Source organism: Clostridium tanneri, from assembly GCF_033659955.1.
In the GTDB taxonomy this organism is placed as follows: domain Bacteria; phylum Bacillota; class Clostridia; order Clostridiales; family Clostridiaceae; genus Clostridium_AM; species Clostridium_AM tanneri.
The window spans coordinates 1-42,831 of the sequence record NZ_JARUJP010000028.1 but is presented as its reverse complement, the minus strand read 5'-3'; the positions used below and the strand labels follow the sequence as shown (position 1 = coordinate 42,831).

Annotated in this window: 44 protein-coding genes and 1 tRNA gene; 11 read left to right on the top strand and 34 right to left on the bottom strand. The window is 30.6% G+C overall.

What is annotated here, in order from left to right:
- Positions 1-190 precede the first annotated feature (190 nt).
- The 3 genes from P8V03_RS16805 to P8V03_RS16795 form a co-directional block, all read right to left on the bottom strand.
- Positions 191-1,006, bottom strand: coding sequence for a pyruvate, water dikinase regulatory protein (locus P8V03_RS16805; protein WP_261672298.1), 816 nt, complete (start codon positions 1,004-1,006; stop codon positions 191-193).
- Positions 1,007-1,076: 70 nt separating this feature from the next.
- A complete protein-coding gene (locus P8V03_RS16800) occupies positions 1,077-1,457 on the bottom strand; it encodes a CoA-binding protein (RefSeq protein ID WP_318799050.1) in 381 nt (126 codons plus the stop codon).
- A gap of 106 nt (positions 1,458-1,563) precedes the next feature.
- The gene (locus P8V03_RS16795) at positions 1,564-2,148 is read right to left on the bottom strand and encodes a hypothetical protein (protein WP_261672300.1); all 585 of its coding nucleotides are present in this window, start codon (positions 2,146-2,148) and stop codon (positions 1,564-1,566) included.
- Positions 2,149-2,384: 236 nt separating this feature from the next.
- Between P8V03_RS16795 and P8V03_RS16790 the strand changes: the two genes are divergently transcribed.
- A complete protein-coding gene (locus tag P8V03_RS16790; protein WP_318799049.1) occupies positions 2,385-3,617 on the top strand; it encodes a BaiN/RdsA family NAD(P)/FAD-dependent oxidoreductase in 1,233 nt (410 codons plus the stop codon).
- An 11-nt stretch (positions 3,618-3,628) separates the two neighbouring features.
- On the opposite strand, the gene P8V03_RS16785 is transcribed toward P8V03_RS16790, so the two are convergent.
- From P8V03_RS16785 to P8V03_RS16700, 18 genes are all read right to left on the bottom strand, one after another.
- Positions 3,629-4,381, bottom strand: coding sequence for an acyl-[acyl-carrier-protein] thioesterase (locus P8V03_RS16785; protein WP_318799048.1), 753 nt, complete (start codon positions 4,379-4,381; stop codon positions 3,629-3,631).
- A 139-nt stretch (positions 4,382-4,520) separates the two neighbouring features.
- Positions 4,521-5,807 (bottom strand): adenylosuccinate synthase, encoded by a 1,287-nt coding sequence (locus P8V03_RS16780; protein ID WP_261672303.1) that lies wholly within the window; start codon positions 5,805-5,807, stop codon positions 4,521-4,523.
- 123 nt (positions 5,808-5,930) lie between these two features.
- Complete coding sequence (locus tag P8V03_RS16775) at positions 5,931-7,298, bottom strand: NAD(P)/FAD-dependent oxidoreductase (RefSeq protein ID WP_318799045.1); 1,368 nt, start codon at positions 7,296-7,298, stop codon at positions 5,931-5,933.
- Between the two features lie 297 nt (positions 7,299-7,595).
- Positions 7,596-7,805, bottom strand: coding sequence for a DUF3006 domain-containing protein (locus P8V03_RS16770; RefSeq protein WP_318799043.1), 210 nt, complete (start codon positions 7,803-7,805; stop codon positions 7,596-7,598).
- Between the two features lie 51 nt (positions 7,806-7,856).
- A complete protein-coding gene (locus tag P8V03_RS16765; RefSeq protein ID WP_318799041.1) occupies positions 7,857-9,485 on the bottom strand; it encodes a response regulator in 1,629 nt (542 codons plus the stop codon).
- Between the two features lie 240 nt (positions 9,486-9,725).
- A tRNA-Thr gene (locus P8V03_RS16760) sits at positions 9,726-9,798 on the bottom strand.
- A 46-nt stretch (positions 9,799-9,844) separates the two neighbouring features.
- On the bottom strand, positions 9,845-11,179 hold the full coding sequence (locus P8V03_RS16755; RefSeq protein ID WP_261672307.1) for a replicative DNA helicase: 1,335 nt from the start codon (positions 11,177-11,179) through the stop codon (positions 9,845-9,847).
- A gap of 27 nt (positions 11,180-11,206) precedes the next feature.
- Positions 11,207-13,063 carry a Lon family ATP-dependent protease gene (lonC, locus tag P8V03_RS16750; protein ID WP_396125129.1) on the bottom strand — a complete coding sequence of 619 codons (1,857 nt, stop codon included), beginning with the start codon at positions 13,061-13,063 and terminating at the stop codon, positions 11,207-11,209.
- Positions 13,064-13,114: 51 nt separating this feature from the next.
- Complete coding sequence (gene rplI / locus P8V03_RS16745; protein ID WP_261672309.1) at positions 13,115-13,558, bottom strand: 50S ribosomal protein L9; 444 nt, start codon at positions 13,556-13,558, stop codon at positions 13,115-13,117.
- Entirely contained in the window at positions 13,559-15,544 is a 1,986-nt protein-coding gene (locus P8V03_RS16740; protein WP_318799038.1) for a DHH family phosphoesterase, read from the bottom strand.
- A gap of 15 nt (positions 15,545-15,559) precedes the next feature.
- Positions 15,560-16,552 (bottom strand): YybS family protein, encoded by a 993-nt coding sequence (locus tag P8V03_RS16735; protein WP_261672311.1) that lies wholly within the window; start codon positions 16,550-16,552, stop codon positions 15,560-15,562.
- An 11-nt stretch (positions 16,553-16,563) separates the two neighbouring features.
- A complete protein-coding gene (locus P8V03_RS16730) occupies positions 16,564-16,881 on the bottom strand; it encodes a MazG-like family protein (protein WP_261672312.1) in 318 nt (105 codons plus the stop codon).
- A 380-nt stretch (positions 16,882-17,261) separates the two neighbouring features.
- A complete protein-coding gene (gene rpsR / locus P8V03_RS16725) occupies positions 17,262-17,516 on the bottom strand; it encodes a 30S ribosomal protein S18 (protein WP_261672313.1) in 255 nt (84 codons plus the stop codon).
- Positions 17,517-17,536: 20 nt separating this feature from the next.
- Positions 17,537-17,983, bottom strand: a complete 447-nt coding sequence (locus P8V03_RS16720; protein WP_261672314.1) for a single-stranded DNA-binding protein — start codon at positions 17,981-17,983, stop codon at positions 17,537-17,539.
- 12 nt (positions 17,984-17,995) lie between these two features.
- Positions 17,996-18,283, bottom strand: a complete 288-nt coding sequence (gene rpsF / locus P8V03_RS16715; protein ID WP_261672315.1) for a 30S ribosomal protein S6 — start codon at positions 18,281-18,283, stop codon at positions 17,996-17,998.
- A gap of 97 nt (positions 18,284-18,380) precedes the next feature.
- Entirely contained in the window at positions 18,381-18,578 is a 198-nt protein-coding gene (locus P8V03_RS16710; RefSeq protein ID WP_261672316.1) for a DUF951 domain-containing protein, read from the bottom strand.
- 6 nt (positions 18,579-18,584) lie between these two features.
- A complete protein-coding gene (locus P8V03_RS16705; protein ID WP_261672317.1) occupies positions 18,585-19,457 on the bottom strand; it encodes a mechanosensitive ion channel family protein in 873 nt (290 codons plus the stop codon).
- A gap of 129 nt (positions 19,458-19,586) precedes the next feature.
- A complete protein-coding gene (locus tag P8V03_RS16700; RefSeq protein ID WP_261672318.1) occupies positions 19,587-19,838 on the bottom strand; it encodes a putative Se/S carrier protein in 252 nt (83 codons plus the stop codon).
- 324 nt (positions 19,839-20,162) lie between these two features.
- Between P8V03_RS16700 and P8V03_RS16695 the strand changes: the two genes are divergently transcribed.
- The 3 genes from P8V03_RS16695 (at position 20,163) to yyaC (ending at position 23,138) form a co-directional block, all read left to right on the top strand.
- The gene (locus tag P8V03_RS16695; RefSeq protein ID WP_318799037.1) at positions 20,163-21,317 is read left to right on the top strand and encodes an aminotransferase class V-fold PLP-dependent enzyme; all 1,155 of its coding nucleotides are present in this window, start codon (positions 20,163-20,165) and stop codon (positions 21,315-21,317) included.
- Between the two features lie 9 nt (positions 21,318-21,326).
- Positions 21,327-22,382: a sporulation integral membrane protein YtvI gene (gene ytvI / locus P8V03_RS16690; RefSeq protein WP_318799036.1), complete on the top strand. Its 1,056-nt coding sequence runs from the start codon at positions 21,327-21,329 to the stop codon at positions 22,380-22,382.
- Positions 22,383-22,535: 153 nt separating this feature from the next.
- Entirely contained in the window at positions 22,536-23,138 is a 603-nt protein-coding gene (gene yyaC / locus P8V03_RS16685) for a spore protease YyaC (RefSeq protein WP_318799035.1), read from the top strand.
- 32 nt (positions 23,139-23,170) lie between these two features.
- Here yyaC and P8V03_RS16680 read toward each other — a convergent pair whose 3' ends face one another.
- The 13 genes from P8V03_RS16680 to rpmH form a co-directional block, all read right to left on the bottom strand.
- The gene (locus tag P8V03_RS16680) at positions 23,171-23,425 is read right to left on the bottom strand and encodes a YkuS family protein (protein ID WP_261672322.1); all 255 of its coding nucleotides are present in this window, start codon (positions 23,423-23,425) and stop codon (positions 23,171-23,173) included.
- Between the two features lie 63 nt (positions 23,426-23,488).
- Positions 23,489-23,995 (bottom strand): DUF4446 family protein, encoded by a 507-nt coding sequence (locus P8V03_RS16675; protein ID WP_318799034.1) that lies wholly within the window; start codon positions 23,993-23,995, stop codon positions 23,489-23,491.
- A gap of 69 nt (positions 23,996-24,064) precedes the next feature.
- Positions 24,065-24,925, bottom strand: coding sequence for a ParB/RepB/Spo0J family partition protein (locus P8V03_RS16670; protein WP_261672324.1), 861 nt, complete (start codon positions 24,923-24,925; stop codon positions 24,065-24,067).
- Positions 24,926-24,933: 8 nt separating this feature from the next.
- A complete protein-coding gene (locus tag P8V03_RS16665) occupies positions 24,934-25,701 on the bottom strand; it encodes a ParA family protein (protein WP_261672325.1) in 768 nt (255 codons plus the stop codon).
- Between the two features lie 225 nt (positions 25,702-25,926).
- Positions 25,927-26,703: a nucleoid occlusion protein gene (gene noc, locus P8V03_RS16660; RefSeq protein ID WP_261672326.1), complete on the bottom strand. Its 777-nt coding sequence runs from the start codon at positions 26,701-26,703 to the stop codon at positions 25,927-25,929.
- 124 nt (positions 26,704-26,827) lie between these two features.
- A complete protein-coding gene (gene rsmG / locus P8V03_RS16655) occupies positions 26,828-27,547 on the bottom strand; it encodes a 16S rRNA (guanine(527)-N(7))-methyltransferase RsmG (protein WP_261672327.1) in 720 nt (239 codons plus the stop codon).
- A gap of 26 nt (positions 27,548-27,573) precedes the next feature.
- Complete coding sequence (gene mnmG, locus P8V03_RS16650) at positions 27,574-29,454, bottom strand: tRNA uridine-5-carboxymethylaminomethyl(34) synthesis enzyme MnmG (RefSeq protein WP_261672328.1); 1,881 nt, start codon at positions 29,452-29,454, stop codon at positions 27,574-27,576.
- A gap of 9 nt (positions 29,455-29,463) precedes the next feature.
- Complete coding sequence (gene mnmE, locus P8V03_RS16645; RefSeq protein WP_261672329.1) at positions 29,464-30,843, bottom strand: tRNA uridine-5-carboxymethylaminomethyl(34) synthesis GTPase MnmE; 1,380 nt, start codon at positions 30,841-30,843, stop codon at positions 29,464-29,466.
- Between the two features lie 68 nt (positions 30,844-30,911).
- The gene (gene jag / locus P8V03_RS16640) at positions 30,912-31,538 is read right to left on the bottom strand and encodes an RNA-binding cell elongation regulator Jag/EloR (protein WP_261672330.1); all 627 of its coding nucleotides are present in this window, start codon (positions 31,536-31,538) and stop codon (positions 30,912-30,914) included.
- An 11-nt stretch (positions 31,539-31,549) separates the two neighbouring features.
- Entirely contained in the window at positions 31,550-32,209 is a 660-nt protein-coding gene (gene yidC, locus P8V03_RS16635; protein ID WP_318799031.1) for a membrane protein insertase YidC, read from the bottom strand.
- Between the two features lie 20 nt (positions 32,210-32,229).
- On the bottom strand, positions 32,230-32,439 hold the full coding sequence (gene yidD / locus P8V03_RS16630) for a membrane protein insertion efficiency factor YidD (protein ID WP_261672332.1): 210 nt from the start codon (positions 32,437-32,439) through the stop codon (positions 32,230-32,232).
- Positions 32,440-32,772, bottom strand: a complete 333-nt coding sequence (rnpA, locus tag P8V03_RS16625) for a ribonuclease P protein component (RefSeq protein ID WP_261672333.1) — start codon at positions 32,770-32,772, stop codon at positions 32,440-32,442.
- A 54-nt stretch (positions 32,773-32,826) separates the two neighbouring features.
- Complete coding sequence (gene rpmH, locus P8V03_RS16620) at positions 32,827-32,961, bottom strand: 50S ribosomal protein L34 (RefSeq protein WP_261672334.1); 135 nt, start codon at positions 32,959-32,961, stop codon at positions 32,827-32,829.
- Between the two features lie 596 nt (positions 32,962-33,557).
- On the opposite strand from rpmH, the gene dnaA reads away from it, so the two are divergent.
- The 7 genes from dnaA (at position 33,558) to gyrA (ending at position 42,373) form a co-directional block, all read left to right on the top strand.
- Entirely contained in the window at positions 33,558-34,907 is a 1,350-nt protein-coding gene (dnaA, locus tag P8V03_RS16615) for a chromosomal replication initiator protein DnaA (protein ID WP_261672335.1), read from the top strand.
- A gap of 260 nt (positions 34,908-35,167) precedes the next feature.
- Positions 35,168-36,271 (top strand): DNA polymerase III subunit beta, encoded by a 1,104-nt coding sequence (gene dnaN / locus P8V03_RS16610; protein WP_261672336.1) that lies wholly within the window; start codon positions 35,168-35,170, stop codon positions 36,269-36,271.
- Positions 36,272-36,295: 24 nt separating this feature from the next.
- Entirely contained in the window at positions 36,296-36,502 is a 207-nt protein-coding gene (gene yaaA / locus P8V03_RS16605) for a S4 domain-containing protein YaaA (protein WP_261672337.1), read from the top strand.
- 71 nt (positions 36,503-36,573) lie between these two features.
- Positions 36,574-37,665 (top strand): DNA replication/repair protein RecF, encoded by a 1,092-nt coding sequence (gene recF, locus P8V03_RS16600; RefSeq protein ID WP_318799030.1) that lies wholly within the window; start codon positions 36,574-36,576, stop codon positions 37,663-37,665.
- Between the two features lie 21 nt (positions 37,666-37,686).
- Entirely contained in the window at positions 37,687-37,950 is a 264-nt protein-coding gene (gene remB, locus P8V03_RS16595; RefSeq protein WP_261672339.1) for an extracellular matrix regulator RemB, read from the top strand.
- A gap of 15 nt (positions 37,951-37,965) precedes the next feature.
- Positions 37,966-39,879 carry a DNA topoisomerase (ATP-hydrolyzing) subunit B gene (gyrB, locus tag P8V03_RS16590; RefSeq protein WP_261672340.1) on the top strand — a complete coding sequence of 638 codons (1,914 nt, stop codon included), beginning with the start codon at positions 37,966-37,968 and terminating at the stop codon, positions 39,877-39,879.
- A gap of 16 nt (positions 39,880-39,895) precedes the next feature.
- On the top strand, positions 39,896-42,373 hold the full coding sequence (gene gyrA / locus P8V03_RS16585) for a DNA gyrase subunit A (protein WP_318799029.1): 2,478 nt from the start codon (positions 39,896-39,898) through the stop codon (positions 42,371-42,373).
- Positions 42,374-42,831 lie beyond the last annotated feature (458 nt).

The following is a 42,831-nucleotide window of genomic DNA, read 5'->3' as shown; positions in this document are numbered from 1 at the left end:
TTAGTCAATTTGTTGTTTCTCTGTCTTGCATTAACTGACCTGACATAAAACATAATACAAGATATTCAGCAAAGTGTCAACACATTTTTATATATTTTTTTATTATTTTTGATATTTTTTTTACTATTATTGTTTAAAGCCTTGAAATACAAGGCTTTAAGCACCTTAAATTTTATAGTGTAAAAACATCTTAATATGACTTAGTTCCCATATAACCTATATGCTCCATTATTATCAGCGCAGTATCTTCTATTGCCCTTTTTGTTACATCTATAGTTTTACAACTTAATTTTTTCATAAGCCTATCAGCAAATTCTAACTCCTGTAGTACTCTTTCTGCATTAGCATATTGTATTTCCTTTGATACTGATGAAAACTTATCCAGTCTATGTCTTCTTATTTCTATAAGCTGCATAGGATCTATTGTTAAACCAACTACTTTTTTTCTGTCTATTTCATATAAAGCCTCGGGTATGGGAATCTCAGGCATAATCGGTATGTTAAGCGCCTTAATTCCTTTATTAGCAAGATACATACAAATAGGTGTTTTTGATGTTCTTGAAAGCCCTATTAAAATAACATCAGCATGCTTTATACCTGAGTGATCCTTACTGTCATCATATCTAATAGCAAACTCCATTGCTTCTATCTTTTTAAAATACTCTGAGTCTACGCCCCATACAGCTCCTGGCCTATAATCTGGTATCTTATTTAAAATTTTTGAAGCCATGCTTATACAAGGCCCTAATACATTTGTTATATGAATTCCACTTTCTATACATCTTTGAACTAAAAATTCTCTAACATCTACTAAGACTATAGTAGATATTATCATAATGTTTTTTGTATCTTCAAGACTATTTATAAACTCATTAACGTCTTCAAAACTTTTAATATAAGGTACCCTCTGAAACTCAATTTTTTCACAAAATTGGCTCAGTGTAGCCTTTGCTACCTGTTCTGCAGTTTCACCTATAGAATCTGATACAGCATATATTTTTAACATTAGTATCCCCCCATCTACCTGTATGGTAAGTAATGACTAAACCTTTCACTTATCTTTTGGTAAGTACCATTTATCTACTTTTATAATTAGAAAGCTCTATAAGAGCACATCCCTGTATTGCTGCTATGCCCTTCTCTCTGCATAGCATAAGTATATCATTACTTTCAGCTCCTGGCTGAATTAGAATCTTATTTATCCCTAATTCTATAGCACTTTCTACTATTTTTAAACCAGTTATAGGGTTTATGCATAAGTCTATAACATCTATTTTGTAAGGTACTTCTTTTAAGTCTTTGTATACGTTTCCACTATTGTCCCTAGGATTAACCCCAGATACATTAAAGTTTGATTCCTTTAATGAACTAAGTATCTTATATGCATATTTTGTACTATTTAATACATCTCCAACTACTACCCAATTTTCATAGTTCAGTAATGCTCTAGCTTCCATTAACATCTCTCCCCTTTAATTTTATTATAAAAACTTTAAGTTTTGGTTAAATAATATATATTTTATTATACACTAAGTTTAACTTAAATATAAAAAACTTCTTTTCTTAATTCTTGAGGAAGATAGTTTTATTATTATTTAAACCACTGTATAACATATCTTTCATGGCCTTATTATACATATTCATTAATATTCTCTTTTCCTTAATATCACTTTTTAAATTACTTATTTCCAGACTGCATTGATCCATAAAATCACTTAAACTTACCTCTTTAATTGTGAATCTAAAATCATCTGAGTATTTCTGGCCTATAACATTTATCTTAAAAGCTCTAGCCTTATTTATTGTAACAAACAACTTCTTTTCCCAAATTCCTTTTTTAATAAATCCATATTTATCTTCAAGGACTCCTATATTCTCTATTTTTTTGCCAACAATATCTTCCAAAAAATTAATAAACTCTGCATAAAAATTCATTGTCATTCCATTATCAAATTTTATTTTTAAAAGATCCTTATAGTAAGCAAATATACTCTCACTGTTGTCTTCTGGAATTATCTTTACTTCATTTGTTCTAAATACTCTTCTGCCATCTTTAGCCTCAACCATAACGAAGTCATAATTTATGCCTAAAACTTTGAACTCTCCTTTTGGGGTATCTACTCCATTTTTTGATATTTTAACTTTCATAAATTCTCACTCCTAACAATGTTTATTATATGAATTTATACTATATAATAATAATATAAATTAACCCACTGGCTTAAAATTAATCCGTCCTTTAGAATATGAAAAAAGTGCTACTTAATTAAATTTTATATAGATTTATTTGGCCTGTTTATTCATATAACTATTGAGTGATAAAACTTTATATGGTATAACTATTCATATATTTAATAAAAAATAATTACGAGGAGCTGTTATCTTTGTTTCATGAAATAATAATAGTAGGCGGTGGTGCCTCAGGTATTATGGCAGCAATTACTGCAAAGAATGTAGGAAAAGATATTGCTATATTAGAAGGTACTAGTAGAATAGGAAATAAGATATTAACAACTGGAAATGGAAGATGTAATATTACAAATAAAAATATTTGTGCTTCTAGATATCACAGCGAAAACTGTAACTTTTTTCAAAATGTTTTAAATAAATTTACGCTGGAGGATACTATAGAATTTTTTTACTCCCTAGGTCTTCCTTTGACTACAATAGATGGAGATAAAATGTATCCTCTTTCCCTTCAAGCTTCCTCAGTTCTCGATATATTTAGACTGGCCATAGAAGATCGAGCTATTCCTATTTACATAAATTCAAAAGTAAAGGACATAAAAAAAACTCCTAATGGCTTTAGATTAACTACCAATTCTGAGGATTCTTATGAATGCAAAAAATTAATATTGTGTTGTGGTGGTAAATCAGCGCCAAATACTGGCTCTGATGGCTCTGGTTTTAGTTTAGCGGAAAACTTAGGACATAGCATAATACATCCTATTCCTGCTCTTGTTCAACTTAAATTAAAATATAATCATCTTAAAGCTTTATCAGGAGTAAAATTCAATGGTTTTGCAGAAATAATTGTTGATGGAGTATCAAAACGAAAAGAATTTGGAGAAATATTATTTACTGACTATGGAATATCTGGTCCTCCTATACTTCAATTAAGCCGCCAAGCTTCTTATTTACTGTATAATCATAAAACTATATCTCTTTCTATTGATATGATGCCGGACTTGGATAATGAAGAATTAGTAGAGTTTTTAGAAAATCACTGGGGAGTATTTAGCTATAGAAGTATTGCTGATTCATTTATAGGCATAATAAATAAAAAAGTTATACCTATTCTCTTAAAGGAAGCATCTGTTGAAAATATTCATAAGCCATGTTACGAATTGACATGGAAGGAAAAACAAAATATATTTAAATTTCTTAAAAATTGGAACTTTGTTGTATATGATACTAATTCCTTTAAAAATTCACAGGTAACTGCTGGAGGGATAAATACAAATGAAGTTGACTCAATTACTTTAGAGTCTACCATAGTTAAGAACTTATACTTAGCAGGAGAAATATTAGACGTAGATGGAGATTGTGGTGGATTCAATCTTCAATGGGCGTGGAGCTCTGGTTTTATAGCTGGAAAAAGTGCTGCTGAGAGTTAATCTGAGCAGCACTAATTTTCTCTTTCCCAATTTGTTTCTAATACAGTTAGCTCTATATCATTCTCATCTACTATCTTATGTAAACAAATACACCTATTCTCTTCCTCTCTTATTTCTGTAAATACCTTCACTACAGCTCCATATGTAGTTTCCTTTTGGTATGTTATATTTATACCCTTTATAGAATAATTAGTAACCACATCTAGTGGTACAGTCTCTATAGCCCAATCTACATACTTTACGTTATTTACATGCCTATTAGTGTCTATATCACTATATCTTACATTAAAGCTTTTTTCACTGTGTATTTTTTCTGGACATTTTAATTTTTTTATATCTAATACATCACTTTTCTCTTTACTAATTCCATAGGCCTTATACATGTCTTCTGTTACCCTTATAGCTTTCCTCTTTTCTATATCTATCAAAAACCATACTGAATTTGCCCTAGCTATTATATTTCCATTCAAATCTAAGATTTCAAATATCCTATAGGCATAAAACTTTTTAAAGGAGTATGGTTTAGTTCTTACTTTAATCTTTTCACCATATACAGGATACCTATCTATATCGATACTCCACTTATAGAGCACCCAAGCTATTCCCTGATCTCTTAGGTAGTCTATTCCAACCCCTAATTCCTCGGATTGCCTTGTGGCTATATCGCCTAAATAATTCATTAGGCTTGTTATCAGCAGTCTTCTCTTATAATCTATTTCATAGTATTGAATATCATATTCCTTTTCTGTAACCATCTCTGTCAAACTAATCCACTCCTTATCATTTACTTTTATAAATTATATTATATCACTATAAAATTAATATTCCAAACTACCCAATTAATGTAAGTCAACAAAAATAAACCATAAGTGTAATGTAAGTTTTACACTTATGGTTTATTGTCTATATATCCTTAACTTTTATAGTTTGATCTCTTCTTGGTCCTACTGAGACTATTGATACCTTAGTATCAGTGAAATTCTCAATTTTATTCAAGTATTTTTTTGCGTTTTCAGGAAGCTCTTCATAACTTCTAGCATCAGCTATACTTTCATCCCAACCATCAAATTCCTCATAAATAGGCTCACATTTTGCTAAGTCTTCAAGACTTGCAGGAACATAGTCTATAATTTTTCCATCAAATCTGTACCCAGTACATACCTTTATTTTTTCCATTCCTGCTAAAGTATCAATTTTAGTTACAGCGAAGCTTGTAAGCCCTGAAATTCTAGCAGCACTCTTTAGTATTACAAGATCAAGCCAACCACATCTTCTTGCTCTTCCTGTAGTTACTCCATATTCGTGTCCTTTTTCTCTTAACCATTCACCAGTTTCCTCTAATAATTCTGTAGGAAACGGTCCTTTTCCTACTCTAGTTGTATAAGCCTTAGCTATACCTACAGCACTAGTTATCATAGTAGGTCCTATACCTACTCCATTAGAAACTCCACCGGCAATAGTATTTGATGATGTTACGTAAGGATATGTTCCGTAGTCTATATCTAAAAGTGTTCCTTGAGCACCTTCAAACAATACGTTTTTTCCTGATTTAATTTTATCATATACTTCAACAGAAATATCTCTTACAAAAGGTTTCATTCTTTCAGCATAACCTAAGTATTCATTATACATCTCTTCAAAGCTTAAAGACTCTCCGTTAAAAACTTTAGTAATTATAGAGCTTTTAACTTCAATATTTTCTCTTAGCTTCTCTTCAAAAACATCCTTATGCATAAGGTCACAAACTCTTATGCCACTTCTCTCCATCTTATCTGTATAACAAGGACCTATTCCTTTACCTGTTGTACCTATATCATTTTTTCCTCTTGCCTTTTCTTTGATTCCATCAAGAATCTTATGATAAGGCATTATAAGGTGTGCTCTATCACTTATTATTAAATTTTCTGGAGTAACATCAACTCCTGCATTTTTTAAATAATCTATTTCATCAAATAGAGCTTTAGGGTCAACAACAACCCCATTACCTATTACGTTTAACTTATCTCTATATAATATTCCTGAAGGAATTAGATGAAGCTTATACTGTTTATCTCCAACTTCAACAGTATGCCCTGCATTGTTACCTCCTTGAAATCTAACAACTACATCGGCGTCTTCTGCAAGATAATCTGTCATTTTTCCTTTTCCTTCATCGCCCCATTGTGCTCCTAATACAATAAATGCTGACATAAAAATTTCCTCCTCTTTATTATCTGTCTGTTACAGTAACATAGATTAAAACTTCAATTAGACTATTAATTGTAAGTATATAAATATAGTTTAACCTATATCAGTTAATGTTAATAGTATTTTCTAGATTTTTGCAAGAACTCTCGCTAAGTAAACTCCGCTTGCAGATGCTTGTGATAGCGAATGTGTAACTCCTGACCCATCCCCTAATGCATATAATCCTTTAACACTTGTCTCTAGGTTTGTATCAACTTCTACTTTTGAGTTGTAAAACTTCACTTCTACTCCATATAATAGTGTATCTTCATTTGCTGTGCCTGGGGCTATGTTGTTAAGGGCATATATCATTTCTATAATATCATCTAGCTGTCTCTTAGGAATTACAAGACTTAAATCCCCTGGAGTAGCTTTTAATGTTGGTATTGTAAAACTCTTAGCCATTCTACGTTCATTAGTTCTTCTTCCATTTACTAAGTCTCCAAACCTTTGAACTAATACGCCTCCACCAAGCATATTACTTAGTCTCGCAATAGATTCTCCATACTCATTGCTATCCCTGAACGGCTCAGTGAAATGATTAGATACTAGAAGTGCAAAGTTTGTATTTCCTGTATGAAGTTTTGGATCAGAATAACTATGTCCATTTACAGTTATTATACCATTAGTATTTTCATTTACTACCTCTCCATGAGGATTCATACAGAATGTTCTTACCATATCATTATATTTTTTTGTTTTATATACAATTTTGCTCTCATAAACCTCTTTAGTTATATGCTCAAAAATTTCTGCTGGTAATTCTACACGGACTCCTATATCAACTCTATTGCTTTCTGTTCTTATTCCCATTTTACCACAGACTTTTGAAATCCACTTAGAACCTGAACGACCAGTTGCTAACACCAGTTTATCAGAAGTAAAAGTCTCTTTGTTTGTAATAACTGAAAATTGTTCTTCTGACTTATCAATATCCAAAACTTCTGTGTCAAATAGCATTTCTACCTTGTCTTTTAGAAACTTATATATGTTAGATAATATAACTAAATTTCTGTCTGTGCCTAAATGCCTTACCTTAGCATCCAAAAGATGTAAATCATGTTGTAAAGCCTTACTTTTTAGTTCTGAATTAGCAGTAGAATAAAGCTTAGCCTCTGCTCCACCCATCTCACATAGAACTTCATCAACATAATTCATTAGATTTATGGCTTCATCTTTTCCTACATACTTGTAAAGTTCTCCACCAAAGTTATTTGTTATATTATATTTACCATCAGATAAACTTCCAGCCCCTCCGTATCCATTCATGATGTTACATACAGAACAGTGTATGCAAGCCTTTATCTTTTTTCCATCTATAGGACATACTCTTTTTTCTAAACTATGACCTTTCTCAATCATTAATATTTTCATATTAGGATTTACCTTTACCAATTCATAGGCAGTGAAAATTCCACTAGCCCCTGCACCAACAATAATTATATCGTATTTCATAAATACCCTCCTATGCAAATGTTATAAAAGGCGAACATTTTATTATACTATTCGAGCAGCTAAATTATTACTATAAAATTAAATTTTAAATTTCTTAATGAATTCTTTACTCTCTAATGGTATCAAAAGTAACTATTATAGTCAATAAAAATACGAATATTTAATGAGTAATCAATTTTAAAGTTCGCAATTCCTATGCTTTGTTTAGTTTTTTGACCATAATATAAATATTAAAGCTTCTAATTTCTTATAATTAAAATAAAATCCAGCTGGATTCCATAGTCCAGCTGGTATAATTTATTTCCACATATCATCAGTCAAATTACTTATATATTTAGTTCTTTTTTTTGTTTCTTCTAGATTTATAGTTATTGTTTTATCAATATTTAATACATAACCTTCCTTTGCTTCTTCCGGGATCTTATTTCTTTCTATACTAATTGTACTTCTATCTTCTAATTCTATAATAGCAAAGTATCCTTCAAATCTATCAATAATTCCAATCATAGTACAATCTCTCCTTATTAGCTGTTTTTTAATATTATAAGCAGCATACTATTATAAAAGATATAATAATAAAGGGCTTCCATCTATATTATTAATTTTGGTATTGCTAATTAAAATGTTATTATTACCATCATCTTTTACCATATTGTATACAGTCTTAAGTAATTCCTCTACATTAAAAGGTTTAGATATATAATCATCCATTCCAGCATCAATAAGCTTTTCCCTATCTCCTTTTAGCGCATAAGCTGTTAACGCTATAATTGGAATATGTTTATCCTTATTTTCTTCAGATTTTCTTATTAATTTTGTGGCTTGTATTCCATCCATTATTGGCATTTGTATGTCCATTAGCACTAAATCATATTTCTTATTTTGTGCCATTTCTACGGCTTCTTGACCATTGTTTGCTACATCACATGTATGTCCGTATTTTTTTAATAGATTATACATAACCATTTGGCTTGCCTTGTCATCTTCAACTACTAAAATACTTAATTTTCTTTTCTTCTTTCCAGTTCCACTATTTCTATCTACAATATTTATTGAATTAAATCTCTTCCCCTTAACTAAAGCTATGCTGAATGTAAATGTTGTTCCTACATCCTTCTTACTTTTTACCTCTATTTTTCCGCCCATCAATTCTACAAGACCTTTGCAAATAGAAAGCCCTAATCCTGTTCCTTTATTTTTCTTAATATAATTCTTTTGGTGTATTTGACCAATATTCTTAAATATTTTAGGTATATCTTTTTTATCTATGCCTATTCCAGTATCTTTTACAGATATCTTCAAGTTTACTTTGTCACCAATAGAATCTTCCTTTTCAATAGCTAAGGATACCATTCCCTCTTTTGTAAATTCTATAGCATTGTCGATAAGATTGTCCAATACTTGTTTTATCTTACCAGGATCGCCAGTAAGCGTTTCTGGAATAGTATCATCTAGGCTAAACTTAAAATCTAATTTATGCTCCAAGGCTTTTTGGCTTTTAACTTTCACAATCTCAGTAATTAGGTCTTTAAAATTAAACTCAATATTCTCTATTTTTACTTTTTCTAGTTGTATTTTCGAAAATTCCATTATGCTGTTTACAATGTTGAGTAATCTAGAACTACTCATCTTTACTAAATTAAGATTTTCTTTCTGTTCTGAATTTAAAGCTGTCATTAGTGTTAAATCAGTCATTCCGATTATTCCACTAATAGCTGTTCTTATTTCATGGCTAACATTAATAAGAAACTTACTTCTATTCAAATTATTACTTTCTGCATCATTCTTTTCTTTTCTCAGTCTATCTTCTAACAGCTTTCTTTCAGTAAGATCATTCAGCATAATTATATTCCCCTGTAGTAAGTTGTTTGTGTCAAGTATTGGGGTAATCCTAATTTCAAAATGTCTTATACCTATTTTTGTTGTTATATTCTTCTCAAAAACATTTTCTGAATTTAAATTTTCTTTATTTTCCTGCCTAGAAAACTTAACCATAATATCTTCTAGATTTTCCTCTAAACTTAAAATATCAAATGTATCCTTTGCCCTACCATTTAACTTACAAATATTATTTACCCTATCTAACATTACAATAGGGTATGGTAAAAGTTCAAATATATCCTCATAATTAAAATTATAGTTACTTAAATTCAATTCCCCATTATTTTCATTAGATTCGCTTAACAAACCTATTCCCCCTAACTACTGATAGAATATTTATCTGAATCTTAAATAAATAATAAATTATTAAATATTTTAACCCTATTGTTTTTAATTATAATATATGAGAAAAAAAATTCAACACATTTTTGTATATATGAGAAATAATAATCAATTTTCCATTATGTGTATTACAAAATCATACAAATTTCTATATCACTATAAATAAAAATACCAAGGTTATAAGAACCTTGGTATTTTTTGTAATGCTCCTAGCAGGACTTGAACCTGTGGCCCGCTGGTTACGAATCAGCTACTCTACCAACTGAGCTATAGGAGCATACTATAGAAACTCATACTAATATTATATAAGTTTTTTATTTATATTATTCTTGGTGTATAACATCAAGATTACCAAACTTACTAAATTGGCCAAGCCAAGCTAGTTTTACTGTACCAGTAGGACCGTTTCTTTGCTTTGCAATTATACATTCTCCTACATTCTTTTCTTCTGTTTCCTTATTATAATATTCATCTCTATACAAAAACATAACTAAGTCTGCGTCCTGCTCTATAGACCCAGATTCTCTGAGGTCTGACAGCATTGGCCTATGATCAGTTCTTTGCTCAGGAGCACGAGATAACTGAGATAAAGCAACAACAGGGCACTGCATTTCCTTAGCTATAGCTTTAATAGATCTTGATATCTCTGATACCTCTTGTTGTCTACTTTCAGAGCCTTTACCACCTGACATAAGCTGAAGATAGTCAATAAGTATTAAATCTATTCCATGCTCCATTTTTAATCTTCTACACTTAGATCTCATTTCCATTACAGTTATACCTGCTGTGTCATCTATAAATATCTTAGCAGCAGCTAGTGGCCCTGATGCTTTGGCTATATTCTCCCAGTCTTTATCATCAAGGTTACCTGTTCTAAGCTTTAGCATATCTACATGGGCCTGTGAGCATAATAATTTATATGCAAGCTGCTCCTTAGACATTTCTAGGGAAAAAATTGCTACGCTTTTTCCCTCTCTTAAAGCAGCATATTCTGCAATATTTAAAGCAAAAGTTGTTTTTCCCATTGAAGGTCTTGCTGCAATTAGCACCATATCTCCTTTTTGAAAACCAGAAGTTTTTGCATCAAGTTCTCTGAACCCAGAAGGAACTCCTGTCGTTTGTCCTTTATTGTTAAATAATCTTTCTATTTCTAAAAAGCCTCTTTCAAGAACAGCATTCATAGGTTCAAAATCTGATGTACTTCTATTGTTGGAAATATTAAATATTTCCTTCTCAGCTAAATCAACAACGCCTAAGACATCATCTTGACTACTATAACTTTCCTCTATTATTTTAGTAGATGACCTTATAAGTTTTCTAAGTACGGCCTTATCTTTTACTATATTTATATATGAATGAATATTTGCCGTAGAAACTACTGATCCACTTAGTTCACTTATATATGTTAATCCCCCAGCCGACTCCAACTGACCCTTAGATTTGAGATTTTCCGTAAGGGTTATTATATCTACAGCTGTGTCTTTCTGATATAAATCTAATATTGCACTAAAAATAACTTTATGTGCATCTTTATAAAAGTCTTCAGTTTGTAAAACTTCCATAGCTTCTGCTATGGAAGTTTTGTCTACAAGCATTGACCCTATTACACTTTGTTCTGCCTCTATACTCTGCGGCATACTTCTAAGAGGTGTATCCATCCGTTCTCTCTCTCCTTAGTAATGACTCTAAAACACCAATGCCATTAGCTCCTCTATGTCCTTAACTACTTTAACATCAATATCATCAAGCCCTTGTGGGATTTCCTTTGAATTATCATCAGGTATAATTACTAAATTAATACCCTTTCGTCTTGCTCCATATACCTTCTCGAATATACCTCCAACTGGCTTTACTTTACCTCTTAATGATATTTCACCAGTTACAGCTACATCTTGTCTTAATGGTTTATCTAAAAGAGCACTTATAATACATACTGTAATAGCTGCTCCAGCAGAAGGACCATCAATTCTTCCCCCACCAACTATATTTACATGTATATCGTAATCACTTATATCTTTATTAGTTATTTTTCTTATGACAGAAGCAGCATTAAATACTGAATCCTTTGCCATACTTCCGGCAGTATCGTTAAATCTTACTATGCCTCTTCCCTTTTCCTTTGCTTCAAAAACTGCAGCCTCAATTTCTAAAGTAGAACCTATATATCCGCTTACCCCTAATCCATATATATGTCCAACATCATATCTTGCCTCTGTGTTAACTACCTCAAAAGGAACAAGTCTACCTATAGATATAACTTGTTTCAAATCTTCAATTGTTACTTTTATCTTATCTTCTAATACTGAACCATCTCTATTATAAAGTACATAACCATAAACATCTGACAAAATATTAACTGCTTTTCTTCCTTCTATAGTATATCTACTTATAAGTTCTGAAACTCCATTATCTAATTCTATATTAAGCTTTTCAGCTGCATTTTCTACTATTTGTTGTATATCCTTTGAAGTTAGGGGCTCAAAATAAACTTCTGTACATCTTGACCTTAAAGCTGGATTAATTTCACTTGGTTCTCTTGTCGTAGCACCAATAAGTATAAAATCTGCCGGTGCTCCATTTTCAAAAAGATACTTAATATACTTTGGAGTATTGTCATCATCTGGATCGTAATATGAAGATGAAAACTCAACTCTTTTATCTTCTAACACCTTTAATAACTTATTTTGCAACATTTCATCTAATTCACCAATTTCATCAATAAAAAGAACCCCTCCATGAGCTTCCGTAACAAGTCCAAGTTTTGGTTCTGGAACTCCTGTTTCAGCTAAATCTCTTTTAGTTCCTTGGTATATTGGGTCGTGTACTGATCCTAATAATGGATTTGTTATCTCTCTTGGATCCCATCTTAATGTAGTTCCATCAACCTCTATAAACTTAGCATCTTTCTTAAAGGGAGTATGTTTTAATTTCTTAATTTCTTCTAATGCAAGTCTTGCTGCCGTTGTTTTTCCTACTCCTGGAGGTCCATATAATATTATATGTTGTGGATATGGTGAAGCTATTTTTGATAAAATTGATTTTATTGCTCTTTCCTGTCCAACAATTTCAGAAAAAGACTCTGGTCTTAAAAGACCTTGGATGCTTTTGTTTAGCTTTTTAGAATCTAAAACCTCTAATTCAGCATATTTCTTTAAGGTTTTCGCATTTTCTGGTCCCTTTTGTTTCTTTAAAATACTTAACCTAACTTCATCCATATACCTATCTTGCTTTTCCATTATGTTCTTTTCAACTTCTGTCTCTATTTTATTCTTAACATATTTTTTAGCTAAAAGTTCTGAAATCCAAATATTAGTATCTTCTAAAGCTTCATATACGTTTGACTCATCTGGGATTGACTTTAGGCCCTTACCATCACTTATAATCTTATTTAAGGCATATATTCTTTTAAATATATCTTTACTTTTTATATAGCCTTGCAATTTAAACTTTACTGTCCTTGCTCTTACAGTTCCTTCATCTATTACTTTATTCAGAATTTCATATAAAACATTTACTTGAGTATCTATAGGTATTGTATTCATTATTTCTTGTTCTAGCTCATCTACAAATTGTGACTTCACACAGTTTCCCCCTTAATTTTCTCCAATCACCACTTTAACCTTTGTGGAGATTTCAGGATATAATTTAACCTCTACATCATAACTACCCAGTTGTCTTATTGTATCTACTACAATCTTTTTCTTATCAATCTTCAAATTAAGCTTCTTATTTAATTCGTCTGCTATGTCCTTAGCAGTTATCGAACCAAATAGTCTTCCATTCTCACCTGACTTTACAGTAAGCTTTATTTCTTTTCCTTTTAAGCTTTCAGCAAGTTTTTGAGCTGCTTCTATTTCAGCAAGCTTTTGTCTTCTCTCTGCTTCCTTTTTATTATTTAAGATATGAAGATTTGAATCTGTAGCTTCCTGTGCAAGTCCTCTTGGAAATAGATAATTTCTTGCATATCCATCTGAACTATTTACTATATCTCCTTTTTTTCCTAGTGATTTTACGTCTTTTAATAATATAACCTTCATTTACTCTTCACCTTCCCTGATATATTTGCCTATGGCATCCTTTAGCTTTAATAAAGCTTCATCTACTGTAACATATTTGAGTTTTGCCCCTGCCATAGTCATATGCCCTCCTCCACCTAAGGATTCAAGTATAAGCTGTACATTTACATCACCAAGCGATCTTCCACTAATAAAAACTTCTTCTTTTATTTTAACAAAAACAAAAGACGCTTGAATACCTGTAATATTTAGCAGCTCATCCGCCGCTTGTGCAGCTAATACAGTATCTTCTATTTCCTCTGGACATATTGCTATAGCAATGTTATTAAATACCTTTACTGACCTAATAATCTCAGATCTTTTCAAATAATTCTCTAAATCATCTGCAAAAAACCTTTTCACATCTATGGTATCTGCTCCAAGTCTTCTTAGGAAAGAAGCAGCTTCGAAAGTTCTCACTCCTGTTTTAAAACAGAAATTTTTAGTATCAACAAATATTCCTGCAAGAAGTGCTTCTGCCTCTATAATCTTAACCTTTGGTTTTTCCACCATGTACTGAAGCATTTCAGTAACTAATTCAGATGTTGAAGATGCATATGGTTCTATATAACTTAACAAAGCTCCTTCTATAAAATCTGCCGACTTTCTATGATGATCTACAATAACTATTTTCTTAAATTTATCTACTACATTAATGTTTTGGACATATCCTCTACTATGCACGTCTACTAATATAAGTATACTATTTTCATCTGAATTCTCAATACATTCTTTACTATTTATAAATACTCCCTCATAATCATCTTCATTTTTAATCTTTTCTAGTATAGGCCTTACACTATTATTTGTTGGATCAAATATTATAAAGCCTTCCTTCCCTAACAATTTTACTGCCCTATAAAGTCCAACAGCTGCTCCTAGGCAATCTATGTCAGGATTTATGTGCCCCATTATAAAAACTCTGTTACTTTCATTTATTAAATCCACTAACGCATGGGCTATAACTCTAGCTCTAACTTTAGTTCTTTTTTCCACTTCCTTAGTTTTTCCACCATAAAACAGAAGCTTTTCTCCATTCTTAACAATTGCCTGGTCTCCGCCTCTACCAAGTGCTAATTCCTTAGCTGAAACAGCATAGTTCTCATTTATTAAAGGTGTTTCTCCACCTCTCCCTACCCCTATACTTAAAGTCACTGCCAAAGTATTTCCCATATTTATTTCTCTTATATTATCTAGTATATCAAACTTTCTTTCCATCTCTTTTTCAATATACTTATTTTGAATTGATAGTATATACTTATTTTCATCATATTTCCTAATCATGGCATTTACACTTTGGGCATACATACTTATAGTTCTTTCTATTTCTGCAATTATTAAAGGTCTTTTATCTTCTTCCAAAGTCTTTACAACATCGTCAAAGTTATCAACTTCTATAAGCATTACTGTTTCTTTATTTGCATCTATTGCCTCAACTATCTGAAACATATCTGTAACATCATAAAAATATAAAAGAACTATTTTGTCCTTAGGATCTTCATATGTATCTACCACATTTGTGTATATATGATAATATCTTCCCTTAACCCTAGCATATCTAAATAAGTTTTCCTTACCTTCTAATGCTTGCTTCAAGTTAAATTCCTTTATCATGCCTCGTATATTTTTATTTAATATATCTTCTCCTTTTAGTACTGATGAGAGGTTTTGATTATACCAAAGTATATCACCCTCGGCACCTACTATTATCAATGGAAATGGTAATTTTAAAAGAGTAGTTCTTGTAGCATTATCAAGCTTAGATGAAAAATCCTCTATAAATTTTTTCCATTCGTTTTTTCTGACCTTAGTATTTCTTATATTATAAGCCACAAGTAATGCATATAAACTTATAGATACCATACCTATAGTTGTATGACCATAAATTATTAGTACAACAATAAAAATAGCTATAATTATCATATACATCTTATTACTTGTTATGAAATAATTGTATTTATTATCCATTCAATAAGCCTCCAATTACTCTTCTATAGGCTTTCTTCTATATGGGTCAAGCTTTCTGAAGTCAAACAACATATCAGCCAATCCAGCATATACATAAATCATCGAAATCTGAGATGAAACAGTAAAAATTAATATTAAAAGTATTACTGCCTTTGACATATTAAACCTATTTCTAAAATAATATATAGCTAAAGATGCACCATCTAATAAGAGCATTAGTTGAAATATAACTTGTGATGAGTTTGTAATATACTCACCTGCAGCAATATTTCTCTTACCAAGTAGTAATCCTACTATTAAAAATAGAACTACTATAGTCCCAATTCTTGTATTAATATATATTGTACTAAAGGAATTTCCTTCTCTTACGTTATATTTTAATCTCTTTAATATTGATTTTGTTATAAAGTAATTAATATACGCCAAAGTAAATGATCCTATAACTAGAAAAGCCGGTATAAGCTTCAAAATAAAATCAGTTGTAATAAGTTCAAAAGACTTTTCTATCGGTGCAAATTGTTCACTAGATACTCCCATTTTGCTATATATCTCTTTACTCATGCTAAAAGATTCCTGCATTAGTTTGATGTTTCTATTTATAAAACCAATAACGCCTGTTTTGTCTATAAAGTTAGCATATATAGTGAAGTTTATAGTTATAGCCATGGCTAACACAGCTGCTAATAATACTATAGTAGTACTAACTTTTTTATTTGACTTTATACAATACCCTAAGGTTACTCCCGTTGCGCCAAATAAAATAGAAGATGTTAAAGCTGATAAAGGGTTATAGAGCATACCTATAAGTATTGCACTTACTACAACAGCTCCAATTGTTACCTTATGATTATGTCTTATATAAAGTACTGTTATAGGAACTGGCAATATAAATGTACCTAGTGTTGAGAAAATAGGTACATAAACATTTAATAACATAATAACTACTACAAGAGCTGATATTAATCCTGCTTCTATAACTGCTCTAGTATTATAAATTCTATTCTGCATTGCTACCTCCGTTATTCTCTTTCTTTGAGATGATTATATAGTTTACTTAAGTCCTTTCCATCCCTTTCTATCTTATCTTCCTCTAATATTCCAAGTCTTAATTTCTTCTTCATATTTTCATCTACTGCTGCATTTGAGTATCCAAGCCTATCACCTAATAAATATAAAATCATTATTGCCCCGGAAATACAATCTAGTATAGATTCTTGTGCTACATTACTTCCTCTTGTTAGTAGTTTGAAAAAATCTCCAATTAAACAGATAAGTTCTGCTTTTAACTCTTCTATCATTTTCACATTATACATTATGTTAAAATCATCTCTCCTCATTCGAAACAACCCCTTTTAATTTCTAATTATATTTTATTATTACATTTTTGTAAAATATATGATTATACAACCATACATCAATTTATGTATAATCCTATTATACATAAATTCCTATGTAATACTAAAGTATATTATAAAATAATTTAGTAACTTTGGTAAATGTGTATACACTAAGAGATCTTTAACATAACATAAAAAACCTTTCATTTCTGATTATTGACATTAATCTATTCTTTTCAAACATAATTTTAATTCTTTATTGTCATATTTATAAATTTAAATAGCTGTTAAACTATCACTACACAAACTATGAAAATTAAATATATAATAGCATAGAAAAAAAGTACTGTAGAATACATTAAATCTACAGTACTTATAATTTACTCTGTTGTGAATGGTAGTAAAGCTATGTTTCTAGCTCTTTTTATTGCATCAGTAAGTGATCTTTGATGCTTAGCACAGTTACCAGAAATTCTTCTTGGAAGTATCTTTCCTTTTTCAGTAACATATTTTCTTAATTTATTTATATCTTTATAATCTATAAATTCAGCTTTATCCATACAGAAAGCACAAACTTTTCTTTTTGCTCTTCTCATTTTTGCTGAGTTTCTTCTTCCGCCTTCTCTATTTGCCATGCTTTTCCCTCCTTACCTTATTAGAATGGGATATCTCCATCATCTACCGGAGTTATATCCTGTCCATATGCTTCTTCGTTAAAACCTTGAGTTCTTCCAAATTCATCAGAATTATTTACGTTAAAAGATGATCCTGCAGGCCTATTTCCATTTCCCCATTCAAGGAATTGGACCTCCTCTGCAATAACTTCAGTAACGTATCTTTTAGTACCGTCTTTGGCATCATAACTTCTTGTTTGAATTCTACCACTAATACCTATAAGCTTTCCTTTACTCATATAATTAGCTGTAGATTCTGCCTGCTTTCCCCATACTACTATAGGAATAAAGTCGGCTTCTCTTTGTCCGTCTTTAGAGAATCTTCTATCAACGGCAATAGTAAAGGTGGCAACAGCTGCTCCAGTTCCTGGAGTAAATTTTAACTCAGGATCTTTGGTTAATCTTCCAATTAAAACAACCTTATTCAATTAAAACACCACCTATTGTTCATTCTTAACTATTATGTGTCTTACAACAGCATCTGATATTCTGAATACTCTGTCTAACTCTTTTGGTAATTCAGGATTAGCAGAGAAATTTACTAGAGTGTAATAACCTTCATTGATTTTGTTTATTTCGTAAGCAAGCTTTCTCTTACCCCAAACATCAACGTTTTCTATTACTCCTCCACCATTTTCTATTACGCCCTTAAACTTTTCAACGTTAGCTTTAAAAGCCTCCTCGTCTAATGATGGGTGTAATATGAATATAGTTTCATATTTTCTCATTAGATTCACCTCCTCCCCTTGGACTAACGGCTGTGTTTTACACAGCAGGGACTACATCTCTGTATTTTATCACTTTTTGGAAAAGAAATCAATATTTTTATTGAGGAATATTTTGTTTCACGATTTTTTTTACGTCTTTTTGGAATTTACTTCTCGGTAACATAACTATTCTATTGCAGCCACAGCACTTTATCTTTATATCTGCACCAAGTCTTATGATTTCCCAATTTTTACTTCCACAGGGATGTTCCTTTTTCATCTCAACTACATCTCCGAGATAAAAGGTATTTAACACGACCCATCACTCCTTTACGAATTTCACCTTTGGATAATGTATATTTATATTCTCACTTTTTAAAGTCTCTCTAATCTCTTTTCTAAGTTTCATTTCTGTATCCCATTGAGTCATTGGTTTTGCCTTACCAGCAATTCTAATAGTAACACCGCCTTCTTTAAAACCTTGTACTCCTAAAACTGACGGTCCTTCCTCAACATTTTCATTTTCATTCTTAAATCTATCGCAAAGCTTTGAAATAATCTCTATAGCTTTATCTACATCCTCATCATAGGATATGTCTATATCTACCTGTATTCTTATATTACCTCTAGAATGATTTGTCACCTTTGTTATCAAACCATTAGGAATTATGTGTAAATCCCCATTAAAATCTCTTATTTTAGTTACCCTAAGTTCTAAACTCTCAACTATTCCACCTTTATCATCTATATGAATATAATCACCTACTGCAAATTGATCTTCGAATAATATAAAAAAACCGTTAATTATGTCCTTTACAAGACTTTGTGAACCGAAACCAATTGCTACACCACCAATTCCAGCAAAGGTTAGCCCAATTCTACCAAATCCTGTTTCAATTACACTTAAAACACCAATAAAGTAAACAGAATATCTTAGTACACTTTTTAAAATAGCACCAATGGTTTTAGCCTTTTTCTCATCTAAAGAAAATCTAAAATTTTGCTGTTTTGAAACATATCTCTCTATGAGCTTATTTCCAATTTTAATAGCTGAATACATAATAATTAAAATAATTAATATTTTAATTATAGTGGATAAGGAATTGTATACATCTCGTCTTTCTATGATATAACTACCAACCTGTATACTGTCACTGTCCACATTAAAATTAAACAAAGAAGCTAGGCTGATCATGCTATTCCTCCATAATATCTTATTTAAACATGAAAAATGTTATATGATTACTACAATATGAAACCTATAAGGCATCATTGCAATTTATATAATATCTTTAATGTATATTTATTTTCTTTAGTTTAATTGCTATAGTTCTATTACCTTGTATTCACCACTATCCTTAAGGTAAATATTTTTTATATTTATCTTACTTCCTTTGATTAATTCCTTAATCTGATCTATATAATCAGTGCCAACTTTTATACTTATACCACAACTCTTTGTAATTGACGTTGGCGTAGGCATAATCTCAATTTTTATGTTTCTTTCTTTTAAAATGCTTTCTCCATTAATAGCACCAAGAGTGTTTTGGAATGTTAAAATGTAGTAATTCTCCATAATCTTAACTAGGCTCGGGTATCCGAACCTTCCCCCTTCCTAAAATTTACCTTTTGTTCATGTACAACTATGACTGTTTAGTTTATAATTATATATATATTTACACATTATATGCTGAATTAATAGCATATAAATTTATAACAATATATTACATTAATAAAAGTGTACTGTTATATGTGAATAATTATATTATATTATAACAGAAATAATATTAATAAAGCTACTTGCATTAAATACTTAATAAAAAATTAAAACCTTGATATTATGTAAACTATTTATCATGGTTTTACTTAAGTATATATTACTGACTAAGGAGGAATAATTATGAAGGTTTATTTAGATAACTCTGCTACTACTTATCCAAAGCCAGAGGAAGTTTACACCTCTGTTTACAACTACATGAAGAATATAGGTGCAAACCCTGGCAGAGGTGGCTATGCTAATGCATTGGAAGGAGACAGAATTATATTCAATTGCAGAGAAGCTTTAATGAGTTTATTTAATTTTAATTCTCTAGAAAATGTAATTTTTACATCTAATATAACTCAATCTTTAAATATAATATTAAAGAGTATAGTGAAAGATGGATGGCATATAATTACTTCATCTGTAGAACATAATTCAGTTATACGACCTCTTTTTTCACTTAAGGAAACAAAGAATATAGAAGTTGACATACTTCAGTGTTCAAAGGATGGTCTAATAAATGTTGATGAATTTAAAAAAGCTATAAAACCAAATACAAAATTAGTAGTATTAAATCACGCTTCAAATGTAATAGGTACAATTCAACCTCTAGAAGAGATAGGAAAAATATGCAAAGCTCACAATATCTATTTTGTAATAGACTCAGCCCAAAGTGCTGGTGCTATCCCTGTAGATTTTTCAAAACTTAATTGCAATGCTCTAGCTTTTACAGGTCATAAAAGTCTTCTAGGTCCACAGGGGATAGGTGGTTTTCTAATAGATGATGACCTAAATAAAGAAGCTTCTCCATTCATCGAAGGAGGCACTGGTAGTATTTCTCAAAGCACTATTCAACCAGATTTCCTTCCTGATAAATTTGAAAGCGGCACATTAAATGCTCCTGGAATTTCTGGTCTACTTGCTGGAATTAAATATATAATGAATGAAGGTGTGTCTGCCATAAAAGAGAGAGAAATGGAACTTTGCCAACAATTTATTGATGGACTTTCTAGTATAGATTCTGTTGAAATTTATGGATTTAAAGATGCATCCTTAAGGACACCTACAATTTCTATTAATTCAAGCAAAATTAATAATGCTGAATTAGGATTTATTCTAGATAGGGAGTTCGGAATAATGGCAAGAACTGGTCTCCACTGTTCCCCTTTAGCACATCAGACTATTGGAACTTTCCCTGTTGGAACATTGAGATTTAGTATAGGCCCATTTAATGATAAAAAGGATATAGACTATGCTTTATATGCAGTTAACTCTATTCTAAAAAGGATGTGATTACGTTTAATGCACTGCCTTATAGATAAAATTGATAGATTATTTTTGTTTTTTTTAGTATACACATTAGTCTTTTTAGGTTTCTTTAGCACATTGAATTATACTCTTCCTTTTGTACTAGCTTTAATATGTGCCTTAATTATAAAAAAGCCTACTGAATTTATTTGTAAAAGATTCAAGGTTAAGCCCTCTATTGCTTCGCTTATAACAACCTTTACCTTCTTTACAATTATAATATTATTTTTATCTTTAGGAATAACAACAATAACTCAAGAAGCTATACAACTGGGTAAAAATACTCAGTTGTATGTTTCAAAAAATTCTAATGATATATACGGATACTTAGATAAGGTTAGAAAATATTTTATAAACCTTGACCCATACATTGTTAGTACTATAGAAAAAACTTTTTCTAGCTCCATTACCAGGTTATCCAATATTACAGTACAAGTAACTGGTAAAATTGTAACTACATTAATAGGTATCTTGGCTGCGATTCCATATATACTAATGGTTATACTATTTACACTGCTTACAACGTACTTTTTTACAAAAGATATGACTTCTTCTGAAAATAAACTTTTAGACATAGTAAAAAATAATAAATCTAGTAAAATACCTTATATTTATTCAGAAACGAAAAGAATGCTCGGTAACTATCTTTTGTCTTACCTTCTCATAATAGGAATTACCTTTATAGAAACTTTAATTGTATTTTCCATTTTTAAAGTGAAATATGCAGTTATACTAAGTATTATTTGTGCTATTGCTGATATCTTGCCTATACTCGGAATAGGTGCTGTTTATATACCTCTTGCAGTTATTTACTTTTTCTTCATTAAAAGTTATGTTACTGCATTTGGAATTATAATTTCCTACATACTAGTATCAGTTATAAGACAAGTAATAGAACCAAAAATTGTATCATCTTCACTAGGAATTCATCCAGTTGCTGCTTTAGCTGCCCTGTTTATAGGTCTTAAAGCTAATGGTCTGTCAGGTATATTTTTCTGTATGTTTCTAGTTGTATTCTATAACATATTAAAGAAAGTAGATATACTATAATTAAAGCACTATAACGCTTCAAATATACAAAAGAAGCGCTATGGTGCTTTTTAAATCTATCCTACATGTTTATATTTTTTATTTACATCCTTATAATTAGTGTATAAATAGCCTCTATATGGTTAAAATTCATAATATAGGAGGTTATGTTTTATGTTGAATAAATTAATAATAGATCCATCATCTAAAAAATCAATTTTTTTACTAAGAGATACACTGAGCAATGAAATATGTCCTATTATAAAATCCGGACGACCTATTATAGTACTGTGTATTGGCACTGATAGATCTACCGGTGATAGTTTAGGTCCATTAGTAGGTGATAAACTAAAATTTCTAATAAGAGATAAGATTTACTTATATGGTAATCTAGAAAATCCTGTTCACGCTAAGAACCTCTCCCAAGTCCTAGATGAAATTAAAACAAAACATATTAATCCATTTATTATAGCAATTGATGCCTGTTTAGGTAGTCTGCAAAATGTAGGAAAAATTATTGTTGAAGGAAAACCCCTATCTCCTGGCTCTGCTATGAATAAGGATTTACCTAAGGTTGGAGATTTAAGTATAACTGGTATTGTAAACATATCTGGTGCTATGGAATTTATGGTTCTCCAAAACACAAGATTATTTACAGTAATGGAACTAGCTGAAACGATTTCTAAAGGCTTGTATCATTCTATCATTAAAACTATAGGAGGCAGAAAATCTACTAGTATTATCGAAAATAAATTAGCAGAAAATATTGAAGCCTAATAAAGATGAATTACATAAAGTAAAGTTAGATATCATAACAAATTGCTATAAGTCCTATTATTAAGTATGTACTCTATTTCTTCAACACTCTTACTTCCAGAGTCAATAATCAAGGTTCCTTCTCTTTTTATACTATTGTTAATATTTATATTTGTTAATCCGCCACTTTTTAGGTTGCATATTATTGCATCACATATAATATTGCTACTTTCATTAGTAACACTATATCCTCTATTTTTTAATTGCTCTTTTATATAGCATAAATCATCGGAAACATATATTTTCATAACAAAACCTCCTTTATGGGATAATATTCCCACAAAGGAGGTTTTTTATTCTTACATATCTAATTAACTTAAAACTCTAGTCACACAATCTTGTAAAACTTGCTTCTCTTCTTCAGATAAGTCATATCTAGATATTCCCCTATCTACAGGTTTAGCATAAGTTGTACTTTCATTTCTTCCATATATCCCCGTAATAATAACTCCATCATTATTTTCATCAAGTAAAGCAATTGAGAAACTCAAATCGCTGCCTACATCTTCGAATGCTCTATATCTTACTACTGAAACTTTTTGCAAACAAGACTTTAATCTTGAATTTAAGCTTTCATATAATTTTCTTATATGTTCAACTTCCTCTCCTGACTTATCAATCTTATCTAGATATCCAGTAACTAATTCCTCTAGGTTTTTATTATCTACGCCTCTCATAAATTTTCTATATTTGTTTTCAAGTCTATTCAAAGACTTTAATGTAGTGATAAGAATAATCAGCAATATTATTATGCTTATAGTTAACCCAAGTATAATATAACCTTCAAAATTTTCTAGTATCTTCATGATGATTTCCATAAGTTTTCTCCTTCCATTAATGTTTCACGTGAAACAAAAACTGCAATATAAATAATTAAACCTTAAATTTTATATATGTAAAATATCCAATATTCTTTGAAGGTCTTCTTCCGAATAATATTCTATCTCAATTCTTCCCTTGCTTTTTTTATCTTCTAATTTTACTTTTGTTCCAAATAAACTCTCCAACCTATCCCTTATATCTAAATAATATGGGTTTTCTTCCTTAGTTTTTGTTTTTTTCTTCTCTTTATCTGAGTTTATACTCTTTATAAGCCTTTCTGTTTCTCGTACACTTAACCCTTCATCTATAATAGTTTGAGCTAATTTATACTGCTTTTCTTGATCTTCTATAGCTAAAAGAGTTCTTCCATGACCTTCTGTTATTACCCCATCTATTAAATAATCCTGGACTCTGTTATCCAAATTAAGTAATCTTAAACAGTTAGTTATTGCTGTTCTTGACTTACCAATTCTATTACTTAATTGCTCCTGTGTTAAGTTAAAATCTTCAATTAGTTTTCTAAAAGCAATTGCTTCTTCAATTGGATTCAAATCTTGCCTTTGGATATTTTCAATTAATGATATTTCAAGTATTTCTTTATCTGATAGATCCATTATTATTGCTGGAACTTCTTTAATTCCTGCAATTTTAGCAGCTCTCCATCTTCTTTCTCCAGCAACTATAGTGTAAGTGTTACTTCCTTTTTTCAAGATAATAGGTTGTATTATCCCATGTTCTTTTATTGATTCAGACAGCTGAAGTATTTTTTCTTCATCGAAACTTTTTCTCGGCTGGTCTCCATTTGCCTTTATTAAATTTATATTAATAACACTTACTCCGCTATTTTCATCAACTGCATTTTCCTCTAGTCTTTCATCAGGTATTAAAGCTCCCAGACCTTTTCCTAGTCCAAATCTTTTATTCAATGTAACTTTCACTCCTTCTGTCTTTCTAGAAACTCCTGTGCTAAATTTTCATATGCTTCTGCCCCTTTGCACTTATCATCATAGAGCATTATTGGTAATCCAAAACTTGGAGACTCTGCTAATCTTATATTTCTAGGAATTGTTGTATTATATACACTATCCTTAAAATACTTTTTAACTTCTGAAACAACTTCATTTGACAACTTAGTTCTTCCATCATACATGCTCATTATTACACCTTCAATTTGAAGTTCTTTGTTTAATGACTTTTTAACAAGTTGAATAGTGTTCATAAGTTGTCCTACACCTTCTAGAGCATAAAATTCACATTGAATTGGTATCAATACGCTATCCGATGATGTAAGTGCATTAATTGTAAGTAACCCTAATGAAGGAGGACAATCCAAAAATATAAAATCAAATTTTTCTTGAATCTTACTTATTTTACTTTTTAGTATGTTCTCCCTATTAGACTTACCTATAAGTTCAACTTCTGCACCTGCTAGTTCCATTGTAGATGGAACTATAAAAAAGTTATCAACTAGTTCAGATTTTTTAATAACTTCCTCTATACTTATATCTGAAGTTAATAAATCATATACAGATAAATTGATACTTTTTTTATCAAAACCAAGACCACTTGTTGTATTGCCCTGAGGATCTATATCTATATTTAATACCTTATACCCTTGCATAGCTAAATAAGAACCTAGATTTATGCTGGTAGTAGTTTTTCCTACTCCTCCTTTTTGGTTAAATATTGATATTACCTTCATAAAATTCACCACCCTTCAAAAATTCGGTATCTAATTTTAATTATATATTCTTATTAAAAATATTAAAAGTCCCTAAATACGGATTTTCTTAAAATTCTGCTGATAGTTTTAATTTATAAAAAAAGTTCTTAAGCATTTGCCTAAGAACTAAATAAAAATGAGATAAATTAATAAAATAAAATATTTGAAAGTAATTATGGGATAAAATGTTTCACGTGAAACATTCTATTTTTTTGGTATAGTTATAGTGATTTCAATTTTATCATCCAGGTCCTTTGATTTATATTCTGCATTAAGTCCATATTTGTCAAAAACCTGTTTAACAGTATTTATATAAACTTTTGGTGAAAATATTCCTTTAATTTTCTTTTTAGTTACAATGCCTTTTTGTTTTTCTATTTTACTTAACTCTTTTTCTATAAGATCCTCAGTTGCTTTTACATTTAGATTTCTCTTGATCACAACCTTCAGAACTTTTTCCTGCAGTTTTTCATCAGGTAACTTAAGTAATGCTCTAGCATGTCGTTCCGTTAAATTGCTTTCTAATAGCATTATCCTAATTTTGTGTTCTAGCTTTAACAATCTTATCTTATTTGCAATAGTAGATTGTTTTTTTCCTATAAGCTGTGCTAATTTTTCTTGAGTATAGGAATGATCCCTTATTAAATTATAATAAGCCTCAGCCTCCTCTAGAAAGTTCAAGTTCTCTCTTTGTAGGTTTTCTAGAAGTGCTATTGCTGCAGATTCACTGTCCGTAATATCAACTACAATAACTGGTACTTCTTCTAAACCTGCCTTTTTGGCAGCCCTAAGTCTTCTCTCACCTGCCACTAATTCATATCTATTTTCACCTAATCTCCTAACAGATAAAGGTTGAATTATACCATATGTATTTATTGATTGGGATAACTCTTCCAATGCCTCTTCATCAAAATACTTTCTAGGTTGATATACATTAGGCAAAATTAAATCTACAGACACATAACTAATATTCTTTTGCATACTTAACCATCCCTCTTGTGCTTTCCTATTATTAACATTTCTCTATTCTTTTATAAAATCCTTCTATTTTTTATAATTTTTGTACGACAAATTACTACAATTGCCTTTATTATCAAATATTAATCTACTTTAGCGGCTTTTTTGTGGCTGTCCCTGCTTTTCTAGGGTAAGCTTTAGGAGTTTCTTTTACTTTTCTTATTACCACTAGGTTGTGATTTAAGTTACTGTCTTCTATCTCTATTTCTATTATATCTTCTATTTTACCACCAAGTATAGAGACAGCTGATTTTCCTTCTTTAATTTCTTCTTCTACTGATGGTCCTTTCATAGCTACAAAATATCCACCAATCTTTACATAAGGTATACACAGTTCACTTAGAACAGCAAGATTAGCAACAGCTCTAGATACGACGACATCAATAGACTGCCTGTATTCTATTTTTCTTGAAAAATCTTCAGCTCTTCCATGAATTGTTTTTATTTCCTTCAACTCTAACTTATTTATAACTTCATTTAAGAAAATAATTCTTTTATTTAATGAATCTAAAAGTGTCATATCTACATCTGGTTTTACTAGCTTAATAGGTATACCAGGAAAACCAGCTCCTGTACCTATATCAATTATACTTTTAGCCTCTCTTAAAGGAGAAAATTTAAAAATTTTTATAGAATCAATAAAATGCTTTTTTACCATTTGTTCATCTTCTGTTATAGCGGTAAGATTTATCTTTTCATTCCATTCCTTAATCATATCTTTGTACTGCATAAACTTATTATACATATCCTCATTAAAGTCTAACTGTACATCTAAACATGCAGAATTCATAATTTGGAAATAATCCATAGTCTATTCTCCATTCTATTTATATTTTACTTTTTTTCTCTATACTCACGTTCAAGATAGATTAGCAATACTGATATATCAGCAGGTGAAACACCTGAAATTCTAGAAGCCTGCCCTACGCTAATAGGTCTTATTTTACCTAATTTTTGAATAGCCTCTATTCTAAGTCCCTTTACCTCATTATAGTCAATACTCTGTGGTATTAGTTTTGTTTCAAACTTTTTAAACTGTTCAATTTGTTCAAGCTGTTTGTTTATATACCCTTCATATTTTGCTATAATGTTTACCTGCTCTTTCACATCAAAGGTAAGTTCTGGTCTATCTTTATCTAGTGGTTCTAAATTAAAATAGTCAAGTTCTGGTCTTTTAATAAGCTCATAAAAACTGGTCACTTTTTTTAATTCTGATGAGTCTAATGTAGCTAAAAACTCTAACACATCTTTTTTAGGTGTAATATTTAAATTTTTGATTCTTTCAATTTCTTGTTCTATAGCGCTTTTTCTATCTAAAAATCTCTTATATCTTTCCTTGCTGACGCTTCCAACTTTATATCCCATTTCCGTTAATCTTAAGTCTGCATTATCTTGCCTTAGCAATAATCTGTACTCTGAGCGTGATGTCATCATTCTATAAGGTTCCTCAGTTCCTTTAGTTACCAAGTCATCAATTAATACTCCTATATATCCATCAGATCTTTTTAGAACCAACGGATCTTGTTCTTTAACCCTAAGAGCAGCATTTATTCCCGCAATGATTCCTTGAGCTGCTGCTTCTTCATATCCTGATGTTCCATTTAACTGTCCAGCTCCAAATAAGCCTTCTATATGTTTAAACTCTAATGATGGCTTTAATTGAAGAGGATTTATACTATCATATTCTATTGCATAGGCAGTTCTTACAATTTCTACATTTTCAAGACCAATTATTGTTCTGTACATTTCAAGCTGAACATCCTCTGGCAAAGAGCTAGATGCACCTCCAACATAAAGTTCTTCTGTATTCTCACCTTCTGGTTCAATAAATATCTGATGTTTTTCTTTATCTGGAAATCTAACTACTTTATCTTCAATAGAAGGACAATATCTTGGTCCAACTGATTTAATTGATCCATTATATAGTGGCGATCTATGAATGTTATCCTGTATAACTTTAAGGGTTTCATCTGTAGAATATGTTAAATAACAAGATATTTGTTCCCTATCTATGTTTTCACTCATAAATGAAAACGGAACTATTTTTTCATCGCCTTTTTGCTCTATCATCTTTGAAAAATCTACACTTCTTCTATGAACCCTCGCAGGAGTTCCTGTTTTAAACCTTCTAAGTTCAATACCAAGATTTATCAAACTCTGTGACAAATCATTAGAAGGCATAAATCCATTTGGTCCACAGTTATAGCTCACATCTCCTATAATTACTTTTCCTTTTAGATAAGTTCCTGTTGCAAGTACTACATTTTTAGTCTTAAAGTAAGCCCCATTCTTTGTTAGTACACCAACGACTTTGCCACCTTCTGTTCTAATGTCAATTACCTCTAACTGTCTTAAATATAGGTTAGGTTCACTTTCAACTACCTTCTTCATTCTTGCTGAATACTTATTTTTATCAGCTTGTGCCCTTAGCGAATATACTGCAGGACCTTTTGAGGTATTAAGCATCCTAGATTGAATGAAAGTGTTATCTATATTTATTCCCATTTCTCCACCTAGAGCATCTATTTCTCGAACCAAGTGACCTTTGGCAGTTCCTCCTATACTTGGATTACATGGCATAAAGGCAATACTGTCTAAATTCATTGTACAAAACAAAGTCTTACACCCAATTCTTGCTGAAGCAAGGGCAGCTTCACAACCAGCATGCCCTGCACCAACTACAATTACATCAAATTCTCCACCGAAATACTCCATAAAATATACCTACTTTCCTAAACAAAATTCTGAAAATATCTTATCTATTATATCTTCTTCTAAAGTCTCACCGGTAATCTCACCAAGGCTACTCCAAGCATTTCTTATATCGATAGATGCTAGGTCTATTGCTGAAGTATTCCTCAATGCTTCTAAGCCTTGAATACAATGCTCTCTTGCTTTAATTAATGCTTCTTTATGTCTAGTATTTGTTATAATAACTTCATTAGACTTAACTTCTCCCCTAAAGAAAAGTTCCTTTATGCAATCTTTTAACATTTCTAGCCCTTCACCAGTTTTAGCAGAAGTTTGTATTACGTATTGTGAATTTAACCCTTTAAGATCATCTTTATCTATTTTACCATTTAAATCAGATTTATTTAATAACACAATATACTTTTTATCTTTTATATTGTCTATAATTTCTCTATCTTCTTCATCTAATTCTCTACTTAAATCTAACATAAGTATAATTAAATCTGCTTCATTTATTTTTTCCTTAGATTTTTCTACTCCTATCTTCTCTACCAAATCCTTGGTTTCTCTTATACCTGCTGTATCTATAATTTTTATAGGAACTCCTTCTATATTTATATATTCTTCAATAACATCTCTAGTTGTCCCTGGAACGTCAGTGACAATTGCCCTTTGTTCCATAAGAAGTGAGTTCAAAAGAGAAGATTTTCCTACATTAGGCTTACCTACTATAACTGTATTGAGTCCTTCTCTAATTATTTTTCCTTCATCAGCTGTACTTAATATATTATTTATTTGCTGTAATATATTATCTAATTGTATAGAAACCTTCTCTGAAGTCATCTCTTCTAGATCATCTTCTGGATAATCTACCGTAGCCTCTATATGTGCTATAATTTCTAATAGTTTTCCCCTAACACCATTTATTTCTTTAGAAACTCTACCACCTGATTGCTGCACTGCTGATTTCATTGATAGTTCAGTTTTAGCTCTTATTATATCTATAACTGCCTCTGCTTGACTTAAATCAATTCTTCCATTTAAAAAGGCTCTTTTAGTAAACTCACCTGGTTCCGCAAGTCTTGCTCCATTTCTAATTACTTCCTCAAGTATTCTTTTAGTAGCAACAACTCCTCCATGACAATTTATTTCAACAGTATCTTCTGCAGTGAAGCTTCTAGGTCCCTTCATAAAACTTACTAGTACCTCATCTAATACATCTCCACTTTCAGTATCCAATATAAAGCCATATTTCATTGTATATGGCTTTATACCCATTAATGTATCTCCATTTTTACCTCTGAACATATTATTTACTATCTCTAAAGACTTGTGTCCAGAGACCCTTATAATTGATATACCACCTTCACCTAAAACAGTAGCAATAGCCGTTATTGTATCAAATTCTTTCATTTTCCCACTCCTTCTATCTATCTAATATCGTATATTATTTACAATAAAGCAAAAAGAAAGCCATAATACTAGGCTTTCTTTAAATCCACTACGACTCTTCTAAAAGGCTCGTCGCCCTCACTGTAGGTTTTTACATAAAAATCATTTTGAAGGGCAGAATGAATTACTCTTCTTTCATAAGGATTCATCGGCTCCAACTTAACAGATTTTCCAGTTCTCCTAACCTTATCAGCTATTCTTCTTGCCAATCTTTTTAGTGTTTCTTCTCTCTTTATCCTATAATTCTCAGTGTCCAAAACTACTCTTTTATATTCTCCATCATGTCCCTTGTTTATTACAAGACTTATGAGGTATTGAAGTGAATCTAAAGTCTCTCCTCTATATCCTATAAGTATTCCCATGTCAGGACCTGTTAAAAATATTTTTATGATGTTATCTTCCTCTTCTATTTTTATCTCAGCTTTAATTTCCATAGAATTTAAGACATCTCTTATGAAGTTCTTAGCTTCATATATATAGTCTCTTTTAACTTTTACCCTTATTTTTGCTGGTCTTGCCCCTATTAAGCTTAAAAATCCCTTATTTCCTGCATCTAAAACCTCTACTTCAACTTTATCTTCTGTAATCTTTAATTCATTGAGAGCATTTTTCAAGGCTTCTTCAACAGTTCTTCCGGTCATTTCAATAACCTTCATAAAACCACCCCCTAGGCTTTACTAGAGCCTTTATTTATATCAACTTTTTTCATAACTAGTGTCTGTGCTATCTGTATTAAATTGTTTACTACCCAGTACAATACTAATGCTGATTTTAGGCTCCAACTAATAAATATCATAAATATAGACATACTTATATTCATAGTAGCTGATTGCTTTGCCTGAGCACTGTTGCCTGAAGGCATCATTAATTTTCCTGAGAAATATGTAGTAGCCCCTGAAAGTATAGCCAGAAGTATATCTCTGCTAGCTAAATCTTTTATCCATAGAAAATGAACACCACTTATTCCATGTAAATTGTTAAACACATAATAAAGCGCTATGAAAATAGGCCATTGTATAAGCATTGGCAAACATCCACTTAGTGGATTTGCACCTCTTTCTTTATACATCTTCATAATTTCTTGCTGAGCTTTTTGCGGGTCATTTTTATATTTGTCCTGTATTTTTTTAGTTTCTGGCTGCAGCTCGTTCATAACTAATGAAGACTTCATTTGCTTTATATTTAAAGGAAGTAGTATAAGCCTAATTATAAGTGTCATTAAAATTATTGCTATACCATAAGAAACATTTTTACTAGGAAATAAGGAAAAAACACCTTGGTGTACGAACTCAAAGAATTGTACAAATGCATTATTTAAATACTGCAAATTATAAACCTCCTGACGATTTATTTAACTGGATCATATCCACCTTTACTAAAAGGATTACATCTTAATATTCTATTTATAGCCATAAATCCACCTTTTAAAACACCATATTTTTCTAAACAATCTAAAGCATATTGAGAACAAGTAGGGTAAAACCTACAACATGGTCTTTTTAAAGGAGATATGTATTTTCTATATAATCTAATCAAAAAAACTAAAAATTCTTTCATTTAACCATATAGGCCTGCCTTCTTAAAAATATTTTTAATAGCGTTATCTATTTCACTATAACTTTTATCACTTGCGGCTGTCCTAGCTATAAAAACCAAATCATAACCTAATTTTAAATTGCTATTATTTAACCTATAACATTCTTTTATTAACCTTTTAACACGACTTCTTACAACGCTCTTACCAACTTTTTTACTTACTGATATTCCTACTCTATTTATAGATTTTTTATTCTTATATATATAGAGAACTAATAGGTTATTTGAAAAAGACTTTCCCCTTCTATATACAGCTCTAAATTCTGCATTCTTTCTTATTTTAGTTTCTTTCATTTATACTTTGCTCCTTTTTTCTGCAGTTGCAGAAAAAGGCCACAAAAGCGGCCCTTATGCTGTTAATCTTTTTCTACCTTTTTGTCTTCTTCTCTTAAGAACATTTCTTCCAGATGCAGTACTCATTCTCTTTCTGAATCCATGCTCTTTCTTTCTTTGTTTCTTTTTTGGTTGATAAGTCATCCACATGTCGCTACACCCCCTTTTAAGTAAGTTATATTTACCTCTCCACATTACTTAAGTTTATGAGGACAATTACTGAAAACTAAGCTTCCTTAATTTAAAGTATTTAAGCCATATACCGGCTTTTTAAGGTTTTACTATTAAATTATATATTCATGAAGTTCCAATGTCAATATAAATTCTGTAACAACTAAAAGGTATAAAAATTTACCTGTTAATATTTTTTATTACTTTTTTTGTGGATAACTTCTTGAATAGGTTGTCAGGTTTTGATATTATTAATAGAGAGTTGTGAATAACTTTTATTTTTAACTACTTATCCACAACTGTTGATAACTTTGTGTATAACTTGTTCAATTTACTCTTGAAACTAGTATTTTATTCATATTATTGACTGATTTTCTGAGACTATTCACTATTTATGATGTTAATACTTTATTTTTCAAATTTGTTGATAACTTTTTTTATTTTAAATTGTAAACAAATTTATTAACATGTGAATATTTTAATGAACATTTGTCAAAAAAATATAATGGTGTTTATAATTTTGTTTATATACTGTTAATTTTTATTTTTTATCATTCTAGACTGGAGGATATAAGATGAATGCCCATCCAAAAGAAATATGGGAAAAGACTCTAAACATAATAAAAGGTGAACTTACAGAAGTAAGTTTTAACACATGGATTAAAAGTATAGATCCTATATCAATAGAAAATGACACCGTAAAATTAGGTGTTCCAAATGATTTTACTCGTGGAATACTTAATAGCAGATACAAAGATTTAATAGTTAATGCATTAAAACTTATAACATCAAAGAAGTATAATGTACAATTTACTATACTTTCTGAAGAAGATGTTGAATCCGATGAACCGAAACAAAAAAAAGAAAGAAAATCTAATATTATAGTTAATGATGAAATGTCTACTATGTTGAATCCGAAATATACTTTTAACTCTTTTGTCATTGGCAATAGCAATAGATTTGCCCATGCAGCGTCTTTAGCAGTAGCAGAAGCCCCTGCAAAGGCTTATAATCCCCTATTCATATATGGTGGAGTTGGTCTTGGAAAAACCCACTTAATGCATGCTATAGGGCATTACATACTAGAAAATAACCCAAGCTCAAAAGTTATGTATGTTTCCTCTGAGAAATTTACAAATGAGCTGATAAATTCGATTAAGGATGATAAAAATGAGCAATTTAGAAATAAATATAGAAACATAGATGTTCTATTAATCGATGATGTTCAATTTATTGGTGGTAAAGAAAGAACTCAGGAAGAATTTTTCCATACTTTTAATGCATTACACGAAGCTAACAAGCAAATAATTCTTTCAAGCGATAGACCACCAAAAGAAATCCCTACTCTCGAAGATAGATTGCGATCTAGATTTGAATGGGGACTTATAGCAGATATTCAACCACCAGATTTTGAAACCAGGATGGCTATCCTTAAGAAAAAAGCAGACGTAGAAAACCTAAATATACCGAATGAGGTTATGGTTTATATAGCTACAAAGATTAAAGCCAATATTAGAGAACTTGAAGGTGCTTTAATAAGAATTGTAGCATTTTCTTCTTTAACTAATAAAGAAATAAGTGTAGATCTAGCTTCAGAGGCACTAAAAGACATAATATCTAGTAAACAATCTAAACAAGTAACTATTGATTTAATTCAAGATGTAGTTGCAAATTACTTTAGTCTTAAAGTAGATGACTTAAAGTCTTCAAGAAGAACTAGAAATATAGCATTCCCAAGACAAATAGCTATGTACCTATGCAGAAAACTCACAGATATGTCGCTTCCTAAGATCGGAGAGGAGTTTGGCGGAAGAGATCACACTACAGTAATACATGCCTACGAAAAAATATCTGAAAATCTAAAGGTAGATGAAGGTCTACAAAATTCTGTAAGTGATCTTACTAAAAGAATAAACCAAAAATAAATTATTAACATGTGTTTATATTAGTTATATAATACATTGTGGATAACGAAATATAATCTATTTTGTTTTTACTTATGTGGATAAAGTCAATTTTTTATGATTTACTTATCCACAATTATTTTTTCTCAAAATTTAAGTGTATCAACAGCCTTATGGGTTATCCACATAACCACAGGCCCTACTACTATTACTACTAATAGTTAATAATTATCTAATCTAATACTATATCAAATTTATTGTGAATAAGGAGGCTACAAATAATGAAGTTCACATGTGAAAAATCAATATTACAAGAAGGTATATCCACAGCCCAAAAAGCTGTTACAGGAAAATCTACAATGCCTATTTTAAATGGAATTTTAATAAAAGCTAAGAATAATGAAATAACTTTAATTGGTTCAGATATAGATTTAAGTATAGAAACAAAAATAAAAGCTGAAATAATAGAAGAAGGAAATATAGTTATTGATGCAAGATTGTTTGGTGAAATAATTAGAAAGTTACCTAATGATGTAGTCAGCATAAACACAATAGAGAATAATTCTATAGAAATATTATGCCAAAAGTCTAGATTTACTCTCATACATATGAATGGAGAAGACTTTCCGTTACTTCCAAGTATTAATGAAAATATGATATTCTCTGTACCTCAAAGAATACTGAGAAATATGATAAAAAGTACGATATTTGCAACAGCACAGGATGAAACAAGGCCAATACTTACTGGCGTTTTATTTGAAATCAATAATAATAATTTAAATTTAGTAGCACTTGATGGTTATAGATTGGCTGTAAGATCTGAAAATTTAAGTACGGATAATGTCATAAGTGCAGTAATTCCAGGAAAAACTTTAAGTGAAGTATCTAAGATACTAGAAGAAGATGATGAAAATGTAAATATAACATTTACACCTAACCACATATTGTTTAATCTAGGTTACACTAAAATAATATCCAGACTTTTAGAAGGTGAGTTTATAAGATATAATTCTATAATTCCTGAAGAATATAATCTTAAGGTTATAGCAAAAAGAGGCGATTTATTACATTGCATAGAAAGAGCATCATTAATGGCTAAGGATGGTAACACAAACCTTATTAAATTAAGCATGGAAGAAGAAAATATGATTATAACATCTAATTCTCAATTGGGAATGGTAAGAGAAGAATTAAATATAATTTTGCAAGGTCAGTCTCTTCAAATTGCATTTAATTCTAAATATCTTATAGATGTTTTAAAAATTATGGAAGAAGAAGAGATTGTTATGGAATTCTCTAGTAGTGTAAGCCCTTGCGTTATTAGAAACAAAGAAATAAATAATTGTACTTATTTGGTATTACCTGTAAGGCTATTAAATAGTTAAATATAAATAAATGGAGATAGAAAGATGAAAGAAATAAAAATAAATACAGATTTTATAAAATTAGACTCATTCTTAAAATGGGTTGGAGCTGTATCATTAGGATCTGAGGCTAAAATGCTAATTCAAGAAGGTCATGTTAAAGTAAATGGAGAAATTGAAACTAGAAGAGGTAAAAAACTTAAGAGTGGTGACACTATTGATTTTGATGGAGAAATATATAGTATCTTGTAGTTTGCTGAGTAAAGATTTATTGTTAATTGTTAATTAAATATATTGTGATATAATTATATTTGGGTGTTTTTATGTATATTAAGTATTTACAACTTGCTAATTTTAGAAATTACAAAGAGTTAAGTGTCGATTTAAATAAAAGTATAAATGTTTTTATAGGCGATAACGCCCAAGGAAAAACAAACATTCTAGAAAGTATATATTATTGCAGTATTGGAAAGTCGCCTAGAACAACTAAGGATAAGGAACTTATAAATTGGAATGGAAAAGAGGCTTACATAAAAGTATATGTGGCAAAGGAAAGACTTGATAAAAAAATAGAGATAAAAATATTTAAAGAAGGAAAAAAAGGCATTAATGTAAATTCCATTAAGTTGAATAAAATTTCGGAATTAATTGGTGTTTTTAATGTGGTAATGTTTTCGCCAGAGGACTTAAAAATAGTTAAAGAATCTCCATTATACAGGAGGAAATTTCTAGATATAGAGTTGTGCAAATTAAGTAAAAAGTATTATTTCAACTTAGTCCAATATAATAAGGCATTAAATGAGAGAAATGCTATATTGAGAAGATGGAACGAACATAGCGGAAATATGCTTCAGGTCTATGATGAACAACTCTCTAAGTATGGAGCAGTTATTATCAAATTAAGAGAACAATATGTAAAAAAGCTAAGCGAAAAGGGTAGAATAATACATAGTGATATAACTACCGGTGCTGAGAATATAGAGTTTAAGTATGTTACGTCCATAAAAAACATGGATAAGGCAGAAGAGGAACTATTAGAGTTTTTTGCAGCAAATAGGAAAAAAGATATTGAAAAAAGAGTTACTTCTTTAGGACCTCATAGAGATGACTTTGATATAAGTATAAATGGAGTAGATACAAGAAGCTTTGGTTCACAAGGGCAACAAAGAACATCTGTTTTAACTATTAAGTTTGCCTCTTTGGAAATAATAAAAGATGTTACAGGGGAATATCCTGTACTTTTACTTGATGATGTATTATCTGAACTTGATATGAATAGGCAAAAATATATATTAAGCTCTATTAAGAACGTGCAAACTTTTATAACATGTACAGGTATTGGAGATATAAAAAGTTATTTAAAGGATGAGGCACAATTATTTATGGTTAAAAATGGAATAGTGAGCAAAGTTTAGAGTTTGAAAGGAGATTATTTTATGTTCCTACATTTAGGAGAAAATATAGTTGTACCAATAAAAGATATAATCGGTATATTTGATGTTGAAACTTCAATGTATAGTTCTGATACTATTCAATTTTTAAGAATGGCAGAAGAGGACGGATTTGTTCAAAGAATTACGAAAGATAAACCTAAATCTTTTATTATCGCCGAAGTTGATAAGAAGAGTAAGATTTATTTATCGCCTATATCTTCATCCACGTTAAACAAAAGATCAGAAACTTTATACTACGAACTTTAAGATAGGAGGATGAATATGTCTGAAAATAAAAATGAAGTTTATGATGAAAGTCAGATACAGGTATTAGAAGGGTTAGAAGCAGTAAGAAAAAGGCCAGGAATGTATATAGGTAGTACAAATGCAAGAGGGCTTCATCACTTAGTATACGAAATAGTTGATAACAGTATAGATGAGGCATTGGCGGGTTTTTGCGAAAATATAGATGTTTACATACATGAAGATAACTCCATAACTGTAGTTGATGATGGAAGGGGAATGCCTGTTGGAATACATCCTAAGATGCAAAAGCCTACTGTAGAAGTTATAATGACAGTACTTCATGCTGGAGGAAAATTTGGTGGTGGAGGATATAAAGTATCTGGTGGACTTCATGGTGTTGGAGCTTCAGTTGTAAATGCTTTGTCTGAGCTTTGTGAAGTTGAAGTTAAAAGAGAAGGACACATATGGAAACAAGTTTACAATAGAGGTAAAGCTGTAACAGACCTAGATTCTGTTGGTAATACTGAAGAACATGGAACAAAAACTCATTTCAAGCCAGATACTCAGATATTTGAGGAAACAGAGTATGACTATGATACTTTAGCTCAAAGGCTTAGAGAACTTGCCTTTCTAAATAAAGGAATAAGTATAACTTTATCAGATGAACGAAATGACAAGAAAGAAGTTTTTTACTATGAGGGCGGCATAAAATCATTTGTAGAGTATCTAAATAGAAACAAGGAAACCATTCAAAAAGAACCAATATATGTAGAAGGTAAGAAAGATGATTACAGCGTAGAGGTTGCTATTCAGTATAATGATGGGTATATTGAAAATATATTCTCTTTTGCTAATAATATAGACACTGCAGAAGGTGGAACACATCTATCCGGATTTAAATCGGCTCTAACTCGGGTTCTTAATGATTACGCAAAAAAGTTTGGAATATTAAAAGAAAGTGACAAAAACTTATCTGGAGAAGATATTAGAGAAGGTTTAACTGCAGTTGTATCAGTTAAACTTATTGATCCTCAATTTGAAGGTCAAACTAAAACTAAACTTGGAAATAGCGAAGTTCGTGGAATAGTTGACAACATAGTTGGTGAAGGAGTAAGTTCTTTCTTAGAAGAGAATCCTCAAATAGCTAAATCAATACTTGAAAAAGGATTAATGGCAGCAAGAGCAAGAGAAGCAGCTAGAAAAGCAAGAGAGCTTACAAGACGTAAATCTGTATTAGAAAGTACCTCCTTACCTGGTAAGCTAGCAGACTGTTCTTCTAAGGACCCTAAGGAATGTGAAATCTACTTGGTAGAGGGAGATTCTGCAGGTGGTTCAGCTAAACAGGGAAGAAATAGAAGATTTCAAGCTATATTACCTCTTCGTGGTAAAATAATGAATGTTGAAAAACAAAGATTAGATAAGATTTTAGGCTATGAAGAAATAAGATCTATGATAACAGCATTCGGTGGAGGAATAGGTAAAGACTTTGATATAGAAAAAATAAGATACGATAGAATAATTATAATGACAGATGCAGATGTAGATGGTGCACATATAAGAACATTGTTACTTACATTTTTTTATAGGTATATGAAGGAACTAGTGGACCAAGGACATGTATATGTAGCTCAACCACCACTTTATAAGCTTACTAAAAATAAAAAAGATTACTATGCATATAGTGATAAAGAATTAGAGCAATTACTTCAAGATGTAGGCGGAAAAGATAATAATACAAATATTCAAAGATACAAAGGTCTTGGAGAAATGGATGCCACACAGCTTTGGGATACTACTATGAATCCAGAAGAAAGAGTTCTACTTCAAGTAACAGTAGATGATGCTATGGCAGCTGATGAAATTTTCACTATACTTATGGGTGACAAGGTAGAGCCTCGTAGAGAGTTCATACAAGAAAATGCGAAAAAAGTTATAAACCTAGATATATAATAAAGAGGTGTAATTGATGTTTAATGAAGGAAAGGTTTTACCGATAGAGATAAGCCATGAAATGAAAAAAAGCTATATAGACTATGCCATGAGTGTTATCGTAGGTCGTGCATTACCAGATGTAAGAGATGGTTTAAAGCCTGTACATAGAAGAATTCTTTATTCAATGTATCAACTTGGATTAACTCCAGAAAAGGGATTTAGAAAGTGCGCAAGAATTGTTGGAGACGTGTTGGGTAAATATCATCCTCATGGAGACACAGCAGTTTATGATGCATTAGTTAGATTAGCACAGGATTTCTCTATTAGATATACACTTATTAATGGTCATGGAAACTTTGGATCTGTTGATGGTGATAGTGCCGCTGCAATGAGATATACAGAGGCTAAAATGAATAAAATAACACTGGAAATGTTAAGAGATATTAATAAAAATACAGTAGATTTTGTTCCAAATTTTGATGGAGAAGAACAAGAGCCTTCTGTAGTACCTTCAAGATTTCCTAACTTACTTGTTAATGGTTCAGCGGGAATTGCAGTAGGTATGGCTACTAATATACCGCCACATAACTTAACAGAAGTTATAAATGGAATAAATATTCTAATTGACAACCCAGAGTGTTCTATTTTAGATCTAATGTCTGAAATTAAGGGACCAGACTTTCCAACTTCAGGAATAATACACGGTACTTCAGGAATTAGATCTGCTTATGAAACTGGAAGAGGAAAAGTTGTTGTAAGAGCAAGAGCTGAGATAGAAGAAGAAAAGGGAAGACATAGAATTATCGTAACTGAGATACCTTATCAGGTTAATAAAGCAAGATTAATAGAAAATATAGCAGACTTAGTTAAAGACAAAAGAATAGAAGGTATATCAGACTTAAGAGATGAATCAGACAGAGATGGTATGAGAATAGTAATAGAACTAAAAAGGGATGCAAATCCTAATATAGTACTAAATCAACTTTATAAGCATACTAAGATGCAAGATACGTTTGGTATCATTATGCTTGCTTTAGTAAATAATGAACCTCAAGTTTTAAATTTAAAACAAGTTCTTGTTCACTATTTAGATTTTCAAAAGGAAGTTATAAGAAGAAGAACTAAGTTTGATCTAGATAAGGCCCTTGCTCGTGCTCATATCTTAGAAGGGTTAAGAATTGCACTTGATCATATAGACGAAGTTATAAACCTAATAAGAGCATCAAGAAATACTGAAGAAGCTAGAAATGGACTTATAAGTAAGTTTAACTTATCTGAAAAACAAGCTCAGGCCATACTTGATATGAGATTACAAAGACTTACGGGATTAGAAAGAGAAAAAATTGAAGATGAATACAATGAATTAATGAAGAGTGTTACTTATTTTAGAGAAGTTCTAGAAAAAGAAGAGCTAGTATTAAAAATAATAAAAGAAGAATTAATGGAAATAAAGAGCAAATATGGTGACGAAAGAAAAACAGAGATACAGAAAAATGACAATGAGATTAATATAGAGGATTTAATACAAGAACAAGAAGTAGTTATAACCCTTACTCATGCTGGCTACATAAAGAGAATAGCTGCAGATACCTATTCAGCTCAAAAAAGAGGGGGAAAGGGAATACAGGCAATGGCTACAAAAGAAGATGATTTTGTAGAGCACATGTTTATTACTTCTACTCATAACATTATTTTATTCTTTACCAACAAAGGAAGAGTATATAAGTTAAAAGGATATGAAATACCAGAGGCAGGAAGAACTGCAAAGGGAACCAATCTTATAAATTTAATACCTATGGAAGCTGAGGAACGAATACAAGCAGTTATAACCTTTAAAGAAGTGGATAAAAATAATTATTTCATAATGGGAACAAAAGAAGGATTAGTAAAGAAGACTCAGGTAAGCCAATATTCTTCAGCAAGAAAGAATGGTATAAATGCAATAAACCTAAAAGATGGAGATGAACTTATAGGTGTTAGAATGACCACAGGAGAAAGTGAAATAATTATATTCACTAGAAATGGCTACGCTATAAGATTTAATGAAACAGACGTAAGGCCTATGGGAAGAACCGCCACTGGGGTAAGAGGTATAACCCTAAGAGAAGGGGACATAGCTGTTACTATGGATATCGTGGAAGAGGATCATGATGTTCTAGTTATAAGTGAAAATGGATTCGGAAAAAGAACACCAGTAACAGAATATACTGCCCATAGAAGAGGTGGAAAAGGAATAATAACTTATAAGATAACAGAAAAAACAGGTTCTATTGTTGGTGCAAGGGTTGTAAAAGACGGAGACGAGATGATGCTCATCAACAGTAGTAATGTTGCTATAAGACTTAATGTATCTGATATATCAACAACAAGCAGAAACGCTATGGGTGTTACGTTGATGAAAACAGAAGAGGATGAAAAAGTTGTAGCTACCGCAAAAATTAACTGCGAAGATGCAGTTGAAGTTGAAGAAATATTAGATAGCGATGTTGAAAATGATATAAATAAACTATAATAATAATTCCCTGTTTGTAGGATAAGACTTAAAGTCTGATTAAGACAAATAAGTCTCTTCTAAAGACAGGGAATTATTATTTTTTATAATAAAAGGATTGATATAGCTGATAACAAGTAAAACTATTCCTGGTGTATCAATATATAAAAAATGGAGTAAAGCTTAGATACAAATAGAAATATAATGATAAGTTATATAAAATAAGTTTGAACTTAATATATATATTTTATTTTTTGATAAAATATGTTTTGTCCTTAGCAAACAGGACAAAGACTTAATTTTACTTAGAAAATTATTGACAAGATTAAAATTAAGTTTTAAGATGTAAAAGTCATCAAAAACGATGATTAAACCAAAAAATATTATTGACAAGTAATAACTTGTATGGTAATATTAAAAAGGTTCAATGATCCTTGAAAATTAAACAGAGTAAGGTAAGTAAAACTTATCTATAATAT

Excerpts from the sequence above, each read along its gene's own strand:
- P8V03_RS16770 (WP_318799043.1), bottom strand. The coding sequence starts at position 7,805 with ATGATTGGAATTATTGATAGATTTGAAGGATACTTTGCTATTATAGAA.
- ytvI (WP_318799036.1), top strand. The coding sequence starts at position 21,327 with ATGCACTGCCTTATAGATAAAATTGATAGATTATTTTTGTTTTTTTTA.
- P8V03_RS16780 (WP_261672303.1), bottom strand. The coding sequence starts at position 5,807 with ATGTCAGCATTTATTGTATTAGGAGCACAATGGGGCGATGAAGGAAAA.
- P8V03_RS16700 (WP_261672318.1), bottom strand. The coding sequence starts at position 19,838 with ATGGAGAATTACTACATTTTAACATTCCAAAACACTCTTGGTGCTATT.
- gyrA (WP_318799029.1), top strand. The coding sequence starts at position 39,896 with ATGTTTAATGAAGGAAAGGTTTTACCGATAGAGATAAGCCATGAAATG.
- rpsF (WP_261672315.1), bottom strand. The coding sequence starts at position 18,283 with ATGAGAAAATATGAAACTATATTCATATTACACCCATCATTAGACGAG.
- P8V03_RS16795 (WP_261672300.1), bottom strand. The coding sequence starts at position 2,148 with ATGAAAGTTAAAATATCAAAAAATGGAGTAGATACCCCAAAAGGAGAG.
- yidD (WP_261672332.1), bottom strand. The coding sequence starts at position 32,439 with ATGAAAGAATTTTTAGTTTTTTTGATTAGATTATATAGAAAATACATA.
- rplI (WP_261672309.1), bottom strand. The coding sequence starts at position 13,558 with ATGAAGGTTATATTATTAAAAGACGTAAAATCACTAGGAAAAAAAGGA.
- P8V03_RS16705 (WP_261672317.1), bottom strand. The coding sequence starts at position 19,457 with ATGATCAGCCTAGCTTCTTTGTTTAATTTTAATGTGGACAGTGACAGT.
- rsmG (WP_261672327.1), bottom strand. The coding sequence starts at position 27,547 with ATGGATTATTTCCAAATTATGAATTCTGCATGTTTAGATGTACAGTTA.
- noc (WP_261672326.1), bottom strand. The coding sequence starts at position 26,703 with ATGCAAAAGAATATTAGTTATGTGTCTGTAGATTTAATTTTGCCTAAT.
- dnaN (WP_261672336.1), top strand. The coding sequence starts at position 35,168 with ATGAAGTTCACATGTGAAAAATCAATATTACAAGAAGGTATATCCACA.
- dnaA (WP_261672335.1), top strand. The coding sequence starts at position 33,558 with ATGAATGCCCATCCAAAAGAAATATGGGAAAAGACTCTAAACATAATA.
- mnmE (WP_261672329.1), bottom strand. The coding sequence starts at position 30,843 with ATGAAAGAATTTGATACAATAACGGCTATTGCTACTGTTTTAGGTGAA.
- P8V03_RS16740 (WP_318799038.1), bottom strand. The coding sequence starts at position 15,544 with ATGGATAATAAATACAATTATTTCATAACAAGTAATAAGATGTATATG.
- P8V03_RS16730 (WP_261672312.1), bottom strand. The coding sequence starts at position 16,881 with ATGAGGAGAGATGATTTTAACATAATGTATAATGTGAAAATGATAGAA.
- yyaC (WP_318799035.1), top strand. The coding sequence starts at position 22,536 with ATGTTGAATAAATTAATAATAGATCCATCATCTAAAAAATCAATTTTT.
- P8V03_RS16675 (WP_318799034.1), bottom strand. The coding sequence starts at position 23,995 with ATGGAAATCATCATGAAGATACTAGAAAATTTTGAAGGTTATATTATA.
- mnmG (WP_261672328.1), bottom strand. The coding sequence starts at position 29,454 with ATGGAGTATTTCGGTGGAGAATTTGATGTAATTGTAGTTGGTGCAGGG.
- rnpA (WP_261672333.1), bottom strand. The coding sequence starts at position 32,772 with ATGAAAGAAACTAAAATAAGAAAGAATGCAGAATTTAGAGCTGTATAT.
- P8V03_RS16800 (WP_318799050.1), bottom strand. The coding sequence starts at position 1,457 with ATGGAAGCTAGAGCATTACTGAACTATGAAAATTGGGTAGTAGTTGGA.
- P8V03_RS16805 (WP_261672298.1), bottom strand. The coding sequence starts at position 1,006 with ATGTTAAAAATATATGCTGTATCAGATTCTATAGGTGAAACTGCAGAA.
- P8V03_RS16695 (WP_318799037.1), top strand. The coding sequence starts at position 20,163 with ATGAAGGTTTATTTAGATAACTCTGCTACTACTTATCCAAAGCCAGAG.
- P8V03_RS16735 (WP_261672311.1), bottom strand. The coding sequence starts at position 16,552 with ATGCAGAATAGAATTTATAATACTAGAGCAGTTATAGAAGCAGGATTA.
- P8V03_RS16665 (WP_261672325.1), bottom strand. The coding sequence starts at position 25,701 with ATGAAGGTAATATCAATATTTAACCAAAAAGGAGGAGTAGGAAAAACT.
- recF (WP_318799030.1), top strand. The coding sequence starts at position 36,574 with ATGTATATTAAGTATTTACAACTTGCTAATTTTAGAAATTACAAAGAG.
- rpsR (WP_261672313.1), bottom strand. The coding sequence starts at position 17,516 with ATGGCAAATAGAGAAGGCGGAAGAAGAAACTCAGCAAAAATGAGAAGA.
- P8V03_RS16775 (WP_318799045.1), bottom strand. The coding sequence starts at position 7,298 with ATGAAATACGATATAATTATTGTTGGTGCAGGGGCTAGTGGAATTTTC.
- gyrB (WP_261672340.1), top strand. The coding sequence starts at position 37,966 with ATGTCTGAAAATAAAAATGAAGTTTATGATGAAAGTCAGATACAGGTA.
- yaaA (WP_261672337.1), top strand. The coding sequence starts at position 36,296 with ATGAAAGAAATAAAAATAAATACAGATTTTATAAAATTAGACTCATTC.
- remB (WP_261672339.1), top strand. The coding sequence starts at position 37,687 with ATGTTCCTACATTTAGGAGAAAATATAGTTGTACCAATAAAAGATATA.
- P8V03_RS16755 (WP_261672307.1), bottom strand. The coding sequence starts at position 11,179 with ATGGATACACCTCTTAGAAGTATGCCGCAGAGTATAGAGGCAGAACAA.
- rpmH (WP_261672334.1), bottom strand. The coding sequence starts at position 32,961 with ATGTGGATGACTTATCAACCAAAAAAGAAACAAAGAAAGAAAGAGCAT.
- P8V03_RS16680 (WP_261672322.1), bottom strand. The coding sequence starts at position 23,425 with ATGAAAATATATGTTTCCGATGATTTATGCTATATAAAAGAGCAATTA.
- jag (WP_261672330.1), bottom strand. The coding sequence starts at position 31,538 with ATGAAGGTTATTGAAATGACCGGAAGAACTGTTGAAGAAGCCTTGAAA.
- lonC (WP_396125129.1), bottom strand. The coding sequence starts at position 13,063 with ATGAATACAATACCTATAGATACTCAAGTAAATGTTTTATATGAAATT.